This is a genomic window from Actinacidiphila sp. bgisy160 (assembly GCF_057707815.1).
In genome coordinates this window covers 56,353-113,160 of sequence record NZ_JBYIQW010000001.1, presented here as the reverse complement: position 1 = coordinate 113,160, position 56,808 = coordinate 56,353, and the positions used below count along the sequence as shown (strand labels likewise).

Genomic DNA, 56,808 nt, shown 5'->3' with positions numbered 1-56,808 from the left:
CGTCAGATCCCGAGCGGTCTCCGCGTCCCCGCACAGCAGGTACGCGGTCCGGTACAACCGCTTCTGCCTCGCCCTGGCGAAGGCCTCGAAGCTCTCCGGCGCTCCTGGATCCACCGCCACACCCGTGCCCCTGCCGTTCTCCGGCATCTGGTCTCCTCTCGGGGCCCCGCACGGGCCCTGTCCCTCACTCGTGTTCAGAGCGCCTTCGGCCGCTGGAGGTTGAAACCCGATTTCACCGCGCTGCGCCCGGGCTCGACGACGAAGGCCCAGACCGTTCACATGACGGCCTGGCAACCCTTCAAGCAGATCCGGAGCTGGTAGCGCAGTCGGTCTGGGTCTTGCTGCTTGTCTAGATGGTCAGAAGCGCGGCGAGCAACGCAGCCGCCACTGCGGAGAAGAGTCGCGGCTTCCTCCAGCCCGGTCCAGAAGCCTGGCGGGTCAGCTCCCCTATGACCACCAGCCCGCCACCTGGGCCCAGCGCGCTCCGCAGCAGGAATGTGGCGGTGTGCGCAGGGATCCTCCAGTGGTGGTGAACGGACGGGCAGGCCGGCGGTAGCTGAAGCGCGCGGGCGTTGGCGCGAGCTTTGGCCGGTGGCCTGCTTGGGCTGGGGTCGAGCATGGACAGGGGGCCGTACGCTTGCCGGCAACTCGTGCAGGCTTGTCCCCTGTCGCGGGAGTACGGGACGGTCGGCTGCACGACGCTCGCCACACCGCGGCGACGGTCCTCCTTCTGCTCGGCGTTCCTGATGTCGTCGTGGACGCGATCACGGGTAGGGAACCTGGGGGCTGGGCCCGGATGCGCACGCGATACATGCACGTGACCGGACCCGTGCTGAAGAACGTGGCTCGCCAGGTTGGCGACGCGCTGTGGAGCTCGCCGGACACCAACCGAGACGGAGAACGTCGAAGGGCCCCACCGTGACCGGTGGGGCCCTTCGGCAACGTGCCCGGTGAGGCACTGGCGGAGGATACGAGATTCGAACTCGTGAGGGGTTGCCCCCAACACGCTTTCCCAATGTTCGTACGAGGGTCCGGCGGGGGTCGTACCCGTCCTGACCTGCAGCGGAGCGTTCGTGGCGGCCCTGTCCGGACGGGCCTGGACGGGGGTGATTGCAACCAGAACTGCAACCACAGGAGTCCATCCCCTGCTTACGCCCTGCGCCAGGCGCCGAGCAGTTCTCCGGGTCCGTACGCCGCCTGGAGCCCGGAACAGGTGGTCCCGTTGCGCGAGACCGCCACGAGCGGTACCGGCTCGTCGGTGATTGCGGCCCGGTGCTTCTGGAGCGCGGCCAGGTCGTGACTGTCGAACGCGGAGTTCTCCAGCCACTTGACCGAACCGAGGAAGAGCAGTTCCTTGGCCACCGGCTGCCGGTCGGCGCCGACCAGGTCGATTTCGACGTCGTTGCTGCGGGTCCAGTAGCCGCCGATCGCCGGGGTGGCGGGCAGGAGCCCGTCCGGCAGGAGGCGGGCGAGGGATTCCCGGACGAGGGGCTCGATCGCACGCCCCCGCCAGCTTGTCCACTGTTCCTTGATCCGGCTCAGTGTGAGATCTCCCCGCATGCGCTCGATCTCCGCCATGTGTGGATCCAGGAACGCGAGCCAGAACCGGAGGTAGGGGTCGGCCACGCGGTAGCGGCGTTCCTTCGACGGTCTCAGCGAGAGGGGCAGCTCGGCTGCCACCACCCGTTTTTCGGTCAGGACGTCAGAGGCTCGGGTGAGCGTGGTGTGGGCGATGCCGCCCGCCGCGCGAGCGATGTTGGTGAAGGTTCTCTCGCCGCTTCCGATGGCCCGTAGGACCTCCCGGCTCATCGCCTGCGGTGGGAACTCCGCGGCCAGTGACCGCTCGGCGGAGACGAGCAGCGCGGAGATCGGGTTGTCGAGCGAGTCGCGGAGGAACTCCCAGATGTCGGCTCCGGGCCGCCACTCCGCGCAGATCAGCGGAAGTCCGCCTGTGATCAGGGCGGCGTCGAAGGCGGCCGCCGGCTCAAGGCCGAGCATCTCGCCGATGTCGGCCGGGTTCAGCGGCCCCACGACCATTTCCCGGCCCCGCTGGTGGAAGGGCCGGTCGTAGCTGTTCAGCGCCTCCATCATCGACAGGTCGGACCCGATCAGGAGGAGAAGTACGGGTTTACGGCTCAGCAGACGGTCCCACGCCCGCTGGAGCATGCCCTCGAAGGCATCGATGCGGTCCATGAGGTACGGAACCTCGTCGATGACGACCACGCTCGGGCCGTCGTCGGGAAGGATCTCCGCGAGCAGCCTGAACGCCGCATTCCACTGCTCTGGAGTCTCCTCCGAGAACAGTGCCCGCTCCGGCAGGGTGGATCTCGCGACGGTGTCGAGCAACTCCGTCAGCTCATCCTCCGCCGAGCCGCCCGCCGCGGTGAAGAACAGGTACGGCACCTCGGTGCGCCGGAGGAATTCTTCGACGAGGCTGGACTTGCCGACTCGCCTCCGCCCGCGCATGAGGATGCACTGTCCCGGCTTGGCCGCGCCGACGGCATCGTGGACCGACCGCAGGGCGCTGCCGAGCACGTTCAGCTCGCGGTCCCGACCGATGAAACGTCGCATTCAAGCCTCCCTCCCGTGAGCAATGGTATCGGCAAAGATACTATCGCTGTCGATACCATTTCTTCCTCATTCAGGTGCAGCGCTCATGACGCTGTGGATGCGGGAGAGTGTGAAAACGCGCTCGGCGTCCCGAAGGTGGCACCAGGCGGCCCGGCGGCGACGGCGGCCAGATCGGCTGCGATGTCCTCTGGAGTGCGGCCGGCGTCCAGCGCCCGGCGGACACTGGCGGCGCTGAACCGCCACACCGACGCCGTGCCGCTGGTCTCCCGGGGGTGACGGTCGCCCATCCGACGGAAGGCGGGACGGGCTGGAACGGGGCGTGCCAGCCGGGCCCGCGCAGCGCGAGCGCCACCTCGGCGGGCATACGGGCCGGGCCGTAGCGGTGACGGTCCTGGACCAGGAACCCCCGTTCGCGTGCCCATCGAGCGCCCGGTTCGGGATCGGAGCCCGGACTCCCGAACATGATGAAGCGCGCGGGCCCCGCTGGCCCGGCCCCCGCTCGGCCTTCGAGCAGCTTCCGGGCCGCCGCAGGGGCCTTGGCGACCACGGAGAGGATCCGCTCCGGGTCGCTGTGGTGTTCCAGTAGCGCCGTCAGTCGCTGCGACTTGCTGCCGGGCGGCTTGGCGCCCAGTGCCGCAAGAGGAGGTCGCGTCGGCGAGCAGTTCTTCCAGCGGGGCATCCAGACCCAGCGGCGCGTCCCAGGCCTGCCGCAGCGGTCCGGTCATGCGGAGCCGCGCCGTCCGGCCAGACCAGAGCCTGATCGGCCAGAGCCTCCAGCACGGCCGCCAGTTCACGGGTGGTGTCGTCGTCCGCAACTCCCAGCAGCTCCGCCAGGGCATCGCGCGACGCGGGCACGCGCAGTGCCGCCAGCGCTTCGGCGACCTGGAGGTGTGGGAGCGCGAGCCGCGGCAGGGCAAGCGCCACCGACCCCGGGCGCTGAAGACGGTCGGCCAGTTCCCCCACTGAGCGCAGCTCCGGAGCGGCCGCCGCGTCCTTCCGTGTCTCGAGCACGCGTGCCAGGCGACAGCCGTCGAGGCCGCCCAGCCAAGTCGCCAGCGTCGATCGGGACTTCATGCCGGGGCACCTCGCGAGATCAGGATTATGACAACGGGCAGACGCCGCGGGGTTCCAAGGATGTCGCACCCCTGTGATCCGCAGATGCCGTACGGGACAGGCTCCCCCGTTGGTGGGCGCCGGCATCCGCGAGGCGGGGGGCGGGGCCACCCAGTCACCCGGAACGTCCGAATCGGATGCATATAAGCGCAACCAGGAATGCAACCGGATCACGACGAGAAGCCGAGCCGCAGATTCGGCTCGGCTTCTCGTTTCGCCTGTTCAGGCGGCTGCGGAGGATACGAGATTCGAACTCGTGAAGGGTTGCCCCCAACACGCTTTCCAAATGTTCGTCCGGGTGTCCAGTGAGGGCCGGGGGCGCTCTGGCCTGCGGTGGAGCGGATCGTTCAGTGACGCCCGGACGCAACTGAACGTGGGTGAATGAGACCAGAACTGAGACCAGGAGGCGACGGGTGGGCGGCTCACGTCGTTCGGTGGGCGCTGCACCAAGACCGAATTCCTACTTGTTTGATAATCTCTGTCCCGTGAGCGAGATTCCTTACAGCGTCGGCGAAGGGCCGGCCACCAGGGTCAGCCTTTCCCTGCCCGAGGGGACGGCGGAGGCGATCCGCCGACGGGTGGGCAAGCGTAAGTTCTCCGCGTTCATCACCGAAGCGGTGGAGCGCGAGCTGCGCGGTCAGATCTTGGATGAGTACCTGGCCGACTACGAACGCCGACAGGGGCCGATCTCCGAGCACGAGCAGGAGCGGGCACGCCGGGTCCTCGACGAGGTGTTCGCCGAGGAGGGGCAGTGGCCCGCCGCAGGCTGAGTCACGAAGGCACCCTCGTTCTCGACTGCGAGGGCCTGTCGAAGTTCGTCAGTGATCACGAGCCCGTCGTCGCCCTCGTCGCCGAAGCCCGCAAGCGGGGCATGGAGGTGGTCATCAGCGCTCTCACCATCATCGAAGCGGTGCGTCGCCGGACCGACAAGGCGCGGCTCGCCTGGGTCCTGTCCGGCGTGCGGATCGTGCACATCGGCGAAGAGGAGGCCAAGGCCGCCTCAGCCATGCTGATCAACGCTGGGCTGCATGGTCACAAATACGCCATCGACGCCGCCGTGGCCGAGACGGCGCTGCGTCAGCGCCGCCCGGTCGTCATGCTCACCTCGGACATCGACGACATGACGAAGCTCTGCGGCGACAGAGTGCGCCTCGTCGCCGTGTAGTCGACGCCCAAGACCCGAACGCGGGGGACGGGAGGTCGGTCCGTACGTCCTTGTCCGAGTGTGGCGGGGCCGGTGGAGCAGTCGGTAGCACCCAGGGCCGTGAACGATGGCGTGGCCGGACGGCTCGTCTTTCATGGTGCTGTGAGGCTCAGCAGCCGCGCGTTGGCATCGTCCGGCGTGAAACGGTCAGGGGCGAATACCGTGGCGGACCGAAGCCCGAGCCATACCAGCATGGCGTGGTGTTCCTCATGCGCCGGGTCGGCAAGGATCACTTTGAGGTCGCTGTAGCCGGGGGCGCCGCCGCAGTCCTCGGGCGGGCACGCCCCGGCGCCGTCCACGCAGTGCGGATAGCGGAGCCCGGCTGAGGCTGTCTGGAACTGCTCCACGGTGATGAGGTGCTCCCAGGAGTCCCCGAAGTCGTACGTGTACACGAAGTGGGCGCCTGGGCTGAGTAGGGCGGCCAGTGTGGTGGTGCGCTCGTCGCGGAATCCGAGTTCGTCGTCCGGCCGCCGCACCATCGGCCTGCCGGATCCGCTGATCAAGCTGCTCCGTCGCCACCTGGAAGAACAGGAGCGCGAAAGGATCGCCGCCGGCGACGCTTGGCAGGGCACCGGGTACGTCTTCGCTCAGCCTGACGGCTCGCCACTGGTGCCGAACACGGACTACCACCACTGGAAGGAGCTGCTTCAACTCGCGGGGGTGCGGGACGGCCGGCTGCACGACGCTCGCCACACCGCGGCGACGGTCCTCCTTCTGCTCGGCGTCCCCGATGTCGTCGTGGACGCGATCACGGGTAGGGAACCGGGCGGCTCGGCCCGGATGCGCACGCGATACATGCACGTGACCGGACCCGTGCTGAAGAACGTGGCTCGCCAGGTCGGCGAGGCGCTGTGGAGCTCGCCGGACACCAACCGAGACGGAGAACGTCGAAGGGCCCCACCGCGACCGGTGGGGCCCTTCGACAACGTGCCCGGTGAGGCACTGGCGGAGGATACGAGATTCGAACTCGTGAGGGGTTGCCCCCAACACGCTTTCCAAGCGTGCGCCCTAGGCCTCTAGGCGAATCCTCCGCGGCAAACATTACTAGACCGGAGGGAGTGCTCGCGAACTCGTTCTCGGGTGATCCGATCAGGTAGGCTGAGCGCAGCCCCTCACGTGGCGCTATCTCGCTGAACCCCCCCAGGGCCGGAAGGCAGCAAGGGTAAGTGGGCTCTGGCGGGTGCGTGGGGGGTCTTCTGCTGCCCATGCACCTGCGGGAACGCGGCCCGGGGTGCCCGGGGGAGGCCGCCGGTGTGGTGCCCGTCACACGTGCGGGGCCCGGGTGTCGGTGGGGGCCGATATCGTCGTAGGCGTGTCCCTCGCTCTGTACCGCCGCTATCGCCCCGAGACCTTCGCCGAGGTCATCGGGCAGGAGCACGTCACCGACCCGCTGCAGCAGGCGCTGCGGAACAACCGGGTCAACCACGCGTACCTGTTCAGCGGGCCGCGCGGCTGTGGCAAGACGACCAGTGCCCGCATCCTGGCGCGCTGCCTGAACTGCGAGAAGGGCCCGACGCCGACGCCGTGCGGGGAGTGCCAGTCGTGCCGCGACCTGGCCCGCAACGGCCCGGGGTCGATCGATGTGATCGAGATCGACGCGGCGTCGCACGGCGGTGTGGACGACGCCCGTGACCTGCGGGAGAAGGCCTTCTTCGGGCCGGCGAGCAGCCGCTACAAGATCTACATCATCGACGAGGCGCACATGGTCACCCCGGCGGGCTTCAACGCCCTGCTGAAGGTGGTAGAGGAGCCCCCGGAGCACCTGAAGTTCATCTTCGCGACCACGGAGCCCGAGAAAGTCATCGGCACCATCCGGTCGCGCACCCACCACTACCCGTTCCGGCTGGTGCCGCCCGGCACGCTGCGCGACTACCTGGCCGAGGTCTGTGAGCGGGAGGCGATCCCGGTCGAGGCCGGGGTCTACCCGCTGGTGGTCCGGGCCGGTGCCGGCTCGGTGCGTGACTCGATGTCCGTGATGGACCAGTTGCTCGCCGGAGCCGGCGAGGCCGGTGTGACGTACGCCATGGCGACCTCGCTGCTCGGCTACACCGACGGCGCGCTGCTGGACGACGTCGTGGACGCCTTCGCCGCCGGGGACGGCGGTGCGGCGTTCGAGCTCGTGGACCGTGTGATCGAGGGCGGGCACGACCCGCGGCGCTTCGTGGCCGACCTGCTGGAGCGGCTGCGGGACCTGGTGATCCTCGCGGCGGTGCCGGACGCGGTGGAGAAGGGGCTGCTCGACGCCCCCGCCGACGTGGTGGAGCGGATGCGGGCCCAGGCCGGGGTGTTCGGGGCGGCGGAGCTCAGCCGTGCCGCGGACCTGGTCAACGCCGGGCTCACGGAGATGCGCGGGGCGACCTCGCCGCGTCTGCAACTGGAGTTGATCTGCGCCCGGGTGCTGCTGCCGACGGCCTACGACGACGAGCGGTCGCTGCAGGCCCGCCTGGACCGGCTGGAACGCCGTGCGTCCGCCGGTGGTTCCGCGGCCCCCGCAGGCGGCCCTGCGGGCCCGGTGGTGGAGTTCGGCGAGCCGCTCGCGCCCGGCGGCGGCCCCGCCGCGGCGCGCGCGGCGATGGGCGGCCCGGCCCGGCCCGCCGAAGCCGCCCCCGTACCCGCCCCCGCACCGGCGGCCGCCCCCGAGCCCACGCCTGCGCCCGCCCCCGCGGCGCCGCCCGCGCAGCGCCCCGGCGCCTGGCCGACCGCCACCGCCCCCGGCGGCGGGCAGCGCCCCGGCGCCTGGCCCACCGCGGCATCGGCTCCGGCCCAGGCGCCCGGCCCCGCGGCGCCGCCCGCCGCGCCGGCACAGGCCGCACCCGCCGCGGCAGCGCAGCCCATCGGTGACGCCTCGCGCGTCCACCAGATGTGGCCCACCGTCCTCGAGGCGGTCAAGCGGCTGCGGAAGGTGACCTGGATACTGCTGGACCAGAACGCCCGGCTCGTCGGCTTCGACGGGGCGACGCTGCAGATCGGCTTCGACAACCCCGGCGCCCGCGACAGCTTCGCCAACCGCGGCCACGAGGAGGTGCTCAAGCAGGCGATCACCGAGGCACTGGGCGTCCAGTGGCGCATCGAGGCGATCGTCAGCCCGGGCGGCGGCCCCGGAGGCGGCGGCCCCGGCCCGGCGGGACCGGGCGGTGGTTCCGGCGGCCCTCGTCCCGCCCCCGCGTCCCCGGCCGCGCCCGCCCAGCAGCCGCAGCCGTACCAGCAGCCCCAGCAACAACCGCACCAGCAGTCCCAGAACCAGGCGCCGCCCCCGCCGCCGCCTGCCGCCGCGGCGGCCCGCGCCGCCGTCAACGCGGCGCCGGCGGCGTCCGCGTACCCGCCCGTCGCCGACGAGCCCCCGCCCATCGAGTACGACATGCCCGAGGACGACGACCCGGATCTGGACGAGACGGCGCTCAGCGGTCACGACCTCATCGTGCGCGAGCTGGGTGCCACCCTGATCGAGGAGATCGCCAACGAGTAGCCGCGGCGCCCCCGTTCCTCGTGGGAGGAACGGCGCGGCCGGGGCGGAACGGGCGACGCGTCCCGCTCGTTCCCTCGTACGGGTAGCGCGAGCGGGCGCCCGAGCACGTAGGCTCGCCCTACCCGCACAACCGACGTCGTGAGGCAGGAGCGAGACCGTGATCCCCGGTGGTGGTCAGCCGAACATGCAGCAGCTGCTCAAGCAGGCACAGAAGATGCAGCAGGACCTCGCGGCGGCCCAGCAGGAGCTCGCCGAGACGGAGATCGAGGGCACGGCCGGCGGTGGCCTGGTGAAGGCGACCGTGACCGGAGCCGGCGAGTTGCGGGGTCTGGTCATCGACCCCAAGGCGGTCGATCCTGAGGACACGGAGACGCTGGCCGATCTGGTCGTCGCCGCCGTGCACAACGCGACCGCGAGCGCGCAGGAGCTGCAGCAGAGCAAGCTCGGCCCGCTCGCCCAGGGGCTCGGGGGCATCCCCGGCCTTCCTTTCTAGTTCCAGGCGACGAAGAGGGCACAGCGTGTACGAGGGCGTGGTTCAGGACCTGATCGACGAGCTGGGCAGGCTGCCCGGCGTGGGTCCCAAGAGCGCGCAGAGGATCGCCTTCCACATCCTTCAGGCCGATCCCGCCGACGTCCGACGGCTCGCGCACGCCCTCAGTGAGGTGAAGGCGAAGGTCCGGTTCTGCGCGGTCTGCGGCAACGTCGCCGAGGCCGACCAGTGCCGGGTCTGCCGTGATCCGCGCCGCGACCCGTCCGTCATCTGCGTGGTCGAGGAGCCCAAGGACGTGGTGGCGATCGAGCGCACCCGCGAGTTCCGTGGCCGCTACCACGTACTCGGCGGCGCGATCAGCCCGATCGAAGGGGTCGGTCCGGACGATCTGCGCATACGGGAGCTGCTGGCGCGGCTCGCGGACGGCACCGTCACCGAGCTGATCCTGGCCACCGACCCCAACCTCGAGGGGGAGGCGACGGCCACGTATCTCGCACGCATGGTCAAACCGATGGGACTGAAGGTCACCCGTCTCGCGAGCGGCTTGCCGGTCGGCGGCGACTTGGAGTACGCCGACGAGGTCACGCTCGGCCGGGCCTTTGAAGGAAGGCGGCTGCTTGATGTCTGACAACGCCCTGGACCCCGACGACTTCGCCTCCTCGATCGCGGACCAGATCGAGAGCTTCATCCTGTCGGTGCGGGAGGTCGCCAAGGGCGACGACCCCGACAGCGCGGTGCCCTACCTGCTGCTGGAGGTCTCCCAGCTGCTGCTGGCCGGCGGCCGCCTCGGGGCGCACGAGGACATCGTTCCCGAGGAGCGCTACGAGCCCGACATCGGCCCGGAGCCCGACGCCGACGAGCTGCGCCAGCGGCTCGCGGTGCTGCTGGAGCCGATCGACGTCTACTCCGAGGTCTTCGACCCGTACGTGCCGCGCAGCACGCCGGTGGCCTGCCGGATCTCCGACGACCTCGCGGACGTGGTGACGGACCTCGCGCACGGGCTGGCGCACTTCCGTGAGGGCCGGGTCAGCGAGGCGCTGTGGTGGTGGCAGTTCTCCTACCTGTCCAACTGGGGGCCGACCGCCTCGGCCTCGCTGCGGGCCCTGCAGTCGCTCGTCGCCCATGTACGGCTGGACAGTCCGCTGGACGCGCTGGACGGCCTGGACACCGACCACGGCGCGGACGACGAGGACCGGCTCGCCGCCGAGGCCGGCCGGGTCATGGCCGTCGAGATCGCCAAGCCGCTCGGGCTGCGCCCCAGCCGCTGAACCACCACGCACACGCGCCCGCCCCACCCGTGGAGCGGGCGCGTGTGCGTGGTGGCGCTCCGGGCCGTGATCGAGGCAACCGTAGTGACCCGGAGCACGCACCCTGGTGTGCACAGACCGGCGTGTCGCTGGGCAGACGGCTCGCAGAGTGGGCCCGGCATCTCAACATGTGGTATTGAAGGGTCCGTCCCGGCTTGCTCGTTAGACTGAGCCGAACGCAGTCCCGGATTTGAGGAGCGCACGTGGGCCTTGTCGTGCAGAAGTACGGCGGCTCCTCCGTTGCGGATGCCGAGGGCATCAAGCGCGTTGCCAAGCGGATCGTCGATGCCAAGAAGAGCGGCCACCAGGTGGTCGTCGTGGTCTCGGCGATGGGTGACACGACGGACGAGTTGATCGAGCTCGCCGAGCAGGTATCTCCGATGCCTACCGGCCGCGAGTTCGACATGCTGCTGACCGCCGGAGAACGGATCTCCATGGCCCTGCTGGCGATGGCGATCAAAAACCTCGGACACGAGGCGCAGTCGTTCACCGGCAGCCAGGCAGGTGTCATCACCGACTCCGTCCACAACAAAGCGCGCATCATCGACGTCACGCCGGGTCGCATCCGCACCGCGCTCGACCAGGGCAACATCGCGATCGTGGCCGGCTTCCAGGGCGTGTCCCAGGACAGCAAGGACATCACGACGCTGGGCCGGGGCGGCTCCGACACCACCGCGGTGGCGCTGGCGGCGGCCCTGGACGCCGAGGTGTGCGAGATCTACACCGACGTCGACGGCGTGTTCACCGCCGACCCGCGCGTGGTGAAGAAGGCGCGGAAGATCGACTGGATCTCGTCCGAGGACATGCTGGAGCTCGCCAGCTCCGGCTCCAAGGTGCTGCTCCACCGCTGTGTGGAGTACGCCCGCCGTTACAACATCCCGATCCACGTCCGGTCGTCGTTCTCCGGCCTCCAGGGCACTTGGGTCAGCAATGAGCCGCGAGAGGACCAGAAGGGCATGGAGCACGCGATCATCTCCGGTGTCGCGCACGACACATCCGAGGCCAAGGTGACGGTCGTCGGTGTGCCCGACAAGCCGGGCGAGGCCGCCGTGATCTTCAGGGCGATCGCGGACGCCGAGATCAACATCGACATGGTGGTGCAGAACGTGTCGGCCGCGGCCACCGGCCTGACCGACATCTCCTTCACCCTCCCCAAGGCCGACGGCCCGAAGGCGATCGAGGCCCTGAAGCGCGTCCAGGACACCATCGGCTTCGAGACGCTCCGCTACGACGACCAGATCGCCAAGATCTCGCTCGTCGGCGCCGGGATGAAGACCAACCCCGGGGTCACGGCGCAGTTCTTCGAGGCGCTGTCCAACGCGGGCGTGAACATCGAGCTGATCTCCACCTCCGAGATCCGCATCTCGGTCGTCACCCGTGCCGACGACGTCAACGAGGCCGTGCGCGCCGTGCACTCCGCGTTCGGCCTGGACAGCGAAACCGACGAAGCGGTCGTCTACGGAGGAACGGGTCGCTGAGCAGCCCGATTCCGGTCGGGCGACCCAAATCCCTGGTCTATACCGCTTGATCGGAAGCCTGTAGGCGCCAGACAATTTCAGCTCCCTGTGTGTCGCAACCGCGCGGCGCGCAGGGAGCGTCTTTGTGTCAGCGCACTGCCCTACTGTGCTGCAGGCCGGGCGCGGCGCAACAGCGCCAGCAAGATGGGGCATTGGGGAAGAGTTGGTACGCATGGGCATATGTGCTACACCGTCAAAAACGGTGCCTCCGGCGTACAACCCTGACGGGGGGACGCGTGTCCAACAGTCGTGGCAGAGGCACTCGGCATCGAAGCACCCCTCGTGGGGCGGAGCAGCGCTCCGGCGCGCCCGCACGTCCGGAGGCCGTCGCGCGCGGTCGGCGGCATCCCGGTGATCGCGCCCTGGCCTGTGGCACAGGCGCCCTCGGACCGCGACCGCGGCGACACTGACGGCACGATGTCAGTCGGGACCACCGTCGACCACCTGACCGAGACCTACCGGGCCCACTACCGCTCGCTGCTCGGCCTCGCCGCGCTCCTGCTGGACGACACCGCCTCCTGCGAGGACGTCGTCCAGGAGGCCTTCATCCGCGTCCACTCGGCCCGCAAGCGGGTCCGCGAACCCGAGAAGACCCTTGCCTACCTCCGGCAGACCGTCGTCAACCTCTCCCGCTCCGCGCTCCGCCGCCGCATCATGGGCATGCGACTGCTGTCCAAGCCCATGCCCGACATGGCGAGCGCCGAGGAGGGCGCGTACGAGGCGCTGGAGCGCGACGAGCTGAAGGCGGCGTTGCGCAAGCTGCAGCGCCGGCAGCGCGAGGTCCTCGTCCTGCGCTACTTCGCCGACATGACCGAAGCCCAAGTGGCCGAGACCCTCGGCGTTTCCATAGGCTCGGTGAAGGCGTACGGCTCGCGTGGTCTCGCGGCGCTCCGCGTCGCGATGGAGGCCCCGGCATGACCAACCCGAACCCACCCGGCTCTATGGAACCCGACAACGACATCAACGGCGGCAGCCCCGAAGAGCGGCTGAGCCCCGACGAACTGGCGCTGCGCCGGCTCATGCGCGACGCCGTGAGCGACATCCAGCCCGGCCACGAGGCGCTGGAGCACCTGCGCCGCGCGGTCCCCGCCCGGCGTGCCCACCGGCGGCAGTTGCTGGCCGGCACCGCGGCCGCGTGCCTGCTGGCGCTGGTCGCGGTCCCCGCCGCCCTCCACGCGGCGAACCTCTCCGGATCCGCCAAGACCGGCACCGCCAACGCCTCCAGCGCCCAGGACACCGGTGGCACCGACGGCGACGCGAACGGCCCCACCGCCGGCGGCGGAACGCCGAGCCCGTCCGACGGCGACGGCCGTCCCGACGAGGACCCCAAGCACACCGGCGGCTCCCTCACTCAGGTCACCCCCGGGACCTCGGGCACCGCGGGCCCCTCCGACACGCTCGCGGCCAACGCCCCGCTGTGCACCACGGCGGACCTCGGCGACGCCTCCGGCTACGCCGGCGCCGCCGACGGCTCGGGCCGGGTCAGCGGCTGGTTCCAGGTGGGGAACGTGTCCGAGGGCTCGTGCACCGTCGACGACGGTGGTTCGGTGACCTTCGCCACCCAGGGCACGGCCGACAGCGCCCGCATCAGCGTCGTGGACCACACCGCGAACGACGGCACCACACTGCCCGACTCGCTCGGCACGGCGCTGATCCTCAAGCCCGGGCAGAGCTACCGGGTGGAGTTCACCTGGGTCCCGGCCGCCGGCGGCGACACAGGCGGTTGTACGGCCCCGTCCACGCCACCGCCCACCGCGACCGCCACCAACAGCCCGTCCGGTGAGGCGTCCGCGCCCCCGGTGGGCGAGAACAGTCCCGGACAGGGTGGTCCGACGGCCGTCGTCCTGAGCCACACCCCCGAGGCCGGAGCGCCCGTCGTCAAGGCGACGATCGACGGCGCCTGCGCCGGTACGGTCTACAAGACCGGCGCCGTCGCCGCCCAGTAGCAGGGGGCGGTTCCCGGGGACACCCGGGTGCCCCGTACCGTTGACGGCGTGTACCGGTTTCTGCTGTCCCCCCGCTGGCTGGGCGGGCACCTCTTCATGGTGTGCGCCGTGGTCCTCTGCACGTTCATGGGCAGCTGGCAGCTGAGCCGGTTCGAGGCCCGCGTCGACAGTCACCGGGCCGCACAGGACCTGCCCGCGGTCGCCGCCCGCGACGCGGTGCCGCTGGAGCGCCTGCTCCCGCGGGCGACCTCCGCGGTCACCACCGAGACGGTCGGCCGCGCGGTGGCGGCCACCGGCCGCTACGACAGCGCGCACCAGTTCCTCGTACCCGGCCGTGAGCTCGACGGACACACCGGCTACTACGTGCTCACCCCGCTGCTCACCGGCGACGGCGCGGCCGCCCTGCCCGTCGTCCGCGGCTGGCTGCCCGGGGACGCGGACGGCGCGTCCGCCGCCGACGTGCCCGCGGCTCCCGCCGGCGAGGTCACCGTCACCGGGGCCCTGCAGGCGCCCGAGAGCGCCGACACCGACGGCGCGATCGGGCGCGGCGGACTCCCCGAGGGGCAGCTGGGGATCATCAGCGCGGCGTCCCTGGTCAACCTCGTCCCGTACCAGGTGTACGGCGCGTGGATCACCCAGACCGAGGCCGTCCACGCGCCCCTGCGGGCCGTCCCGCCGGCCGCGCCCAGCGGCACGGGCCTGGACCTCAAGGCCTTCCAGAACCTCGGCTACACCGGTGAGTGGTTCGTCTTCGCGGGCTTCGTGGTCTTCATGTGGTTCCGGCTCCTCCGGCGGGAGGCCGAGACCCGGCGCGACGCCGAGCTCGGTCTCACCGTGGAGGAGGGTCCGGCCGCGGCCTCAGCCGCCGAGGTGGCGCCGGACGAAGTCCAGCTCCAGCCGTAGCTGCTTGATCCGCTCGTCGACGACGAGCGAGCCGTGCCCGGCGTCGTAGCGGTAGACCTCGTGCACCTTGCCCAGGCCCGCCAGCCGCTCGACGTAGTTGTCGATCTGCCGGATCGGGCAGCGCGGGTCGTTGAGACCCGCCGAGATGTAGACCGGGGCCTTGACCCGCGCCACGTACGTGATCGGCGAGGACGCCTCGTAGCGGTCCGGGACCTCCTCGGGGGAACCGCCGAACAGGGTGCGGTCCAGCGCCTTCAGTGCCTCCATCTCGTCGCCGTACGCCGTCACGTAGTCCGCGACCGGCACCGCCGCCAGGCCCACCGTCCACAGTTCGGGACGGGTGCCGAGACCCAGCAGCGTCAGGAAGCCGCCCCAGGAGCCGCCGGACAGCACGATCCGGGCCGGGTCGGCGAAGCCCGACTCCACCGCCCACGCCCGGACCGCCTCGATGTCCTCCAGCTCGATCAGGCCGACGCGGTGCTTGAGCGCGTCCGTCCACTCCCGGCCGTAGCCGGTGGAACCGCGGTAGTTGACCCGCACCACCGCGTAGCCGTGGTCGAGCCAGGCCGCCGGCCCGGCCGCGAAGGCGTCCGAATCGTGCCAGGTGGGCCCGCCGTGGATCTCGAACACCGTCGGGTAAGGGCCCTCGCCCCCCGCGGGTCGCTGGACGAGCGCGTGCACCGGCCCGCCGGGCCCGTCCACCCACACGTCCTCCACCGGCAGCGAGCCGGGGGCACGCTCGCCCGGCGCCTCCAGCACCACCGCGCCGGTCGTCGACCGCACCTCGGAGGGCGCCGCCGCCGACGACCACAGGAACTCCACCGTGCCGTCGGGGCGGGCCGTGGCGCCGCTCACCGAGCCCGCAGGGGTGTCCAGCCGGGTCAGCTCCCCGTCCGCCAGCACGTAGCGGTAGATCTCGCTGCGGGCCCGGTAGGAGTGCACCACCAGCAGCGCGGTGCCGTCGGGGTACCACTCCGCCGCGACGTCACCGGGCAGGTCGATCGCCAGCGCCGTCTCCGTGCCCGCCGCGACGTCCCAGACCATCGGCTCCCAGCGGCCCCGCCGCTGGTGCGCCACCAGCAGCCGGGCGTCCCCCGGCACGGGGGCGAACCCCAGGCACTCCAGGCCCAGTTCCTTCGTGCCGCCCTCGCTGTCGTCCAGCTCGGCGACCGTCGTGCCGTCCGTGGTGACGACCCGCAGCGACGAGTGCATCGCGTCGCCGTGCTCGGTGTGCTCGACGACGACCAGCGTGCCGTCCTCCGACAGCGCGCCGACCCCGCCCGACTCCTCGTGCCGGTAGATCTCCACCGGCTCCGCCCCGGGACGCACGACGTGGATCGTCGTGCCCTCCTCGTCGGTGGAGCGGCCGACTACCGCCAGCCCGCCCCGGCCCAGCGCCAGCCCCGCGGGGTACGAGGGCTCCAGGCCGGGCGCGGCCGGCTCGTCCGGACCGCCCTCGAAGGGCTGCCGCATCCAGACCCCGAACTCGTCCCCGTCGGTGTCCGCGAACCACCACACCCACGCGCCGTCCGGCGTCAGCGTCCCGTCCGACGTGCCGTTCGGCCGGTCGGTGACCTGCCGCTGCGCTCCGGTCGTCCGGTCCCACGCGTAGAGCTCGTACGTACCCGTCGCATTCGACACGAACAGGCTGCGGTGGGGGGCGTCCTCCGCCCACTCCGGCAGTCCGACGCGTGGCGCCCGGAAGCGCTTCTCCCAATCCGGCATACCAGCCATGACGTCGCTCATGACACCATCAAACCCGATCGCGCCCCGCAGCGGACCGTGGCCGTCGTCACCCGCGCGATCGCGCCCCGGAACGACGATCGGCGCCCTCCCCCGCCCCGGGTCCACCCGCGACCGCGGGGGCGCTCCGTCGCCCTACGCGCCGCGCGGCAGCGGCGTCGCCCGGCGTTCGTCCGACTCGCCCCGCCCGCCAGGGGAGAAGCCCGCGTTCAGCTCCCCGAAACCGGTCGAGGAGACCTGCCCGCCGCGTCCGCCCCACCGGCCCGCGCGCAGCACCTGGTCGACGAGGGCCACCCCGGTCAGCAGGATCACCGGACGGACCTTCGCACGGCGACGGCACACTGGCGACGTCCCGGGCGGCCCCGGCTACCCTCACGCCATGACCGCCACAGAACAGCCCCTGGTCCCACCGGACTTCGTCGTCCCGGACCCGCCCGCCACCGACCACTTCCGCCTGGAACCCCTCGGCCCGCAGCACAACGCCGCCGACCACGCCGCCTGGACGTCCAGCATCGACCACATCCGCGCCACCCCCGGCTTCGAGGGCCGCTCCTGGCCGCCGCCGGACGGCATGAGCCTCGAGGCCAACCTCGAGGACCTGCGCAGGCACGCGGAGGACTTCGAGCGGCGCACCGGCTTCACCTACACCGTCCTGTCCGTCCCCGGCGGCGAGGTCATCGGCTGTGTGTACGTCTACGGCTCCCGCGACGCGTCCGGCGTCATCGACGTCCGCTCCTGGGTCAACGCCCGCCACGCGGCCCTGGACGCCGGTCTCCACCGCGTCGTCGGCGACTGGCTGGCCCGCTCCTGGCCCTTCGAGCACATCGCCTACGCGCCCCGCTGAATCCCCCGGCGAACCCCTCCCCGGGCGCCCCGGAGGTTCACGCGTTCGGCCCACTCGGGCCGCCGCTCCGCACGACGTGTGATGGGCTGGTGACGCAGCGGAGTCGCGGGGGGTGCGTCCGAGCGCTCCGCGACACGACCGGACCAGGACCGCCCCGGGCCGGCCCGGGCGCCGGGTCTGGCGGCGGTCCCCCCGTCACACGTGCGCAGGAGGAAGGCGTGGCGATGATCGCTGTCCGAGACACCGGCGGGATACCCCGGCGCAGGCTGCGCGAAGCGGTCGCGGTGCTGAGCACCTGCGGGCTGCTGCTGACCGCGGCCTGCGCCACCGTCGTCCCGCCGCGGCCTGCGCCCGAGGCCGGCCGGGCCGCCGACCCCGCGGCGGGCGTACCCCCGGAGCTGCGGCGCTACTACGAGCAGCACCTCGACTGGGCGGCCTGCCAGGACGTGCCCGGCTTCCAGTGCGCCACCGTGACGGTGCCCCTGGACTACGCCCGCCCGGAGGCCGGCGACATCACCCTGACCGCCGCCCGCGTGCGCGCCACCGGCGGTGCCGGCGCCCGCGTCGGCTCGCTCCAGATCAACCCCGGCGGCCCCGGCGAGTCCGCCGTCGACTACCTGGTCGCCGCCGTCGGCACCTTCTCGCCGGCCATGCGCACCGCGTACGACCTGGTCGCCGTCGACCCGCGCGGCGTGCAGTACAGCACCCCCGTCGACTGCGGCACCGACACCCCGGCCACACCCATGGGCTTCGGCCTGCGGATCTCCGGTGACGCGGCCGGGATCACCGACTCCTACGAGGCGTTCCAGGAACTCGCCACCGCCTGCGAGAAGCACGCCGGTGAGCTGCTGCCCCACGTCGGTACCCCCGACGCGGCACGCGACATGGACGTCGTGCGCGCCCTCCTCGGCGACGAGCGCCTGCACTACCTCGGCTACTCCTACGGCACCTACCTGGGCGCGACCTACGCCGACCTCTTTCCCTCCCGGGTCGGCCGCATGGTCCTGGACGGCGTGGTGGACCCCGCGATCGACGGCTACCGGGAGAACCTGGACAGCACCGCCGGCTACCAGCTGGCCTGGGAGTCCTTCGCCGCCGACTGCGTCGCCCGCCCCGACTGCCCGGTCGGCCACTCCGTCGCGGAGGCCGGCCGCGTCCTCGACAGCCTGCGGGAGAAGCTGGACGCCGGCCCGCTGCGCCAGGGCAAGGACATCACCGTCACCGGCGAGGACTTCATCACCGCGGTCATCACGGCACTGCGCGACGCCTCCTGGGAGGAACTGCGCACCATGCTGCGCCAGGTCCTGGCCGGCGACACCACCGAACTCCAGCAGGTCGCCGGCGCGGACGAGAACGGCTCCGGCAACGCCGCGGACGCCCTGCTCGCCGTCGACTGCCTCAGCGCCACCCTCGGCGCCCGCTTCTCCTACGCCGAGGCCCAGGCCGCACTGCCCGCCTTCCTGCGCGCCTCGCCCCAGTTCGGCGCCTCACTGGCCACGTTCCTGGTCCTGTGCACCCACTGGCCCGTCCCGCCCACCCAGAGCCCGCGCCCCATCGCCGCCCCCGGCGCGGCCCCCATCCTCGTCGTCGGCACCACCCGAGACCCCGCCACCCCGTACCCCTGGGCCCAGTCCCTGGCCCGCCAACTCGACTCGGGCCGGCTCCTGACCTACGACGGCGACGGCCACACGGCCTACCACCGCGGCAGCCCCTGCATCGACGACGCCGTCGACCTCTACCTGACCCACGGCGAACTCCCCGAACCCGGCACGGTCTGCGGTTGATGCCGCGCACCGCGCGCGGGTGGATCTCCATGCAGGCACCCGCTCACTGCGGCTCTTGCCCCTTGCTGTCCACCACCGTCCAGCACAGATCGTTGCTGGCCTACATGTGAGGCCCCCGCCTGGCTCCAGCGCGGCAGGAGGCAGGTGAAGGTAGGGGCCGGTGTCCCTGGGGCAGGCAGCGAACCCTGGTGATCAGAAGATGTTCCGGTCCCGATGCTGATCCTTGATCTCGCGAAACTCTTGACGGGCCTCCCCATTGCCTAACCCGTCGTCCATGCGTAGAAGCAGATCCAAGACCGCATCACGGGTTTCAAGCGAGCCCTTCCACTTCTGCTGGGGCTTCAGCCAAGTGTCGAGCGCGGTCAAAGAGGCCACCAGGACCGATAGGACTGGGATCCAAGCCACTAGCCAGGTTCCAACACCGCCCGAAAGGTTCTGCCCAGCGGCAACGACCGCCGATGCCGTGATCAACACCAGGCGCGACAGGTAGTAGGTAGAGCCGTACACGTCCAACCAGCAAGTGCAGGAGTTCCCGTCGTTCTGCGCCGTGGCCGTGGCCGTGGCCGTTGCTGCGCGGTCGGCCCCCTGCCCAGCTCGTCCTCCAGCACCGTGAACTGCTGGGCGGACAGCTTCGGTGCCTTTGCTGGGCCGGCCGACCGCAGATCCTCGATGCCGCTCTCCCGCCAGGCCCGACGCCACCGCTCCACCGACCGCTCGCTGATCCGTAACTCCTTCGCGATCGCTGCGGTCTTCTCACCACGGACGAACCGCGCCGCGGCCTCAAGCCGGACCTGTTCACGAAACGCCCGCCGCTCAGCGGTCAGGCCCCCACCCTGCGCATACCGCATAGCAACGGCATACCGCGGGAGTGGTTCGCTCAATTCGCAAAACTGGGGGGCTCTGTGGCTTCGCGTAGCTGCCATCTCCTTGCATGATGGAGCGTCAGGCCTGAGTAGATCACCAGAGCGAGGCCGACGGCAGTGAACGCTGACCAGAACAACAACGACCCGCTCCCGATGTCACGCTCTGCGATGACTCTCTCGGGATGGTTGGCCTTGTAGACGATGGCTAGGCGGTCTCCATCGTCCAGCAACTTGCGGTCGGTGGTTGCTGGTAGCTGGCGGGTGACCTGGTCATTCGCCACGGTGAAGGTCACCCAGAGGCGATCGTCGTTGGCGCCGTGGTAGTGCGTCCGGATGATCCCTACCGTGTGCACGCCGTTGCGTAGATCTACTGCGTTCTTCGCCGTCATGGTCAGAAACCACGCACCTGCGATGAGAAACAGCGCTCCACCTACGAGGATCAAACGAGGATCCCGGGGACCTGGGGACTTCCACCCGAAGAGTGGTCCCCCTTCGCCGATAGCTCTCTTGTTGGCGTTCGGGAAGGCCTTGGGGTCCCACCCAGGCACTCCATGACGTCGCCGCATCGTATTGCCGCCAGCCCCCACGAGACGCAGTCTAGGTGACACGCGAGGCGGCGCGAGAGCCCCAGTTTGGAAGACTGAAGGCCCGGACTACGCCTCACCTGGGCGGACGCTGAACTGCGGCAACACCTTCCAGTCACCGCTGTTCCCCGTGGCTCCCCGCTCGGCACCGCCTCACATGGCACGGCTGTGGCACACGGCCCAGGTCACTTTCGGCGGAGGTAACTTCCGAGCGCCATTGCCGCGACGGGCACTCCGCCTTGAAATGCGCACCTGGCCAAATTCCACGGAGGGTCCATGAGTCGGCCCACCAGCCACCACACGGCTGTTGCTATGGTCCAACCCGCAATCCAGCCGACTGCACTCCGTACGCCCACCTGCCTGTCATGCACAGGCGGATGGTACATGCTGCACCTTGCCGCGCGGTCGGTGCGGAGAGGCTTTGGGCGGGATCCGACATGGGGCGAGAGATCGGGGCCCGTACGCTGGCCACGAATCGGGCTGGCTCCGTGCCCGCCCCGCAATAACCCAACGTGGGCCCCGATCTTCGAGGCTCGCCCCATGGTGGCTGCGTAAAGCCGCGGAGCCGACCGCCCCAACCACAGCGGGATCGCCACCACCATCGCCCGCGATATCCGCACCAACGCTCGCCCAAGCCGAAGGGGTACTGGCAGCTGCCGCCCGCACCTCGATGCTCGCCTACATCGTGGTGGCGCTCCTCACCGGAGCGCGTACCGAGGAGATGCGGGCGCTCACCTGGGACCATGTCTTCCTGCGCGGTGACCCCAGGACCGACCCGCCGACCCCGCTCTACATGGCGGTGTGGCGCTCGGTCCGCTCCGGGGAGACACGAAGACCAGGAAGTCGCGCCGCACGCTCGCGCTCCCCTCCAGGTGCGTAGAGGTGCTCTGGCAGCACTGGGAGGAGCAAGGGTGGGACCGCCTGGCGGTCGGCGACTCATGGGAGGAGCACGGGCTCGTGTTCTGCTCGGCCGTGGGGAAGGAGGCGGACGCCTTGCACGTCCGGCGGGCCTTCCGTGCGGCTCTCAAGAACGCGGAGGGTGTGAACGCAGCGGAATGGATGCCGCGGGAGCTGCGGCGTAGCTTCGTCTCGCTGCTGTCGGACCGTGGGGTTCCGCTGGAGGAGATCTCGCGCCTGGTCGGTCACTCCGGTACGGCCGTCACCGAGGAGGTCTATCGCAAGCAGATCCGCCCGTTGATCCAGACGGGAGCGGTCGTGATGAACGGCATCTTCAAGCGCGATCCGAAGCCGTAGAGACTCAACAACAAGCAGGGCCGGTTTCCCCAGCAAGGAAACCGGCCCTGACCTGCACTTCACGAAGTCGGGGTGGCGGGATTTGAACCCACGGCCTCTTCGTCCCGAATGAGGATCGGTTAATGATCTTTCCTGCCTGGATTGCGTTTGCGCAGGTCAGGCCGGTGGTCCCGGTTGGTCTCGGGTGGCGTGGAGGGGGTATCGGGAGCAGGGCGGCTCCCAGATGGCTCCCAAGGGTGCTACTGCCAGGATGGTGCTGGAGAGTCAGCCCTGCGACCCGAAGGCAATCCACCGGCCCACCGGTGCCAGGAAGTCGAGTCGGCCACTCTATTTGCCGTCCGCTGCCTGGCGTCGGAGACTGCCGATGTGGTCCGGACGAAGTACGCGATGGCATCGCGGGTGCTCACCAGCGTGGGTGCGGGCGCTGGAGGGACGCGGGTCGGGTCAGACCTTCTTGACGATGATCGTGTCTGGGACCAGCTTCTCCAGGTCGTCGACATCCGATGTGAAGACGGTGACCTGTCCCTTCTGCTGTCGCGCGATGACGGCGAGCACGGCGTCGATCGCGTACTTGTGGCCGTGCAACTTGGCGTCGGCCAGGAGGCGACGCGCCTGGCGGGCCTCGTCCTTCCCGATGTCGACGACCTGGAGCCGGGACAGTACCCAGTCCCAGCGCTGCTCGGTCGTTCTGCCGTCGTACGCCTCGACCAGTGTCATCGGGGACGTCACCACTTCGGCCTCCCCGCGTGCCGCGAGGTCGAGCCAGGCGATCATCTTCCGGTCGCCGCGTACCGCAAGGGACAGGGCTTCACAGTCCAGTACGAAGACGCGGAGGGGTCGCTGTCCGTGCTCGGCGGCTCGCTTCTTCACGCAGCCTCTCCGGCGTTGTGCTTTCCGGCGGTTCGACGCCGCTCGTGTTCGGCGTCGAGTTCGTCCAGCTCGACGAGCGCTGCCGCATGCTCGTCCTCGGTGATGGGGCCGTGCTCTTCCTGCAGCCAGTCGACCAGTTCCAGGAGCCGGTCCCGGTCACGCTTGAAGCGCAGCGCTTCGGCGACATACGCCGACAGGCCCCGCTCTGCCGCGTCCGCGCGGATCTCGTCCAGGAGATCCTCGGGAATCGTCACGGTTACCTTCTTCGTCGCCATACGAGAGACCATACTCCCGGTATCGCACTCCTTACCAGCGGGTCACGTGATAGGCGCTCGGCGATCAGGCGGCCGGGGCGGGGCGTGGGCTGCCGTGGAAGACCTGGCTGGTGTGCCAGGAGCGGTGGACCGCCGCGACGGGACTGGCGCCCGGTTGAGGTCCGATGAGCGGGCCGGAGCTTCTCCCTTCGTCCGGCGATCACGTCTTCATTGCTGCCGGCCGACAGGGCGCCTGCCCGGCCGGGCCTGGCGCGAGGAGTTACAGATCAACAGCTTGCTCACCCTTTGCAGGGAGCGGGAGTAGCTTTCGTGGAAGCACCGCCCAAGTACAACCGCAGTGCACCGCGGACCCCCTCGGTCACAGATTCATCACACAACGTTTTCCTTCTCATGTCCATGGCAAAGGTTGCATCAAGCAAGAGTCATGACTGGGTCGTGAACTTGGGGTGGGGCTGTGAGCTTGAGACGGGGGCGTCGCGCTGGCGGCGTGCATGGAAGACAGGTGCGGAGTCTGCGTTCCGCTGTGACTGCGGTGGCAGTCCTGGTGGCTGTACATGCTTGGGGGCCGGTTTCCCAGGCAGCGGCGGACGAGGCACAGCCTGCGCTGTCGGAGGGGCAGAAGGCGCTCGCCGCGGCCCAGGAGTCGGGGCAGCGGGTCGAGGTCACCGGGGAGCGGTCGGAGCGTACGACGGTTTTCGCTAACCCGGACGGCTTCACCTTCACGCTGGAGGAGTCCGCGGTTCCCGTGCGAGTGCCCACGTCCGGCGGGGGCTGGCAGGCGCCGGACGCCACCTTGGAGGTCCGTGGGGACGGCACGGTGGCGCCGAAGGCTGCGGCTGTCGAGATGGAGTTCTCCGGCGGTGGGGACACCGAGCCGCTGGTGAAGATCTCCGACCGGGGACGGTCGCTCCAGATGGGGTGGCCGGGCAAGCTCCCCGAACCGGTGCTGGACGGGACCAGCGCGGTGTACGCGGACGTGCTTCCGGGCGTCGATCTGAGGATCACGGCCTCCGTGGAGGGGTTCCGCCACGTACTGGTGGTCAAGACTCCTGAGGCCGCCGCCCAGGAGGAGCTGAAGCAGATCGACTACTCGTTGAAAGCGACCGGCCTGAGCCTGCTCAAGGGGAAGGCGGGCAATCTCACCGCGATCGACGACGACGGTAACCGTGTCTTCCGGGCTCCGCCTGCTCAGATGTGGGACTCCGCCGGTGCGGCATCCGGTGCGCAGCCGATGTCTCTGGCGGCGGACGCCGCGGACACCGAGGGCTCGGATCCGGCGGAGGTGGGTGCCTCTCCCGCTGAGGGCGCTGAGCCCGGGGCGGGGGACACCGTCACCACGATGGACGTGAAGGTGTCCGACGACGCGCTCACGGTGATCCCGGACGCCGAGATGCTGGCCGGGACGGAGGCAGCGGCGTTTCCGCTGTACATCGACCCGACGGTGACCTGGGGCGAGTCGGAGCGCACGCTGCTGCGCAGTGACGGCTACGAGTCGTACGGCTGGGGCAACGGCGACGACGGCCTCGGCAAGGGGGCGGGCAAGTGCGGTACGTGGAGCGGCTATTACTGCGGTCCGGGCTATGTCCAGCGGCTGTACTTCGAGTTCTCCCCGGCGAGCCTGAAGGGTAAGCAGGTGCTGGACGCCACGTTCCGGGTGACCGAGCCGTGGGCGTTCCAGTGTGAGCCGCGCTGGGTGGATCTGGTACGCACGAACAACATCTCTTCCTCCACCACATGGTCCTCCCGGCCGAAGGCGCTGGACCTGATGGGCGACCGGCATGTGTCGGCGGGGCGCGGTTCGCTGTGTGATCCGGACTCCCCGGACGCGCCGATCGAGTTCAACGACAATCCGGAGGAGACGAACGAAAACCTGACGCCGACAGTGCGGAGTTTCGCGGCGGGCAAGTTCTCCCGGCTCACGCTGGAGGTCCGGGCGCACGATGAGTCCGACACCAGTGCCTGGAAGCGGTTCAAGAACGACGCCGTCCTGTCCGTCGACTTCGTCGGCCTGCCTGCCAAGCCGACCGGCATCGGGCTGATGACCGGCTCGGGCACGGTGTGCGAGACGGCCGAGTCGGACCCGGCGGTCGTCTCCGACCCGACCCCGGCCCTGACAGCGACGGCACAGACCGCGTCGGGCGGCGAGAAGGACGCTCAGCTGCGGGTCTACTTCGACCTCGACCACAAGAACAGCGACAGCACGTGGTCGGACACCACAGCGGGCAACGGCGACTTGAGTCCTTCCAGCGGGTACGTCGGGGACGGTGTGAAGCTGACCAAGTCCTGGTCGACGCTGACCGAGGGCAAGCTGTACCGGTACCGGGCCTGGGTCCGCTCGTACTACAACAGCGGCGGCAGCTACCTGTCGGGGCCGTCGAACGCCTCGACGACCGGCTGGTGCTATTTCAAGGTCGACCCGACCGCCCCGAAGGCCCCGAAGATCACCGTCGGCAGCCCCTACTCGGCCTGCACGGACACGGCCTGCGCGGCAGGAGGCGGACCGGGCCGGAAGGGCACCTTCACCTTCGCCCCGGCCACCGGCGACTCCAACGTCGCCTACCAGTACAAGCTGTCCACCGCGGACGCCTGGTCAACGGCCATCAACGGATCAACGGTGTCGAAGGACATCACGCCCGATAGCTCCGGCACGTACAGCCTGTATGTGCGGGCGAAGGACACGGTAGGTCGCTGGGGCGCGCAGAACGTGGTGGACTTCCTTGTTGCCGCGGGCGAAGGTCCGGTCGGACGCTGGCACTTCGACGAGGCCAGCGGTACGGCGCTGGACTCTGCGACCGGCGACGGCAGCGACGACGCGACGCTGGGGGGTGACGCTAGCCGCGATGACCGCGGGCGGCGCGGGCTGGTCACTCACGACGCCGAGGGGCAGCCCCTGGAGAGCGCGGTGACGGACAAGGGCTTGGTTCTCAACGGCACCACCGGCTACGCCGCCACCGGCGGACAGGCTCTGGAGACCCGTTCCTCGTACACCATCGCCGCCTGGGTACGTGTCGACCCGCAGGCCAATCACACCTTGACCGTGCTCAGCCAGAGCCCGACCACCAGTCCATGGACGCAGAAGTACAGCCCCTTCTACCTGTCCTACGGCGCCGGAGGCGACAACACATGGAGCATGCGGGTGCTGTCCACCGAGCCCGCCTACCACGAGATCAAGTCCACAAGGCCCTCGCCTCGCGGTGTGTGGACCCATGTGGCCGGCGTCCATGACGCCACCAGCAAGACGATCAGCCTCTACGTGAACGGTGTCCTGCAGGGGAGCACCGACGCCGGTCCGGCATGGGACGCGGACGGGCCGCTGCAGATCGGCCGGGTGCTGCACGCCGACGTCTACAAGGACTTCATGCACGGCTCGATCGACGAACCCGCCGTGTGGCAGCGCGCCCTGACACCGAAGGAGGTCCACGACGAGGCCCGCCTGCTCATTTCTGACAAGTACGCTGGTGCGGAACTCGTCGCGGACTTCTCCGCGGCCCGCGGCAGCGGCACCACGATCGCCGACACGACCTCCGGCTACGGCAAGGCGCTCACGCTGACAGGCGGTGCGTCGATCGATGGCGAGAGCATGATCCTGGACGGCGTCGATGACGCAGCGACCGTCGCAGGGCCGCTGGTGGACGACAGTGCCTCGTTCACCGCTACCACCCTGGTGGAACTGGACGCGGCAAAACTTGTCACCAAGAGCGTCGGCTATACGGGGCAGGTCATCGGTCAGCGCACCGGCGACGGCTCGGCCTGGGGTCTGTGGTATGAGCTGACCGGCAAGGACACCGTCCTGGACGAGGAGACGTTGGAGGAGACCACGGTGCCGGTCGGCGTCTGGCACTTCGGCCGGCTCAACGCTGACGGCTCCTTCTCCTCCGTCGTCTCTGACGAAGTCGCCGCCGTGGACAGCCCGGTCCGGCTGACCGGCGTTCACGACTCGGTCGACGGGACGATCAGCCTCTACCTGGGCTACGGGCAGAACGGCGACGCCAAGGTGTACACCGCCGAGATCGGCAGCGGCGACTTCGCCGTCGGCAAGGGCTTCACCGGCGGAGTGTGGAAGCACTACCTGCCCGCCAGGGTTGCTGAACTGCGCCTGTGGGCGGGGGCGATGGCGAGCCCGGAGCAGGTCGAGGTCCGGGTGGGCGACTGACCGTCGCGGAGAAGTGGTGCGGCGCCGGTGGAGCGCCGCACCGAGGCGCCACAGCACATCGCTTGTCGGTCTTCGCGGCTCTGTGGGCCTTTCATGACGTAGAACAACGGGGTGGGAGCGGACAATCATGGCTCTTGGCATAGGCACATCAAGGAGCGCGCGGGGCGACAGAAGACAGCGCGCCGGGACGATCGTGACGTTCCTGGCCCTGTCTTTGGTGGCCCCGACCGGGCTGGCCCCTGTGGCGCAGGCCGCCGACAAGGGACTCGGCCGACCGGACGTTCCCGACCAGCGGGTGAGCAAGGTCAGGGAAGTCGACGGGCCCGGCGCGAAGGAAGCCCGCGCGAAGGTTGCCAAGGACAAGAAGGCCGATGCCGAACGCGCCCGACAGGCTCGTGCGGAGCGGAAGGCTGCCTGGCCCGAGCAGGGCGACGCGCGCGTCGAACTGGACGTCGGCAAGCCAGTCCAGGCAGAGCCCGGCGGCCTTCCCGTCAGCATCGCTCCGGCCGGAGGTAAGAACGGCGCCGTATCCGGCAACACCGCGCGGATCACGGTTCTCGACCAGAAAGCCGCCAGGGACGCTGGCATCACCGGCGTGCTGCTGACCGCCGAGGCGGACGAGGCAGGACAGGCCGAACTCCGCATCGACTACAGCGGCTTCGCCTCGTCGATCGGCGGCGGCTGGTCCTCCCGACTGCGCCTGGTGCGCCTCCCCGGCTGCGCCCTGGACACGCCGGAGAAGTCCGCGTGCCGCACTCCTACCCCGGTCAAGTCCGACAACGACTTCGTCGGCCAGACCATCACCGCCTCTGTCCCACTGTCGGAGACCAGTGACGGCCCCTCGACGCAACTGGCGGACGCGGCCACGTCGGAGGCGGCGGTGTTCGCCGTGACCGCGACCGACCCGGGCGCGGGCGAGTCCCCCTCGGGCTCCGGCGACTACTCGGCCACCGAACTGTCGGAGTCCTCGTCCTGGGAGGCCGGCGACAACTCCGGCACTTTCTCCTGGAGCCACGACTTCAACATGCCGCCCGCCGCGGCCGGACCAACCCCCGAGCTGTCCCTCACCTACGACTCGGGCAGCGTCGACGGCCGTACCGCCGCTACCAACAATCAGGGCAGCGCGGTCGGAGAGGGCTTCAGCATCACCGAGTCCTACATCGAACGCTCCTACAACTCCTGCGACGACGACGGCCACGAGGATGTCTTCGACACCTGCTGGAAGTACGACAACGCCCAACTCGTCCTGAACGGCAAGGCCAGCCGCCTGGTGAAGGTGTCCGGCACCTGGGACAGCACCTGGCGGCTGGAGAACGACGACGCCTCCCTGGTGACCCGCTCCACGGGCGCCGACAACGGCGACGGCAACGGCGAGTACTGGACCGTGATCACCGGCGACGGCACCAAGTACGTCTTCGGCCTGAACAAGCTCGACGGCGCCACCGATCAGCGCACCGACTCCACCTGGACCGTGCCGGTCTACGGCGACGACTCCGGCGAGCCCGGCTACGGCAACGGCGACTCCTTCGCGGACCGCTCCGTGACCCAGGCGTGGCGGTGGAACCTCGACTACGTCGAGGACACCCACGCCAATGCCTCCACGTACTGGTACGCCAAGGAGACCAACCACTACAAGAAGAACAAGGCCACCACGGCCAACGCCGCCTACACCCGCGGCGGCTACCTGGCAGAGATCAAGTACGGACTGCGCAAGGGCGCGCTGTTCACCGACGACGCCGACGCCAAGGTGACCTTCACCCACGCCGAGCGCTGCACCGTCACCGACTGCTCCTCGCTGACCAAGGACACCGCCAAGAACTGGCCAGATGTGCCCTTCGACGCGATCTGCACCGACGGGGACACGGACTGTCTGGCCTCCGGCCCCTCGTTCTTCTCCCGCAAGCGGCTGACCGGCGTCGCCACCTCCTCCTGGAACGCCACCACCAGCGCCTACGACCCGGTGGACTCCTGGGCACTCACCCAGGAGTACCAGGACGGCGGGGACATCGGCGACACCTCCGACCACGTACTGACCCTGAAGTCGATCAAGCGGACCGGCAAGGCCGGGGACACCGCCATCGCGCTGAACCCGATCACGTTCACCTACCAGTGGCGCGAGAACCGCGTCGACGGCACCGACGACATCCTGCCGCTGACCCGCCCCCGGATCTCCACCGTTACCTCCGAGAGCGGCTCGATCACCACGGTCACCCTCTCCTCACCGGAGTGCGTGCGCAGCGAGGTGACGGGCGCCGCCGAGGACACCAACACCCGCTCCTGCTACCCGAGGTACTGGAACATCAACGGCTCCTCCGAGGCGTCGGTGGACTGGTTCCACAAGTACCGGGTCCTGGCCGTCGTCGTTTCCGACCCGGCCGGTCACAACGACGCCGTCGAGTATGCCTACGACTACAAGGGCGCCGCCTGGCACTACAACGACGACCCGCTCACCCCGAAGGCGGAGCGCACCTGGTCCGGCTGGCGCGGCTACCGCGAGGTCACCGTCCTTACCGGCGCCGCGAGCACCACCCGCTCCAAGACCGTCTCCCTCTACATGCAGGGCATGCACGGCGACAAGAAGAAGGACGGCACCACCCGCTCCGTCTCCCTCGCCCCGCTGACGGCCCCGTCGATCGGGGCGGCGAGCATCACCGACAGCGACCAGTACGCGGGCACACGCCGCGAGCACGTCACGTACAACGGCTCGACCCCGATCACGGTGGAGGTCAACGACCCGTGGTCGAAGGAAACGGCACGACAGAGCGCGCCCGACGCCGCCGACCACGTGGCCCGCTACGTCCGATCGGGGAAGTCCACCACCCATACCTACCTGACCGCCTCCGGGACCTGGCGCGCCCGCTCGGTCGCCACGACCTACGACGACTACGGCATGCCGGCCACGGCCGACGACTCCGGCGAGGTCGGCAAGGGCGGCGACCAGACCTGCACCCGCACCTGGTACGCCCGTAACGACGCGGCCGGTATCACCGACCTGGTCTCCCGTACCCGTACCGTCGGCCAGTCCTGCTCGGTGGCCGACACCAGCCTGAACCTCCCGGCGAACTCGGAGACCCGTGGCGATGTCCTCACCGACACCGCCACCGTCTACGACAACCCCTCCGCCACCGCCTGGTCGGCGTCCCAGACCCCGACCAAGGGCGCGGCCACCTGGACCGGCCGTGCCTCCGGCTACTCCGCCACCGCGGGCACGGACGGCCTGCGCCCGGCCTCAGACTGGCAGCGGACCACGACCACCACGTACGACACCCTGGGCCGCCCCGTCGACGTCACCGACGCCGAGGGCAACACCACCAACACCGCCTACACCCCCGCCGCCGCCGGCCCGCTGACGAAGACGATCGTCACCGACCCCCTCGGCCACAAGATCACCAGCTTCCTGGACCACCGGCACGGCCAGGAACTGCGCGTGTACGACGCCAACCTGAAGAAGACCGAGACCACCTACGACGCCCTGGGACGGCTCACGGCGGTCTGGCAGCCCAACCGCAACAAGGCCGCCGGCTACAGCGCGAACACCACGTACGCGTACCGCATCAGCGCCACCGAACCGTCCTGGGTCTCCACCTCGACTCTCAAGCGGGACGGCGAGACGTACAACACCACCTACGAGTTCCACGACTCGCTGATGCGCCCGATCCAGACGCAATCCCCCACCCCGGTCGGCGGCCGGATCCTCACCGACCTCCGCTACAACACCCGCGGACTGGAGTACGAGAAGTACGAGGACATCTTCGACAGCACCAGCACCCCGAACGGCACCTACACCCGCGAGGAGTACGGCGAGGCGCCCCGGCAGACGGAGACGGTCTACGACGGCGCGGAGCGGGCGATCACCAGCACCTTGTACGTGTACGGGGTGAAGAAGTGGTCGACCACCACGACCCACACCGGTGACTCCACCGCCACCAGCGCTGTGCAGGGCGGATCCGCGGCCCGCACCATCACCGATGCCCGGGACCGGACGGTGGAAACCCGGGAGTACGCGGGCCCGAGCCCGGCCGACCCCCAGTTCGACGGCGGCGCGGGCACAGCCTCGTACACCAGCACCCGCTTCCAATACACGCTGGACGACATGCAGACCGAGGTCACCGGCCCCGACGGCGCCAAGTGGACCTACGGCTACGACCTGTTCGGCCGCAAGACCAACGCGGACGACCCCGACAAGGGCCTGACGAAGCTGGCCTACGACAAGATGGACCGGCCGACACAGACCACCGACTCCCGTGGCCGGTCCGTCATCACCGGCTACGACGCCCTCGGCCGCACCACCGGCACCTGGAAGGGCTCGAAGACCGACGCCAACCAGCTCACCGCCTACACCTACGACGCACTCCTCAAGGGCGAGGCGGACACGAGCATCCGCTACGTCGGCGGCAAGACAGGCACGGCGTACACCGAGACCGTCACCGCCTACGACAGCATGTCCCGCCCCACCACCACCGAACTGACCCTGCCCGCCTCCGACCCGCTCGCCGGGGCGGGTGCCGCCACCGTCCAGTTCGAGACCAACTACAACATCGACGGCACCCTCCAGAGCGCCAAGGAGCCCGCACTCGGCGGCCTGCCCTCGGAGATCGTCGACTACGGCTACACCGGCACCGGTCAGCTCACCTCCCTGGGCGGCAGCACCGGCTACCTCCTCGACGTCGACTACTCCCCCCTCGGCGAGGCCAGACAGGCGGTCCTCGGCACCGCCAACACCGAGGCACACAAGAAGGCGTACATCACCAACACCTGGGAGGAGGGCACCGGACGGCTCCTCGGCAGCCACGTCACCGATCAGACGCACCCCTACAAGCTGCAGAACCTCATCTACACCTACGACCAGGCGGGCAACGTCACCTCCATCGCCGACACCAGCACCCTCGGCGGAATCGCCGCGCCGGAGACTCAGTGCTTCAACCATGACGGCCACCGCCGCCTGACGGAGGCATGGACACCCGCCTCCCAGAACTGCTCCGACACCCGCAACGCCAGCACCCTGGGCGGCCGGGCCCCGTATTGGACCAGCTACACCTACAACGACGCCGGCCAGCGCACCACGGAGACCGCCCGCACCAGCACCGCCACCACCAACACGACCTACTGCTACGAGAAGTCGGCCCAGCCGCACGCCCTGACCGGCACCAGCAAGACCGCGAACTGCACCACACCGGATCGCGCCTACGACGTCGACAGCGCGGGCAACACCACCATCCGCCCCGACGGCACGGCCACCCAGAGCCTGGTCTGGTCGGACGAGAACAGACTGTCAAGCCTGACGGAGAACGGGAAAACAACGGACTCCCTCTACGGCGCCGACGGCACTCTCCTGATCCGCGCCACGCAGGACGGTGAACGCGTCCTGTACGCGGGCGCGACTGAACTGCACCTGCGCGCCGACGGCACCACCTGGGCGCAACGCCACTACGGCTCCGACGACCTGACGGTGGCCGTCCGTTCCAACGAGAGCGGAACCAACCAGCTCAGCTATCTGGTCGCCGATGAGCACGCCACCGCCGCCCTCGCCATCGACGCTACGGACCAGGCGTACTCCCGCCGCTACCTGACGCCCTTCGGCGCAGAGCGGGGCAGCACCACCGGCACGGCCTGGCCCGACGACAAAGGCTTCCTCGGCAAGACCACCGACACCGGCACCGGCCTCACCCACGTGGGCGCCCGCCAGTACGACCCCGTGATCGGCCAGTTCATCAGCGTCGACCCGCTCCTGCAGACCAGCGTGGGACAGACCCTCAACGGCTACAGCTACGCCGTCCAGAACCCGTCGACTCTCGCCGACCCGTCGGGCCTCGGCGTCCCCGAGTGCAACGAGCCGCAGAAGTACGGCATCACGTGCCGGGGCGGCATTCCGGTCAGCACCAGCAAGAAGAAGGCCGGCAACTCCGAGGGCCCGGTCCGGGCCTGCCGCTGCGGCTCCCGCCCCGTCCTGGTCAAGGGCAACACCAAGCCCACCGGCCTGGGCGGCATCCCCGGCCGCCGCAACCTCGACCTGCCCTCCACTCCTGCCCCCAAGGGCTGGCTCAAGACTGTCCCGCCCAACCCCGGTCCCGAACCCAAGAAGGACGACGGCTTCTGGGGCAAGCTCAAGGGCGCGGCACGCGGCACCGGCGGCTGGCTGAAGGACACGTTCACGACCTGGGACGGCTGGAAGAACCGGGTCATCCCAGGGCTGGCCTTCGGCACCTGCGTGGTGGTCTCGGCGGGAGTCTGCACCGTAGCAGGCGTAGTCGCCGTCGGAACGACCTTCGTCGGCGACGGCCTGACAACCGGAAGCTGGAACTACGCCGCGGCAGGCAAGAGCCTTGCTTGGACGCTTGCGGGCGGCGGCGTGGCCCGCGGACTGGCGGGCAGCTGGCGAGGCTCGGCCTTCGTGAGCCGAACCCGGGTCAAGACGGTCTCCGAAATGGAGAACGTCACGATCTACGGCTACCGCAAGACCGTCGACTGGGGCGCCACCCAGGCCAACATGACCCTCAACCTCGGCAACTCGCTCACCTTCTGCGGCGTGGGCGCGTCAAGCCCGGGAGCGTCAGCGGGCTGGTGCTGAGCGCCCACCGCCGAACGCGACCATGAGAACCTGAGGCACTGCCGAAGGGCCAGGAAGGGAAAGAGAGCGATGACGAAGCTATCATCACAAGGTCGAACCGTACTTCGCCGCCGTTCCTGGCCCATCCTCTGCGGAACAGCCATCACGGCCCTCGGCATCGGAATGCTGGCGGCCGTCTGGAAAGTTACCTCGGTGAACGGCTTCCGCATGGGCTGGCAGGGAATCCCCGTCTACCTGGCCCTGGCAGCAATCCTGGGCCGAATTGCCACCTGCAAGGTCGCCCTACACGAGGCCACACTGGTCGTCATCAACCCTCTACGCACCCACACCATCCCACGGTCCGCCCTCGCCCGAGCCGAGGTGGACGACCACGGCACCCTGGAGTTGCACCTCCACGATGACAAGCGCATCCCGTCGTTCGCGTTCGGCGGCTCACTCGTCGACCGCATCAAGGGCACCAGCGAGGAAGCGGCCCACACCATTACCACCTGGCACAACACCCCCCACCCACCAACTCCCGACCTTCGCCCTAAAACCCACTGGACACGCTCCCCCTGCGCCGACACCGCCCTCGCTCTATGCGCGGCGACCACAGCAGCGGGCACCCTCTGGATGGCGCTCAGCGGGGGTTCGTGACCGGCTCCGTCACCTGGTCCCGAACCCAAGAGGGAATCGGCCTGAAGCACCTCAACTGATCTACAGGTCTTGACTATTCCTCAGCGCTACGGGAGGCAGCAGGAGCAGGCATCGTTACGCGAACAGTCCTCAAAGGGGGTGCGATCGTGTCGCGCGCTATGCCGTGTCGCCAACGTGAGTTCTGTCGTTTTCGCGACGATCGGAACCACCACGGGAGGCAACCTGGGAGACCCCGGCCGCTGGGAGGATGATTAGCTCATGGCGGAATCCGGTCGGAGTCCCGCGGTGAAAGCGCTTGAGGAGTCAAAGCGGTTGCCCCTTGTCGTCAGGTGGCGCTTGCGGAGAGAGCAGAGCAGAAGGCGAACAGGAGTTCTGGTGTTTGCCGAGATCAGGGAGCCACTTCGAAGCCTGACGTACAAGGCGGGTGTCGTGTCTCTCCGGGAGAACGGCGTTGAGCTCTGCTCCCGCAGTCGCGACGCGAAGATGCCCAAGTTCGTTGAGCTTCCGCCCGGCGCGCACCGGTTCGAGTTCAAGGTGCTGCGAGTGAGGGCAGGGAGGAGTTCCTTGTTTCAGAGGGTCGTGGACCTGGAAGAAGGCGAGATCCTCGTCGCATTGTGTGATCCCGTTCAGTCGAACGTCTTCTACAGGCGAAGTCCGGACGCGGATACCTGGGAAGTCGGAGTCGTTTCGCCGTAGGCTCGCGGGAAGAACGCGCGGACAGTTCAAAGGGGTAGCCGTTCAGGCTCTGCGGGATCGGGGCCTGAACGGCTGCCAAGTGGGGGACCTCAATCGAACTGCTCGCCCCCAGTTGCCCCTCCGGCCGTGATCAGCGCCGCCGTCCATGCTGCGGTTGAGGGACGGGGGTGGTGGCTGCTTCGTGGACGGGAGCGGTGGAACGCTGGGCAGATATGTTCCCCCGTGCTGTGCTGCGGGCCTGTGCCGCGCGGGCTCGGGCGCTAGGTACCGGCCGTGCACTGAGGCGCTCGATACGCCAGGCCAGGGTCCTGGCGGGAGATCGGGCGTCGTCCAGAGTGCGCTGGGCGGCGGCCTGCTGGAGGAGCCGCTCAGGGTTGTGACCTGCGGCCTCGGCTTCGGCGAGGACAGCGGTGAGGGCGCCGAAGGCGGGGTCTTCGGTGAGCTGCTCGGCGTGCTCGGGTACGGCCTGGTGGAGGTGGCGGATGTGCCGGGTCACGGTCTGTTGCGGCGGTCGGCGCTGGGCGAGGGCGGCCAATGGCGCAGCGGCTGCCTGCTCGTAGGCGGCCTGGAGATGGATCAAGGTCTGGTGGGCGGCGGCGACTTGCTGGTCGTGGTGGCGGAGCTGGTGCCAGCGGGTGGCAGCGATGACGACGAGGATCGCGGCGTCAAGGAACATCGCCAGGGTGGCGCCGTCCTTGGGGGCGGGTTCGCGGACCATGGCTCGCACGGCGCCGCGTAGGGCGCGGGCATGGTGGTGCTCGGCTTGGACGCGGGATCGGGTGGCGCGCTCGAATGCCTCTGCTGCCTGGAAGAGTTGGGGCCGGACGGTCTGGGGCGCGAGAAGGGGGAGGACGTCGAGGGCTTCGCCGAAGGCTGCCAGGTGGGCCTGGGCGGCTGCGTCGTCGCCGTGCCCGAGGCGGTGGGGGATGCGCTCCGCGGCGGCGGTGGCCTGGTGCCACGGGTCGGCCTTACGCGGGCCTTGCTGTGGGTCGGCGGAGTCGAGGCGCTTTCGGATCTTGGGGAAGGACAGGTCCGGGGAGAGTTCGGAGCCGGAGTACCAGACCGGCTCCTTCGCACCGTTGGTGTCGCCTTCGAGGGCGACGGTGTAGCCGCGCACGTCACCGGACGGGAAGTGCTTGACGTCGACGAGGATGCCGTCGGTGCGCTGGAGCAGGCTGATGAACTCCTCTGTGCTGGTGGCGGCGGCCATCGCGGTGCGGACCGTGGTGCGCAGTCGTTCGCGGGCGGTGCGGGCCTGGCCGGCGCGCTTGGCCTTCTCCTGTTCCGCACGGGTGGGTCGCTTGGCGGCCGTGCGGTCTCCACGGACGACCTGGCGCAGGCCGTACTCCTTCTCGATCGCGGCGAGTTCGCGGTCCGCGGTGAGGTAGTCGTTCCAGTGGCGTGCGGTGCGCAGATCGGCGCGGACTTTGGTGGCAGCGATGTGGATGTGGTCGGGCGCGTGCCGCACAGCGACCCAGCGGCAGCCGTCCGGATCGCCGTCAGGGGCGATGCCGGTGGCGGCGACGACGCGGCGGGCGATGTCGGCCCACTCCTCGTCGTTGAGGTGGTGGTCGGTCTCGGCGGCGCGGATCGAGCAGTGCCACACGTGTTTCTCGGGTGCGCGGCCGAGCCGATCGGCCTGCTTGACGTGCAAGTCGAGGTCGGCGACCAGGCGCCTCTTCGTGGCGTCGAAGTCGTCGGCGCGGCCGGGATCGGGAGCGAAGCCATCCCAGGAAGCGGCCAGGTGAGGGTCGGTGTGGCCCTTCTTCCTGGTGTCGTACAGGTAGCGGATCAAGTTGGCGGTGTCCTGGCCGCCGGTGAGCTTCGCGATCATCGGGCCGCCTTGTGGCTGACGGCCTGGTTCGCGGCTGCCGCGATGTGGCGCACAGCCTCCGCGACGGCGTGCAAGGTCTGGTCGGTGTGGGCCAGTAGTTCGCTGTCCCCAGGGTGTGGATCGCCGCCGGAGTTGAGCTTCTTGGCGATCTGGTTGATGTTGCGGCCGATGGCGGCGACCTGCTGGCGCAGGGCGTTGAGTTCGTCGATGTAGTCGTCGAGCTGGGCGCGCTGGCCGGGCACGGTGAGGTCGCCGTGGACGTGGGCGAGGGTGACGTAGTGGGCGCCGCTGACGTTCAGCGACCTGGCCTTGGCGAGGATGGCGGCCTTCTCCTCGACGCTGTAGCGGGCATCGACCCGCTTCTTGCGCTGGCCGTTCGGGTCAGGTTTGCGACGGCGGGCGACGCGCTGCAGGGCGGCTGCTTCGGCGGCGTGCGGCAGCGGAACAGCAGCGGTGGTGGAGACGTCGGCGACGGGCTGTTCTTCCTCGGGCGCCCCCTGGTGCCCGAGTGCCTCCGCCACCCCTGGGGCGGAGGCTTCCCCGTGGGGCCGGCCTGTGGACGGTCCAGCGGGATACCTTGCTGGCCGGGTGGCTGGGGTGGTGGTCATCTCCTGCTGGGTGGTGGGGGCTTCGTGGTGCGGGTGGTGCATGGGGCGGTCTCCGTGGGGTGTTGGTGACTGACTGCCTGGTCAGGGGTGAAGTGGGCGGGATGGTGATGCCGGGTTGACCCGTTGCGGGGCGGCCACCCGTCCCCGCGCTGACCTGCGCGGGGACGAGTGGTGCGAGTCGAGCGGGACGAGCGATGGGGCGGCCGAAGGGGCTCAGAGGGCGACAGCGGGGGCTTCGTCGAGGGCGTCCTTCCGCTGGAGGGCGGCCTCATCGAGTTCGGCCTGCAGGAGGTTCTTGATCGTTTCTGCGTCGGTCCTGCTGAGGGGGAGGCTCCTGCTGCGGATCGCCGTTTCGATGTGGCGGCGCGAGGCACGGCCTCCGCGTCCCAGCGGCGCGGTTCGGGCGATGGCGAGGAGTTCGTCGGACACGGTGTGGTGCTGCTGGCCTTCCGGCTCGGCGAAAGGCTGCGCGTGCTTCGGCACGTCGGCGGCGTCCTGTGCCACCTCGGCGTAACCCCGCGCCACGTCGGCCTGCCGGTCCGCCACGTCGAGACCCGTCGGCTCCGGCTGATCGGAGTTGTCGTCGGTAGGGGCAGCGGGGCGGGCGTCGTTGTGGCTGCGGTTGGCAGGGTTGTGGCGTGCGGTGGCGTCGGCTTCCTGGGGGTGAGGTGTGGGGTGGCGTCGGATGACGAGGTAGAGGTGGACGGCGCCGGCCAGGGCGAGTGGGGCGAGGGCGGACAGTGCGCCGACGGTGGCGTTGTCCAGGTGCAGTCCGTTGGGGCGGGTCTGCTGGTTGAGGCGGATGGCGTGTACGGCATTGGCCCCGATGCTCACGCCGGTGGCCAGGCCGACGAGTGCCCCTACGTACAGCCGTGAGCGCAGCGGGGCGGTGCGCAGCATGAGCTGGGCGCCGATACCGATGGCGATGAAGCCGTCGATCACCAGGGGGAAGGTGTAGGTGAGCAATCCGCGGATGTGGATGGCGACGGCCATCTGACGCAGGGCGTCGTAGGAGAGGGCGAAGGCCACCGCGGCGAGCAGGGCGATGCCGAAGCGGATAGCGGTGGTACCCGGTATGGCGGTGGGCGCGCTGGTGGCGGTGCGGGACGTCAAGCGGAGGCACTCCAGGTGGGGTTCGGGCGGCGGCCACGGCGCGGGACGCGTGGCCGCCGTGAGGCGCGGTGACTCGTACCACCCGTTGCGTGCCTGGTCAGGGTAGGTACGGGAGGCATGACGATGTCGGGTTGACTCGTTGCGGGCCGGTCACCCGTCCCGGCGCTGACCTGCGCGGGGACGGGTGTGACGGGTCGAGTTGGGTCAGGCTGCGGTGCTGGTGGCGGATCCTGCGGCTTCGCCGGGTTCGGCTTGTTTCGCTGTCTCAGCCGCCGGTGCGGGGCAGTAGCGGGCCCAGGCGTCGAGGAACTGGTTTCGGGCGTAGCCCTTGGCCTGGACACCGCCGGGGAAGCGGTGATTGCCCGGACGGATGCCGTAGTCCTCCAGCAGGATCCCGAGGCGGCGCGAGGTCAGCCCGGTAGGGCCGTATTCGGCCCACGGCGCTTCCTCGTCGCTGTTGAGCTCTTCGAGCAGGCGGCTCGTGCGCAGCGCTGCGGGGTCGCGCTCGGCGGTGAAGACCCGCCGGATGTCGATCAGGATGCGGGTGCGCAGTCCTGTGTCCGCGTCCTTGCCCGACTCATGGTCGGTCATCACCCGGCAGGCCGTACGGGCCAGCGTGGGCCAGTCGCCTCCGGCGAGGTCGGCGACGATCACCAGAGGCTCCCAGTGTCGGCTGCGCGGTCCTCGACCGGCATGTCCGGCTCGATGTCCATCGCCTCGGCGCGTAGAGGCTGAAGCCAGGCGGTGAGGCGGTCGCGGACGGCGTGCAGGGCGGGGGTGTCCCGCCCGGTGCGGAACGCCGCGACGGTCTCGCCCGGTGCCCGGCGGCGCATCCGGATGACCACCGACCGGTCCATGATCGTGTCGGGCAGGTCACCGATGCCCGCCAGAGCGGCCATGGCGAACGTCGGAAGGCGACCGGCGTGTGTTCCGGGCCCGTGACGCGCAAGGTGGGCCGGTTGCGCTGGTGGCCGGCGTTCAGCAGGCCACGCAGGTCCTCGTTGCGCTCGGCCGCCTTGGCGGTGCCGAACAGTGTGTCGGCCTCGTCGACGAGGAGCGTGGGCGGATCCTCGGCGGTGATCGAGCGGAAGATCGCCGCCGGGCTGGCGTTGACCGTGATCAGCGGTGCATGCACGGTCTCGGTCACCACATCGAGCAGCCGCGACTTGCCACACCGCTTTGCCGGCCCCACCACCGCCAGACGCGGCGCATGCTGCCACGCGGGCTGTATGTGGGTGGCCGCCACCCACAGGGTCACCGCGGTGAGGGCCTCCTCGCTCGGCATCACGACGAACCGCTTGATCCGGGCCCGCAGGTCAGCCAATATCTGCGCCCCCTCGGACACAGGCACGACGTCGGGTCCGTCGTTGCGGACCTCGTCGGCGGGCGGCGCGGTGTGAGTTGGCTGCTGGTCGGTTGCGGCAGCCGGTGGCCTCGGCGGGGTGCCGTCGGCCTGGAGGGATGGCGTATTCGGCTGAGGATCGGTCATACTTGGCATCAGCTCCTCTGCTCGCGGGCCATACGGGACGGCAATCCCGGCCACGCGGGTCGATCGCTAGGGATGGCGGTTGAGAGGTTTGCGCTTGGCCCCCGGTGACAGCCGGGGGCTTTTTGCTTGCGGCTCTATCGGACGTGGGTCGTGAGGGCTCCTCGGGCTACTGCGGTGGGGCTACCAGTGTGCCACATGAATTGCCGTTCGCAGAAGTGTTCTGCATCTCGCAGGAAGCGTGCTACTGTGGTGGGGTTGCTGCATATGGCAGTGGCTTGCTACGAACGGAAGGAGGTGCCCCGTGACCGACGAAGACGCCCAGCAGGGTGTGCTGCTCAGCGGTGAGGCGAACGTCGCGGTGCGCATCAAGCTGGAGCGCGAGGCGCGCGGCTGGAGCACCAACGCCCTGTCCGACCGCCTGAACGAGGCCGGCTTCGAAATGAACCCGTCCGCGGTCTGGCGCATCGAGAACGGCAAGCGCCGCATCAACCTCGACGAGGTCATCGGCTTCGCCGAGGTCTTCGGCCTCGACCTGCGCAACCTCGTCGGCCCCCCGCAACTCGCCGCCCAGGCCCACGCCATGGAACTCATCGACGCGGTCGTGGACGCATTCCGCGAGACCCAGCGGGCCAACGCCGCCTTCGCCCAGGCGCGTGACGCCCTGGACGCGTACCTCGCCGAGCACCCCGACATCCGCGAGGAAGCGGACGTGATGGTCTCCAACGCCATGGCCGAGGCGTCCACCAAGCACCTGCTGGAGACGTACGGGCCGCCGCCCGGCGAGCACCGTGACACCGGCTCGTCCGACGAGGCATAGCCTCCGACTCCTGCTCCCGTCCTGGGCCCGCAAACCCCCAGCACGGGCATCTCACCCCCTCATCCCAGGCGATCTGCCGGCGGGCCGGTGTTGCCGCACCCATGCCCGCCAGAAGAGGACTCACCCCTTGCGCCAACCCGCAATACCCCCTGTCTCCGCACCGACTCCGCGCGCCGACTCAGCCCTCCCGCGCCTCTATCGCCCCGAGGAAGTCGCGGCCGTCCTGGGCTGCTCCGCCTGGTGGGTCAAGGACCGCGCCCGGCGGCGGCTCATCCCCTTCACGCGGGCCGGTCGCGCCTACCGCTTCACCGGCGAGCACCTCGCCGAGATCATCCGCATGCATGAGGCACGCCCTGCCTCCCCGCAGCAGCCCTCGGCGGCTGCTCCCGCTCCCAAAGCACCCACTCCCCAGCCTTCCCAGAGGTCTGCCGCGACCCCGGCTCGCCTGCGCGCCCGGCCACCACGCCGAACACGCCAGGGCCAGTTCGGGACCGCCGCGTAACACGAGGACGAGGAAGGGGAGGGGTACGTGGGTTTCGCGGAGAAGCGCGGAAACTACTGGCGCGGTCGGTACAAGACCGCGCCCGGCAAGCACAACACGGTCGTCGACGAGACCGGCAAGGCGATCCGGTTCGCCACCAAGGGCGAGGCGCAACGGGCAGCGGCCGAGGCAGAGAACAAGTACCGGCGCGGCGACTGGCGCGACCCGGCACTCGGCCAGGAGACCTTCGGCGAGTACGCGAACCGCTGGTACGAGGCCCAGGACCTGGCCGCCTCGACCATGCAGAACTACAAGCGCCACATCGAGGAGCACCTGCTCCCTGACTTCGAGGACAAGGCGCTCGCCGGCATCCTGCGCACGGACGTCGACCTGTGGGAGAAGAAGGAGAAGGCCGTCTACGCGGCCTCCAGCGTCAAGACCTGGCGCTCGACGCTCCACCTGATCTTCGAGGACGCGATCGACGAGGGTCTGATCGTCTCCAACCCTGCGGCCAGGCGGCGCGGGCGCGGCAAGCGCGCCGGCCGCTCCCGCGACCGCGGGCCGGAGAAGGTTGTCACCGACCCCCTCGGCATCCTGCTGACCGCCGAGCGGGCCGCTCTGCTCTCCGGCCGCGACGACGAGTTCGTCGCCGTCGTCCTCAAGGGCTACACCGGCATGCGTTGGGGCGAAATCGTCGGCCTGGAAGCGGAGTTCGCCCGGCCCGGTGCCGTGCGCGTCGAGTGGCAGCTGTACGAACTTGGCGGGAGCAGATCCAGCGCACTGGAGGCTGCGCCGACCCGATCCACCTGCAAGGGCTCACCGTCACCCGCGACGCCAAGTCAGGCGACGTCCTCTACTCGTACTCGACCGACGGTGAGCCCGGGGGCCGGTTACGGGTGGCCTGTGGCAACCGCCGGGCCTCGCGCTGCCCGTCGTGCGCCTGGACCTATGCCGGGGACACCTTCCACCTGATCCGCGCGGGGCTGACCGGGGATGAGCGCAAGGACGTCCCGGTGGCGGTCCGCACCCATCCGAAGGTGTTCGCCACGCTGACCGCGCCGTCGTTCGGGCCGGTCCACAACCGCCCCGACACCGGCCGCTGCCGCTGCGGCACCGCCCACAGCGAGCACGACTCCGCCATCGGCACGCCGCTCGATCCCGAGCGGTACGACTACGCGGGCGCGGTGCTGTGGAACAACCACGCGGGCGACCTGTGGCGGCGCTTCACGATCTACCTGCGCCGGGAGATCGCCGCCCGCGCCGAACTCTCCCAGACCGCCATGAAGGAGGTCTGTCGGGTCTCGTTCGGGAAGGTCGCCGAGTACCAACAGCGCGGGGCCGTGCACTTCCACGCGATCGTGCGACTCGACGGCCCCGGTGGTCCGGAGGATGTTCCGCCGTCGTGGGCGAGTGTGGCGCTGTTGGATGCCGCGATCCATGCCGCCGCGGCTCGGGTCTCGGTTCCGGTCCCGGCCGCCGGCACCCTCCGGGCGCGGGAGCTGCGCTGGGGTTCGCAGGTCGATGTCCGCCCGATCGGCACGGATGACGGCCAGGAACTGACCGAACAGGCCGTCGCCGCATACGTGGCCAAGTACGCCACCAAGGCCGCCGAGACTACCGGCACTGTAGACCGCCGGGTCGGCAACCGCGAGGCCCTCGACCTGTTCGACGTCCCCGCCCACACCCGCCGTCTGATCGAAGCCTGCTTCGACCTCGACCCGCACTATCCGGACCGCAAGCTGCGCGCTTGGGCTCACATGCTGGGCTTTCGCGGGCACTTCTCCACCAAGTCCCGCCGCTACTCCACCACCCTGGGCGCGCTGCGCCAGGTCCGCGCCGACTACCGCGCCCGCCAGGAACGCCGTGAGCGCGGGCTTCCCGATCCCGATGACACCTTGGAGGGTTCCACGCTCGTGCTCGCCCACTGGACCTACGCCGGACACGGCCACACACCGGGAGAGTCCTGGCTCGCTGCCAGCATCGCCCGCGACATCCGCACCAACCGCGACACCGCCCGCGAAGCCCTCGCCGACCTACCCGAAGACCAGGCGGGGGAGTGGTGACCATGACGACGGCAACTCCCGCTCGGCCCGCGCTCTATCGGGTTCCGGACGCCGTGAAGGTGCTGAACCTGAGCCGTACGGTGATCTATGAGCTGATCCGCACTGGTCGCCTGCGCACGGTCAAAGAGGGCCGTACACGGCTCATCCCTGCGTCGGCAATCGCTGATTACGTCGCGCTGCTGGAGCGGGAAGCTGGGGGCAAGCGATGAGCACGCGGCGGAGTCGCGGGGACGGCGGGCTCTACTGGAGCGAGACGCGGCAACGGTGGATCGCCGCCGCGAGTCTCGGCTCCGACCCCAGCGGCAAGCGGATCATGAAGCGGGCCAGTGGAAAGACGAAGACCGAGGCCAAGAACAAGCTCAAGGAACTCATCCGCAACTACGAGGACGGCTTGGCGCTGGCACCGTCCGGCTACACCGTGGCGAACGCGGTCAACGACTGGCTGGCCTACGGGCTGGCGGGCCGCGACCAGGGCACCGTGGACGCCTGCACCAGCCTCAGCCGCATTCACATCATCCCGGCGCTCGGGGCCCGAAAGTTGCGGGACTTGAGCGCCGAAGACGTGGACAAGTGGCTCGGCAAGCTGGCGCAGACTCTCAGCACTCGAACTCTGGAAGGCATCCACTCCTGCCTGAACCGCGCCGTGAAGCGGGCTTTGGCCCGGGACAAGGTGAAGCGCAACGTCGTGGAGCTGTGCTCGGTGCCGAAGGGACAGCCTGGCCGGCCGTCCAAGGCGCTCACCCTCGCCCAAGCCGAGGCGGTGCTGACTGCTGCCGAACGTACCTCGATGCACGCCTACATCGTGGTGGCGCTCCTCACCGGAGCGCGTACCGAGGAGATGCGGGCGCTCACCTGGGACCACGTTTACCTGCGTGGCGACCCCAAGACCGACCCGCCGACCCCGCCCTACATGGCGGTGTGGCGCTCGGTCCGCTCCGGGGGAGACACGAAGACCAGGAAGTCACGCCGCACGCTCGCGCTCCCCGCCCGGTGCGTGGACGTGCTGTGGCAGCACTGGGAAGACCAGGGCTGGGACCGCCTGGCGGCCGGCGACTCGTGGGAGGAGCACGGGCTCGTGTTCTGCTCGGCCGTGGGGAAGGAGGCAGACGCCTCGCACGTCCGGCGGGCCTTCCGGGCGGCTCTCAAGAACGCGGAGGGCGTGAACGCGGCGCGCCCCGGGAGCTGCGGCACAGCTTCGTCTCGCTGCTGTCGGACCGCGGTGTCCCGCTGGAGGAGATCTCGCGCCTGGTCGGCCACTCCGGTACGGCCGTCACCGAAGAGGTCTACCGGAAGCAGATCCGCCCGGTGATCCAGACGGGAGCGGTCGTGATGGACGGCATCTTCAAGCGCGATCCGAAGCCGTAGACACTCACTTAGACACTCAACAGCAAGCAGGGCCGGTCTCCCCATTGGGGAAACCGGCCCTGACCTGCATTTTCCGAAGTCGGGGTGGCGGGATTTGAACCCACGGCCTCTTCGTCCCGAACGAAGCGCGCTACCAAGCTGCGCCACACCCCGGTGTCGCTTCGTGGCCTTGGGCCCGGCGCGACGAGGATTACTCTAGCGGACCTCCCGCTGGAGACGAAATCCGGTTTTCCCCGGCGGCTCAGGCGCCGGTGTCAGGGTGAGCAGGGTCGCCTCGGGCGGGCAGGCGAAGCGGACCGGGGTGTAGCGGTTGGTGCCGCAGCCCGCGGACACGTGCAGATAGGAGCGGTGGCCGGCGGCCTCGTGGGTGGACAGGCCCTTGACCCGGTCGGTGTCGATGTCGCAGTTGGTGACCAGGGCGCCGTAGAAGGGGATGCACAGCTGTCCGCCGTGGGTGTGACCGGCGAGGATCAGCGGGTAGCGGTCGGCGGTGAAGGAGTCGAGCACGCGCAGGTACGGGGCGTGGACGACGGCGAGGGAGAGGTCGGCGTCCGTGTCGGGGCCGCCGGCGATGGCGGCGTAGCGGTCGCGGCGGATGTGCGGGTCGTCGAGGCCGGCGAAGGCGATCTCGATGCCGTCGTCGAGCTTGAGGCGGCCGCGGGTGTTGTTGACCCCGACCCACCCGGCCACGTCGAAGGCGTCGCGGACCTCTTCCCAGGGGTTGCGGGTGACGCCGATGGCCGGGTCGTTCTTGCCGTTGAGACCGTGCACGCCCCGGACGCGCTCGACGAGATAGCGGGCGGGGTTGCGCAGCTTGGGGGCGTAGTAGTCGTTGGAACCGAAGACGTACGCGCCGGGGAGGTCGAGCAGCGGGCCGAGGGCGTCCAGCAGTTCGGGGACGCCGTGGGGGTCGGAGAGGTTGTCCCCGGTGTTCACCACGAAGTCCGGGCGCAGCCCTGCCAGCGACTGCAGCCATCGGCGCTTCTTGTTCTGGCCGCTGACCATGTGGATGTCGGAGATCTGCAGGACGCGGATCGGCCGCATCCCGGCCGGCAGCACCGGCACCGCCACCCTGCGCAGGCGGAAGGACCGCACCTCGATTCCGGCCGCGTAGGCCACGCAGGCCGCACCGGCAGCTGTGATGCCCAGGGGTACTCCGTATCGCGCGCGCATGCCCTCCATGGTGGCAGACGGCTCGTCAGGGATAAATTTCCGGCCCTCCCGGCGGCGACCTGGCAGACTCGGGGCCATGACCACCACGCTCAAGCAGCGTCTGCACGACGACCTCACGGCTGCCATCAAGGGGCGCGACGAGCTGATCTCGTCCACCCTCCGTCTCACCCTCACCGCGATCACCAAGGAGGAGGTCGCGGGCAAGCAGGCGCGCGAGCTCTCCGATGACGAGGTGCTGCAGGTGATCGCCCGCGAGGCGAAGAAGCGCCGGGAGGCCGCCGACGCCTTCGAGCAGGGCGGCCGCAAGGAGGCCGCGGAGCGTGAGCTGGCCGAGGGCGAGGTGCTGGCCGCGTACCTGCCGAAGCAACTGGACGACGCGGAGCTGGCCGGCATCGTCGCCGCGGCGATCGAGGAGTCGGGGGCCGCGGGGCCCAAGGCGATGGGCGCGGTCATGAAGATCGTGACCCCGAAGGTCGCGGGCCTGGCCGAGGGCGGCCGGGTCGCCGCGGAGGTGCGCAGGCAGCTCGCGGACGGCTGACCGCGCCCGGCGGAACGCCGAAGGGGCGCCTGGACCGATCGGTCCAGGCGCCCCTTCGGCGTCATGTCACATTCCGTGGGGGATCAGCCCGGCCCGGTGCCACCCGTCTCAGGGGTGCCGGTCCCGGGGCCCGTGGTGCTGTTGGTCCCACCGCTGCGGCCGTTGCCGCCGCCGGTGGTGAAACCGTTGACACCGTCGGCGCCCAGGGTGTCGCCACCGAAGATGTCGCCGAGGAGACCGCCGTCCCCACCGTTGCCGTTGCCGCCGTTGTTGCCGCGGCCGTGGCGGTCGTCATTCTCGTCCCGCGGCTTCTCGGGATCCTTGATGGCGACCGTCGGCAGACTGGGCGAGACGGTGCCGGCCAGGGCGCCGGACATCGCGTCCTTCCAGATCGGGCCCGGGGTGTCGGCGCCGTAGACCTCGGCGTGGTACCGGCCGCCGATGGTGATGTTGGTCATCTTGCGCTTGTGGGCCGGGTCGCCGACCCAGACGGCACCCGCCATGTCCGAGGTGTAGCCGACGAACCAGGCGGCGAAGCGGTAGTCCGTCGTACCGGTCTTTCCCGCGCTGTCGCGGTCGTTCAGCCCGGCCTGCTGACCGGTGCCGTCCTCGACCACGCCCTTGAGCAGGGTGTTGATCGTGGAGGCGGTCTGCTCGGACATGGCCCGCTCGCACTCGGTCTTCGGCACCGGCAGCTTCTTGCCGTTCGCGTCGGTGACCGACTCGATGGCGATCGGCGTGCAGTACTCACCCTTGTTGGCGAAGGCCGCGTAGGCGGCGGCCATCTTCAGCGGCGACATCTCGTTGACGCCGAGGGTGAAGGAGGCACCGAGGCCGAGCTTCGTCCCGCCGGCGCGCTCGGTGATGCCGAGGGCGTTGACCATCCGCGTCACGTCGCACAGGCCGGCGTCGGCCTCGAGGGAGACGAAGTAGGTATTGATCGACTTCGCCAGCGCCTCCCTCATCCCGTAGGGGCCGACCTCGGACTTGCTCTCGTTCGGCACCTTGGCGTCGCTGGTGTAGCGGTTGCCCTTGCAGTCGGTGACGTCCGGGTACGGCATCTCGTACGGCGAGGGGTAGACCTGCGCCGTCGACATGCCCTTCTCCAGGGCGGCCGCGGCGGTGAAGGGCTTGAACGTCGACCCCGGCTGGTAGCCGGCGCCGCCGCCCATGCTCCGGTCGACGGAGTAGTTGATCTGGGTCTGGTTCTTCTTGAAGCCGTACGGGCGGGACTGGCCCATCCCGACGATCTTGCCCGTGCCGGGCTGGACCAGCGTCACGGCGGTGGCGACGTCGTCGCTCTTGTACACGTGCCGGCTGATCGAGTCCTGGACCGCCTGCTGCGCCTTCGGGTCCAAGGTGGTGCGGATGGTGAGGCCGCCCTGGTCCCAGCGCTTGGAGCGCTCGGCCTTGGTCTTGCCGAAGGCTTTGTCGCTGAGGAAGACCTGGTGCACGTAGTCGCAGAAGAACCCGGCGCCGTTGCCGGCGGTGATGCAGCCGTTCTTGGGCTGGCTGATCTTGAGGCCGAGCGGCTTCTTCTTCGCGGCGTCGGCCTCGGCCTGCGTGATGTCCTTCAGGTCGGCCATGCGCTGCAGCACCACGTCGCGGCGCTTCTTGGCCTCCTCCGGGTCGTTCACGGGGTCGTAGCGGCTCGGTGACTGGACGAGACCGGCCAGCAGCGCGGACTCGGTGAGCGACAGGTCCTTGGCGGACTTGCTGAAGTAGCGGCGGGAGGCGGACTCGACGCCGTACGCCTGTTCGCCGAAGAAGGTGATGTTGAGGTAGTTCTCGAGGATCTTCTTCTTCCCCAGCTCCTGTTCGAGCTGGATGGCGTACTTCATCTCCTTGATCTTGCGGCCGATGGTCTGCTGGGTGGCCTGCGCGACCTTGGTCGCGTCGTTGCCGGCCTCCTCGATGAAGACGTTCTTCACGTACTGCTGCGTCAGGGTGGACGCGCCCTCGGAGACACCGCCCTCCTGGGCGTTCTTGTTGAGCGCGCGCAGGATGCCCTTGACGTCGATGGCGCCGTGCTCGTAGAAGCGGGCGTCCTCGATGGCGACGATGGCCTGCTGCATCGACTTGCTGATCTTGTCGAGCCCCACGACCTTGCGGTCGCGCGAGTAGACGTTCGCGATCAGGTCGCCCTTGGCGTCCAGGATCTGGGTGCTCTGGGAGAGCGGCGGGCGCTTGAGCTCGCCCGGCAGGGAGTCGAAGCCGGCCGCGGTGCCCTTGGCGCTCAGTCCGAGAGCTCCGGCCGCGGGGAGGGCGATGCCGGCCAGCACGACGCCGGCCATGACACTGACCCCGAGGAACTTGGCGGCCTGCTGAGCGGTGCTGGTGCCCCCGCTGCCGGTGGGGCGCGATCGCTTGTGACCCATGGGGTGCAGCTTACGTTGCCATTCTTAAGACGTGGGCATGCTTGTTCGCCTACTCTGTAACAGACAGGCGCGAACACTGCGCACACGTCTGTCTTCCGTCCTCACTCTTGTGGGTGATGAGAACTGCCCGAATTCCTGTCATATGCCAGCCATATGACCTGGATCTCAGGCCCTCGAAGTGGCGATCTGGCCGTTTTGCGCCAATTCGCCTGTTCTGTCGTCGGCTCACTCCGTCGGGTGATCTGCCGCGTACGCATAGTCCGTTCGGGCCATTCAAGATTGGGCCTGAAAGGGCTGTTGCGCCGTGCCCACCTTCCGTAACGTCCTCAACTGGCAACGGTGAATATGCCGCTTGCCGCCGTGGGGGAGCCTCGATTCGGGAGAGGACGGCGCCAGCATGAGCAGCTGGGTTACGGACTGGAGTACGCAGGCCGCGTGCCGCACGACGGATCCGGATGAACTTTTCGTCCAGGGAGCGGCCCAGAACAGGGCCAAGGCGGTGTGCACCGGCTGCCCGGTACGCACCGAGTGCCTGGCCGACGCCCTGGACAACCGCGTCGAATTCGGCGTCTGGGGCGGGATGACCGAGCGGGAGCGCAGGGCGCTGTTGCGCCGGCGTCCCACGGTCACCTCGTGGCGCAGGCTGCTGGAGACGGCGCGCACGGAGTACGAGCGCAGCACGGGTGTGCTCCCGCTCGACGACGAGGGCTACGACGACTACGCCGCCGTCGGCTGACCCTGCGCGAGCCGTTCGCCGATCGCGCGCAGGCCCTCGAGGTCGTGCACGTCGCCGGGCAGGGCCGCGACGTCGACCATCGGCACGTCCGGGTGCACGGAGACGAAGCGGTCGCGGGTGCGCCGCTCGCGCGCGACCAGCTGCATCCGCTCGGCGTGCAGGCGCAGCAGGCCGGCGGCGAGACGGTCGGCGTCCAGCGGGTCCGGTTCCGTGGGCCGGCCCGCGGGCGGGTCCTGCGCGGGCGCGGAATCGGCGGGGTGGCCGTCGGGCGATTCGGGAGAGTTCGTGTCCGCACTGTCCGTACCCGGGGTCCCTTCGCCGCCGTCGGCCGTACCGAGTCCAGCTTTCCCGCGGGGCTGATCCACAATGCCGGCGCTTTGAAGATTTTCTGCGGGTTCGTCAAACTCCCCGGTCAGCTGGGGAGTTGGAGGATCATCGGTCAGGGCGCCGCGGCCCGCGGGACCATCGGCGTCCAGGTCGTCCAGCGCCTCGGCCGCCGCCAGCGCCCGTTCCGCCGTGAGCTGCGCCGCCCCGCTGCCGTGCACGCGGTTCAGCACCAGCCCGGCCAGCGGCATGTTCTCCGCCGCCAGCCGCTCCACGAAGTACGACGCCTCCCGCAGTGCGTCCCGCTCCGGTGCGGCCACCACCAGGAACGCCGTCCCGTTCGCCTGGAGCAGTTTGTACGTGGCGTCCGCCCGGGAGCGGAAGCCGCCGAACATCGAGTCCATCGCCGCCACGAAGGTCTGCACGTCGCGCAGCAGGTGCGCGCCCATGACCTTGCTGAGCGTGCCGGTCATCATCGACATCCCGACATTGAGGAACTTTACGCCCGCCCGGCCGCCGACCTTCGCGGGGGCCATCAGCAGCCGGATGAAGCGTCCGTCCAGGAAGGACCCCAGCCGCTTCGGGGCGTCCAGGAAGTCCAGCGCCGACCGGCTCGGCGGGGTGTCGACGATGATCAGGTCCCATTGGTCGAGGGCGCGCAGCTGGCCGAGTTTCTCCATGGCCATGTACTCCTGCGTGCCGGCGAAGCCCGCGGAGAGCGATTGGTAGAAGGGGTTGTCCAGGATCGCCCGGGCCCGCTCCCGGTCCGTGTGCTGCAGCACGACCTCGTCGAAGGTCCGCTTCATGTCGAGCATCATCGCGTGCAGCTCGCCGCCCGCGGACTCGTCGATCCCGGCCACCTTGCGCGGGGTGTTGTCGAGTTCCGTGAGCCCCATGGACTGCGCCAGCCGGCGCGCCGGGTCGATGGTCAGCACCACGGCCTTGCGGCCCCGCTCGGCGGCGCGGACACCCAGCGCCGCGGCCGTGGTGGTCTTGCCGACCCCGCCCGAGCCGCAGCAGACGACGATCCGGGTCTGCGGATCGTCGATCAGCGGGTCGATGTCCAATACCGGACTCTCCAGGCTCATGCGACCCCCAACCCCTGCTTCCGCAGATTTTCAGCCAATCTGTACAACCCGCCGAGATCGACCCCGTCGCCCATCAGTTCCAGCTCGTACGCGGGCAGCCCCAGCGCGGCCAGTTCCGCGCGCTGGGCGCGCTCCAGGGCCACCCGCTCCGCGTGCTCGTGCGCCTGCGCCAGCAGCGGGTCGACGAGCCGCTCCGCGAGGCCACCGCGCCGCGCGCCGCCCAGCCCGGCCTGGGAGAGCGCCTTGGCGATCGCTGTGCGCCGCCCGTCGCGCGCCGAGGCCACGGCCACGCCGTCCATCACCACCGGGCGCACCATGTTGATGACCACGGCCCCGGTCGGCAGCCCGGCCGCGCGCAGCTCCGCCACGCCGTCCACGGTCTCCTGGACCGGCATCTCCTCCAGCAGGGTGACCAGGTGCACCGCGGTCTCCGGGGACTTCATCACCCGCATCACGGCCTGCGCCTGATTGTGTATCGGGCCGAACCGGGCCAGCCCGGCGACCTCGTCGTTGACGTTGAGGAAGCGGGTGATCCGCCCGGTCGGCGGCGCGTCCAGCACCACCGCGTCGTACGACCGCCAGCCGGCCCGGTCCTTGCGGCGCACGGCCTCGCAGACCTTGCCGGTCAGCAGGACGTCGCGCAGGCCCGGCGCCACGGTGGTGGCGAAGTCGATCGCGCCCAGCTTCTTCAGGGCCCGGCCGGCCCGGCCGAGCTTGTAGAACATGTCGAGGTAGTCCAGCAGCGCCTGTTCGGCGTCGATGGCCAGGGCGTACACCTCGCCCCCGCCCGGCGCCACCGCGATCTTGCGCTCCTCGTAGGGGAGGGCCTCGGTCTCGAAGACCTGGGCGATGCCCTGGCGTCCCTCGACCTCCGTCAGCAGGGTGCGCCGTCCCTCGGCGGCCAGCGCGAGTGCCAGCGCCGCGGCGACCGTCGTCTTGCCCGTGCCGCCCTTGCCCGTCACGATGTGGAGCCTCACACCTGCGAGCCTAACCAGTAGAGGGCGGGGCTACGCAGGGGCGGGGCTGTGCCAGGCATTACAGTCCCCTCATGACGAAGTGGGAATACGCGACCGTGCCGCTGCTGGTGCACGCGACGAAGCAGATCCTGGACACCTGGGGCGAGGACGGCTGGGAGCTCGTCCAGGTCGTGCCGGGCCCGAACAACCCCGAGCAACTGGTGGCGTACTTCAAGCGGGAGAAGACCGCGTGAGCGGCGTCGAGCAGCGGCTCGCGGAACTGGGGCTGGAGCTCCCCGCGGTGGCCGCGCCGATCGCCGCGTACGTCCCGGCCGTCCGGTCCGGCGCGTACGTGTACACGTCGGGCCAGCTGCCCGTCGTCGAGGGCAAGCTGACCTGCACGGGCAAGGTCGGTGCCGAGGTCACCGCGGACGAGGCCAAGCAGCTCGCCCGCACCTGCGCGCTCAACGCCCTGGCCGCGGTCCGCTCCGTCGTGGGTGACCTCGACCGCGTCAAGCGCGTCGTGAAGGTCGTCGGCTTCGTCGCCTCCGCCCCCGACTTCACCGGGCAGCCTTCCGTCGTCAACGGCGCGAGCGAGCTGCTCGGCGAGGTCCTCGGCGACAAGGGCGTGCACGCCCGCAGCGCCGTCGGGGTGGCCGTCCTGCCGCTCGACGCGCCGGTCGAGGTCGAGATCCAGGTCGAGGTCGAGGACTGACGTCCCGTACCCCTCCGGCCAGGCCGCGCCCGGTCACCGGAGGGGTGCCCGGGCCCGTGCGGCCCGGGCCCTATCGAACATCCCCGCGCAAGCGCATAGCATCCGCCACATGACCACCACGAACCAGTGGTTCCCGCCGAGCTGGCCCGAGCGCATCCGCGCCCTCACCGCGGGCACCCTGGAGCCCGTCGTGCCGCGTCGTGCGGCGACCGTCCTGCTGCTGCGGGACGCCGATGGCGGCCCCGCCGTGCACATGCTGCGGCGCCGGGCCTCGATGGCCTTCGCGGCGGGCGCGTACGCCTATCCCGGTGGCGGGGTGGACCCGCGCGACGAGCGGCCGGTGGCCTGGGCGGGACCCTCGCCGCGGACCTGGGCCGCCCGGCTGGGCGACGGCCTGGACCCCGCCTCCGCGCAGGCGATCGTGTGCGCGGCCGTGCGCGAGACCTTCGAGGAGTCCGGCGTGCTGCTGGCCGGGGCCGACGAGGGCTCCGTCGTCGCGGACACCACCGGCGAGGACTGGGAGGCCGACCGGCGCGCGCTGGTCTCCCGGGAGCTGTCCTTCGCCGACTTCCTCGCCCGCCGCTCCCTGGTGCTTCGCTCCGACCTGCTCGGCCCGTGGGCCCGCTGGATCACCCCGGAGTTCGAGGAGCGCCGGTACGACACGTGGTTCTTCGTGACCGCGCTCCCGCCCGGCCAGCGCACCCGCGACGTGTCGGGCGAGGCGGACCGTACGGTGTGGCTGCGGCCCGCGGAGGCCGTGGCCGGCTACGACCGCGGCGAGATGATCATGCTGCCGCCGACGATCGCGACGCTGCGCGAGCTGCTGCCGTACGAATCGGCGGGAGCGGCCCTGGAGGGCGCCGCGGACGGACGCGACCTCGCCCCGGTGCTGGCGCGGGCCACGCTGGTGGGCGACGAGATCGTGCTGACCTGGCCCGGCCACGAAGAGTTCACCAAGCGCATGGGAGCCGCCGAATGACCTCGGCCCCGCAGCCCGGCAACCCGCGCGCGGAGGTCGGCGGGCGGGCGACCCCCCGCGCGTTGTGCGTGCTCGCGCCGAACCCCTCGCCGATGACGCTGGACGGCACGAACACCTGGATCGTCTCCGAGCCGGACTCCGAGCTCGCCGTCGTCATCGACCCCGGACCGCTCGACGACGGTCACCTGAACACCGTGGTGTCCACCGCGCACTCCCTCGGCAAGAGGATCGCCCTCACCCTGCTCACCCACGGGCACCCCGACCACGCCGAGGGCGCGGGCCGCTTCGCCGAACTGACCGGCACGCCGGTGCGCGCCCTGGACCCGGCGCTGCGCCTGGGCGACGAGGGCCTCGCCGCGGGCGATGTCGTCACCACCGGCGGCCTGGAGCTGCGCGTCGTGCCCACCCCGGGGCACACCGCGGACTCGCTCTCCTTCCACCTGCCCGCCGACCGGGCCGTGCTCACCGGCGACACCGTCCTCGGCCGCGGCACCACGGTCGTCGCCCACCCCGACGGGCGGCTGGGCGACTACCTGGACTCCCTGCGCCGGCTGCAGGCGCTCACGATGCACGACGGCGTCGCCACCGTGCTGCCGGGCCACGGCCCGGTCCTCGCCGACGCGCGCGGCGCCGTCGAGTTCTACCTCGCCCACCGCGCCCACCGCCTCGCCCAGGTGGAGACGGCCGTGGAGCAGGGCCTGACGACCCCCTCCGAGGTCGTCGCCCATGTGTACGCGGACGTCGACCGCGCCCTGTGGCCGGCCGCCGAGCTGTCGGTGCGGGCGCAGCTGGACTACCTGCTGGAGCACGGGCTGATCTGATGGCCGGTACGCCCCGCGGCGCGCCCCGCGGACGCGGAAGGGGCGCCCAGGGTGGGCGCCCCTTCGTACGCGTACGGGCGTCAGCGCGAGCGCTTGGCCAGCCGCTCGACGTCCAGCAGGATGACCGCCCGCGCCTCCAGGCGCAGCCAGCCGCGGCCCGCGAAGTCGGCGAGGGCCTTGTTGACGGTCTCCCGGGAGGCGCCCACCAGCTGGGCGAGCTCCTCCTGCGTCAGGTCGTGGACGACGTGGATGCCCTCCTCGGACTGCACGCCGAAGCGGCGCGACAGGTCCAGCAGAGCCTTGGCCACGCGGCCGGGGACGTCGGAGAAGACCAGGTCGGACATGACGTCGTTGGTGCGGCGCAGGCGCCGGGCGACGGCGCGCAGCAGCGCGGCGGCGACCTCGGGGCGGGCGTTGAGCCAGGGCTGCAGGTCGCCGTGGCCGAGGCCGAGCAGCTTCACCTCGGTCAGCGCGGTGGCGGTGGCCGTGCGCGGGCCGGGGTCGAAGAGCGACAGCTCACCGATCAGCTCGCCGGGGCCGACCACGGCGAGCATGTTCTCGCGGCCGTCGGGGGAGGTGCGGTGCAGCTTCACCTTGCCCTCGGTGACGACGTACAGCCGGTCCCCGGGTTCCCCCTCGTGGAACAGCGAGTCGCCACGCGCGAGCGTGACCTCCGTCATGGAGGCGCGCAGTTCAGCGGCCTGCTCATCGTCGAGCGCCGCGAAAAGCGGTGCGCGCCGCAGAACGTCGTCCACGAGCTCTCTCCTTGTCGACATCGCTGGGTCGGTCCCCATCATGCCCGACAGCAAAACAGTGCGATCAATCACAAGTCTGTCTTATGTGCTCGTGTGATTGTGCTCCGGGGGTCCGTTTGGGGGCCGGATCACGGCTCTCCAGGGCGATTGTCGGTGGCGAGGCTTAGGCTGGCCGGGTGTCCGATACGCCAAGTGCGCAGAAGAAACGGCAGGGTGGTGGGGCCGGGAGGGCGACCGCCGCCGCGGATTCCGCTGTGAGCGAACAGGCCGCCCGCAACACCCCCGCCGGCCGCGCGCGGGCGTCCGGCAAGCCCGAGTCCCGGCTCGCGATGGTCCGCAGGGCCCGCCGGATCAACCGCGAGCTCACCGAGCTGTACCCGTACGCCCACCCCGAGCTCGACTTCGAGAACCCCTTCCAGTTGCTCGTCGCCACGGTGCTCTCGGCCCAGACGACCGACCTGAGGGTCAACCAGACCACCCCGGCGCTGTTCGCCAAGTACCCGACGCCGGAGGACCTGGCGGCCGCCGACCCGGAGGAGCTGGAGCAGATCCTGCGCCCCACCGGTTTCTTCCGCGCCAAGGCGCGGGCGCTGCTCGGCCTGTCGGCGGCGATCCGCGACAGCTTCGGCGGCGAGGTGCCCGGCCGGCTGGAGGACCTGGTCACGCTTCCCGGCGTGGGCCGCAAGACGGCCAACGTGGTGCTCGGCAACGCCTTCGGCGTCCCCGGCCTCACCGTGGACACCCACTTCCAGCGGCTGGTCCGCCGCTTCGGCTGGACCAGCGCGACGGAGCCGGAGAAGATCGAGCAGGACATCATGGCGATCTTCCCGAAGAGCGAGTGGACGATGCTCTCGCACCGTCTGATCTTCCACGGCCGCCGGATGTGCCACGCCCGCCGCCCCGCCTGCGGCGTCTGCCCGATCGCACCGCTGTGCCCGTCGTACGGCGAGGGCGAGACGGATCCGGAGAAGGCGAAGAAGCTGCTGAAGTACGAGATGGGCGGTGGCCCCGGGCAGCGGCTCAAGCCGCCGCCGGGGTTCCCGGGCAAGGCGGCGCCGCCGCTGGAGGCGGAGTGACGCAGGCACGACCCGACATCGAGGACGTATCGGTCGACCGCGAGGGGTTGCCGTCCTGGCTCGGCCCGGTGGCCCGCGCGGTCGACGCCGTGCGGCCCGAGCAGCTCAGCCGTTTCCTGCCGCCGCCGAACGGCGGCCGGCCCTCCGCCGTCCTCATCCTTCTCGGCGCGGGGGCCGGAGGGCCCGAACTGCTCCTGATGGAACGGGCGGCCTCCCTGCGCTCGCACGCGGGGCAGCCCTCCTTCCCGGGCGGCGCGCTCGATCCGGAGGACGGCGACCCGCAGGGCGAGGGCCCGCTGCGGGCCGCGCTGCGCGAAGCCTGGGAGGAGACCGGCCTCGACCCGTCGGGGGTGCAGGTCTTCGGGGTGCTCCCACGGCTCTACATCCCGGTGAGCGATTTCGTCGTGACGCCGGTGCTCGGCTGGTGGCGTACGCCGTCCCCGGTGGGAGCGGTCGATCCGGCCGAGACCGCACGGGTGTTCACCGTCCCCGTGGCGGATCTCACCGATCCGGCCAACCGGGCCATGGTGACGCATCCCAGCGGCCTCCAGGGGCCCGCCTTCCTCGTGCAGGGCGCCCTGGTGTGGGGGTTCACCGCGGGCCTGATCGACCGGATCCTCCACCACGCGGGCTGGGAACGACCCTGGGATCGTGCAAAGACGGTCCCGCTGGGCTGATCCGCCATGAGACGGTGTCCAGGTGAATGTGCTGG

General features: G+C 70.2%; 47 protein-coding genes, 2 tRNA genes, 1 other RNA gene and 8 pseudogenes (2 of these 58 cut by a window edge). 36 read left to right on the top strand and 22 right to left on the bottom strand.

Going from position 1 to position 56,808, the window contains the following annotated elements; genetic code table 11:
• Window positions 1-147: the 5' portion of a SigE family RNA polymerase sigma factor gene (locus tag AC3EUJ_RS00545; protein ID WP_431958840.1), read on the bottom strand. The gene continues 387 nt to the left of window position 1, outside the view; only the first 147 of its 534 coding nucleotides appear in the window; its start codon is at window positions 145-147; its stop codon lies off the left edge, out of view.
• Between the two features lie 523 nt (window positions 148-670).
• Here AC3EUJ_RS00545 and AC3EUJ_RS00540 point away from each other — a divergent pair.
• A pseudogene (locus AC3EUJ_RS00540) lies at window positions 671-922 on the top strand (site-specific integrase); the annotation flags it as partial.
• 227 nt (window positions 923-1,149) lie between these two features.
• Here the strand turns inward: AC3EUJ_RS00540 and AC3EUJ_RS00535 are convergent.
• Entirely contained in the window at window positions 1,150-2,571 is a 1,422-nt protein-coding gene (locus tag AC3EUJ_RS00535; RefSeq protein ID WP_431958839.1) for an ATP-binding protein, read from the bottom strand.
• A 723-nt stretch (window positions 2,572-3,294) separates the two neighbouring features.
• Here AC3EUJ_RS00535 and AC3EUJ_RS00530 point away from each other — a divergent pair.
• The 3 genes from AC3EUJ_RS00530 to AC3EUJ_RS00520 all read left to right on the top strand — a co-directional run bounded on the left by AC3EUJ_RS00530 (window position 3,295) and on the right by AC3EUJ_RS00520 (window position 4,849).
• Complete coding sequence (locus tag AC3EUJ_RS00530; RefSeq protein ID WP_431958838.1) at window positions 3,295-3,537, top strand: hypothetical protein; 243 nt, start codon at window positions 3,295-3,297, stop codon at window positions 3,535-3,537.
• A 632-nt stretch (window positions 3,538-4,169) separates the two neighbouring features.
• Window positions 4,170-4,454 (top strand): hypothetical protein, encoded by a 285-nt coding sequence (locus AC3EUJ_RS00525; protein WP_431958837.1) that lies wholly within the window; start codon window positions 4,170-4,172, stop codon window positions 4,452-4,454.
• Window positions 4,436-4,849, top strand: coding sequence for a DNA-binding protein (locus tag AC3EUJ_RS00520; protein ID WP_431958836.1), 414 nt, complete (start codon window positions 4,436-4,438; stop codon window positions 4,847-4,849). The genes AC3EUJ_RS00525 and AC3EUJ_RS00520 overlap by 19 nt, the downstream gene beginning before the upstream one ends.
• Before the next feature lie 131 nt (window positions 4,850-4,980).
• Here the strand turns inward: AC3EUJ_RS00520 and AC3EUJ_RS00515 are convergent, their stop codons facing one another.
• Entirely contained in the window at window positions 4,981-5,367 is a 387-nt protein-coding gene (locus tag AC3EUJ_RS00515; RefSeq protein ID WP_488180937.1) for a plasmid pRiA4b ORF-3 family protein, read from the bottom strand.
• Between AC3EUJ_RS00515 and AC3EUJ_RS00510 the strand changes: the two are divergent.
• Window positions 5,345-5,758, top strand: a pseudogene (locus AC3EUJ_RS00510) (tyrosine-type recombinase/integrase); the annotation flags it as partial. The gene AC3EUJ_RS00515 and the pseudogene AC3EUJ_RS00510 sit on opposite strands and share 23 nt — an antisense overlap.
• Window positions 5,759-5,831: 73 nt before the next feature.
• Here the strand turns inward: AC3EUJ_RS00510 and AC3EUJ_RS00505 are convergent.
• Window positions 5,832-5,919, bottom strand: a tRNA-Ser gene (locus tag AC3EUJ_RS00505).
• 72 nt (window positions 5,920-5,991) lie between these two features.
• Between AC3EUJ_RS00505 and ffs the strand changes: the two genes are divergently transcribed.
• The 9 genes from ffs (at window position 5,992) to AC3EUJ_RS00460 (ending at window position 14,517) form a co-directional block, all read left to right on the top strand.
• Window positions 5,992-6,088: signal recognition particle sRNA small type (gene ffs / locus AC3EUJ_RS00500), an RNA gene on the top strand.
• Window positions 6,089-6,200: 112 nt separating this feature from the next.
• A complete protein-coding gene (locus AC3EUJ_RS00495; protein WP_431958834.1) occupies window positions 6,201-8,354 on the top strand; it encodes a DNA polymerase III subunit gamma and tau in 2,154 nt (717 codons plus the stop codon).
• Window positions 8,355-8,511: 157 nt separating this feature from the next.
• Window positions 8,512-8,847 (top strand): YbaB/EbfC family nucleoid-associated protein, encoded by a 336-nt coding sequence (locus AC3EUJ_RS00490; RefSeq protein ID WP_431958833.1) that lies wholly within the window; start codon window positions 8,512-8,514, stop codon window positions 8,845-8,847.
• Window positions 8,848-8,872: 25 nt separating this feature from the next.
• The gene (gene recR, locus AC3EUJ_RS00485; RefSeq protein WP_431958832.1) at window positions 8,873-9,472 is read left to right on the top strand and encodes a recombination mediator RecR; all 600 of its coding nucleotides are present in this window, start codon (window positions 8,873-8,875) and stop codon (window positions 9,470-9,472) included.
• Window positions 9,465-10,112, top strand: a complete 648-nt coding sequence (locus AC3EUJ_RS00480) for a DUF5063 domain-containing protein (RefSeq protein WP_431958831.1) — start codon at window positions 9,465-9,467, stop codon at window positions 10,110-10,112. Before recR ends, AC3EUJ_RS00480 begins: the two co-directional genes overlap by 8 nt.
• Before the next feature lie 242 nt (window positions 10,113-10,354).
• The gene (locus tag AC3EUJ_RS00475) at window positions 10,355-11,629 is read left to right on the top strand and encodes an aspartate kinase (RefSeq protein WP_431958830.1); all 1,275 of its coding nucleotides are present in this window, start codon (window positions 10,355-10,357) and stop codon (window positions 11,627-11,629) included.
• A 390-nt stretch (window positions 11,630-12,019) separates the two neighbouring features.
• Window positions 12,020-12,586, top strand: a complete 567-nt coding sequence (locus tag AC3EUJ_RS00470; RefSeq protein ID WP_431959217.1) for a SigE family RNA polymerase sigma factor — start codon at window positions 12,020-12,022, stop codon at window positions 12,584-12,586.
• The gene (locus AC3EUJ_RS00465) at window positions 12,583-13,614 is read left to right on the top strand and encodes a hypothetical protein (RefSeq protein WP_431958829.1); all 1,032 of its coding nucleotides are present in this window, start codon (window positions 12,583-12,585) and stop codon (window positions 13,612-13,614) included. Before AC3EUJ_RS00470 ends, AC3EUJ_RS00465 begins: the two co-directional genes overlap by 4 nt.
• 48 nt (window positions 13,615-13,662) lie before the next feature.
• Window positions 13,663-14,517: an SURF1 family protein gene (locus AC3EUJ_RS00460; protein WP_431958828.1), complete on the top strand. Its 855-nt coding sequence runs from the start codon at window positions 13,663-13,665 to the stop codon at window positions 14,515-14,517.
• Here AC3EUJ_RS00460 and AC3EUJ_RS00455 read toward each other — a convergent pair.
• Both AC3EUJ_RS00455 and AC3EUJ_RS00450 read right to left on the bottom strand, forming a co-directional pair.
• Complete coding sequence (locus tag AC3EUJ_RS00455; protein WP_431958827.1) at window positions 14,473-16,263, bottom strand: S9 family peptidase; 1,791 nt, start codon at window positions 16,261-16,263, stop codon at window positions 14,473-14,475. The two genes, AC3EUJ_RS00460 and AC3EUJ_RS00455, sit on opposite strands and share 45 nt — an antisense overlap.
• Window positions 16,264-16,395: 132 nt before the next feature.
• The gene (locus AC3EUJ_RS00450; RefSeq protein WP_431958826.1) at window positions 16,396-16,572 is read right to left on the bottom strand and encodes a hypothetical protein; all 177 of its coding nucleotides are present in this window, start codon (window positions 16,570-16,572) and stop codon (window positions 16,396-16,398) included.
• A gap of 67 nt (window positions 16,573-16,639) precedes the next feature.
• Here AC3EUJ_RS00450 and AC3EUJ_RS00445 point away from each other — a divergent pair, with 67 nt between their 5' ends.
• Both AC3EUJ_RS00445 and AC3EUJ_RS00440 read left to right on the top strand, forming a co-directional pair.
• Window positions 16,640-17,104: a GNAT family N-acetyltransferase gene (locus tag AC3EUJ_RS00445; protein WP_431958825.1), complete on the top strand. Its 465-nt coding sequence runs from the start codon at window positions 16,640-16,642 to the stop codon at window positions 17,102-17,104.
• 224 nt (window positions 17,105-17,328) lie between these two features.
• A complete protein-coding gene (locus AC3EUJ_RS00440; protein ID WP_431958824.1) occupies window positions 17,329-18,888 on the top strand; it encodes an alpha/beta hydrolase in 1,560 nt (519 codons plus the stop codon).
• Window positions 18,889-19,080: 192 nt separating this feature from the next.
• Here the strand turns inward: AC3EUJ_RS00440 and AC3EUJ_RS00435 are convergent, their stop codons facing one another.
• The 3 genes and pseudogenes from AC3EUJ_RS00435 to AC3EUJ_RS00425 form a co-directional block, all read right to left on the bottom strand.
• Window positions 19,081-19,395, bottom strand: a complete 315-nt coding sequence (locus AC3EUJ_RS00435) for a hypothetical protein (protein WP_431959216.1) — start codon at window positions 19,393-19,395, stop codon at window positions 19,081-19,083.
• A gap of 65 nt (window positions 19,396-19,460) precedes the next feature.
• Window positions 19,461-19,736 (bottom strand): annotated as a pseudogene (locus AC3EUJ_RS00430) (helix-turn-helix domain-containing protein); the annotation flags it as partial.
• A gap of 29 nt (window positions 19,737-19,765) precedes the next feature.
• Entirely contained in the window at window positions 19,766-20,140 is a 375-nt protein-coding gene (locus AC3EUJ_RS00425) for a hypothetical protein (RefSeq protein ID WP_431958823.1), read from the bottom strand.
• Between the two features lie 817 nt (window positions 20,141-20,957).
• Between AC3EUJ_RS00425 and AC3EUJ_RS00420 the strand changes: the two are divergent.
• Window positions 20,958-21,589, top strand: a pseudogene (locus AC3EUJ_RS00420) (tyrosine-type recombinase/integrase); the annotation flags it as partial.
• A gap of 444 nt (window positions 21,590-22,033) precedes the next feature.
• Here the strand turns inward: AC3EUJ_RS00420 and AC3EUJ_RS00415 are convergent.
• The 3 genes and pseudogenes from AC3EUJ_RS00415 to AC3EUJ_RS00405 all read right to left on the bottom strand — a co-directional run.
• Window positions 22,034-22,459 carry a PIN domain-containing protein gene (locus AC3EUJ_RS00415; RefSeq protein WP_431958822.1) on the bottom strand — a complete coding sequence of 142 codons (426 nt, stop codon included), beginning with the start codon at window positions 22,457-22,459 and terminating at the stop codon, window positions 22,034-22,036.
• Complete coding sequence (locus AC3EUJ_RS00410) at window positions 22,456-22,734, bottom strand: ribbon-helix-helix domain-containing protein (protein WP_039657654.1); 279 nt, start codon at window positions 22,732-22,734, stop codon at window positions 22,456-22,458. The genes AC3EUJ_RS00415 and AC3EUJ_RS00410 overlap by 4 nt, the downstream gene beginning before the upstream one ends.
• A gap of 64 nt (window positions 22,735-22,798) precedes the next feature.
• Window positions 22,799-22,906: pseudogene (locus AC3EUJ_RS00405) on the bottom strand (phosphorothioated DNA-binding restriction endonuclease); the annotation flags it as partial.
• Between the two features lie 372 nt (window positions 22,907-23,278).
• Here AC3EUJ_RS00405 and AC3EUJ_RS00400 point away from each other — a divergent pair.
• The 4 genes from AC3EUJ_RS00400 (at window position 23,279) to AC3EUJ_RS00385 (ending at window position 34,787) form a co-directional block, all read left to right on the top strand.
• Window positions 23,279-26,887 (top strand): laminin G domain-containing protein, encoded by a 3,609-nt coding sequence (locus AC3EUJ_RS00400; protein WP_431958821.1) that lies wholly within the window; start codon window positions 23,279-23,281, stop codon window positions 26,885-26,887.
• Between the two features lie 127 nt (window positions 26,888-27,014).
• Window positions 27,015-33,455 (top strand): RHS repeat domain-containing protein, encoded by a 6,441-nt coding sequence (locus AC3EUJ_RS00395; protein ID WP_431958820.1) that lies wholly within the window; start codon window positions 27,015-27,017, stop codon window positions 33,453-33,455.
• 192 nt (window positions 33,456-33,647) lie between these two features.
• Window positions 33,648-34,091 carry a hypothetical protein gene (locus AC3EUJ_RS00390; RefSeq protein WP_431958819.1) on the top strand — a complete coding sequence of 148 codons (444 nt, stop codon included), beginning with the start codon at window positions 33,648-33,650 and terminating at the stop codon, window positions 34,089-34,091.
• A 258-nt stretch (window positions 34,092-34,349) separates the two neighbouring features.
• The gene (locus AC3EUJ_RS00385) at window positions 34,350-34,787 is read left to right on the top strand and encodes a hypothetical protein (protein ID WP_431958818.1); all 438 of its coding nucleotides are present in this window, start codon (window positions 34,350-34,352) and stop codon (window positions 34,785-34,787) included.
• A 130-nt stretch (window positions 34,788-34,917) separates the two neighbouring features.
• Here AC3EUJ_RS00385 and AC3EUJ_RS00380 read toward each other — a convergent pair whose 3' ends face one another.
• The 4 genes and pseudogenes from AC3EUJ_RS00380 to AC3EUJ_RS00365 form a co-directional block, all read right to left on the bottom strand.
• Window positions 34,918-36,621 (bottom strand): relaxase/mobilization nuclease domain-containing protein, encoded by a 1,704-nt coding sequence (locus AC3EUJ_RS00380; protein ID WP_431958817.1) that lies wholly within the window; start codon window positions 36,619-36,621, stop codon window positions 34,918-34,920.
• Window positions 36,618-37,142, bottom strand: coding sequence for a plasmid mobilization relaxosome protein MobC (gene mobC / locus AC3EUJ_RS00375; protein WP_431958816.1), 525 nt, complete (start codon window positions 37,140-37,142; stop codon window positions 36,618-36,620). The genes AC3EUJ_RS00380 and mobC overlap by 4 nt, the downstream gene beginning before the upstream one ends.
• Window positions 37,143-37,442: 300 nt before the next feature.
• The gene (locus tag AC3EUJ_RS00370) at window positions 37,443-38,342 is read right to left on the bottom strand and encodes a DUF2637 domain-containing protein (protein WP_431958815.1); all 900 of its coding nucleotides are present in this window, start codon (window positions 38,340-38,342) and stop codon (window positions 37,443-37,445) included.
• A gap of 204 nt (window positions 38,343-38,546) precedes the next feature.
• Window positions 38,547-39,831: pseudogene (locus AC3EUJ_RS00365) on the bottom strand (DUF3631 domain-containing protein).
• Window positions 39,832-40,132: 301 nt separating this feature from the next.
• Between AC3EUJ_RS00365 and AC3EUJ_RS00360 the strand changes: the two are divergent.
• The 6 genes and pseudogenes from AC3EUJ_RS00360 to AC3EUJ_RS00335 all read left to right on the top strand — a co-directional run bounded on the left by AC3EUJ_RS00360 (window position 40,133) and on the right by AC3EUJ_RS00335 (window position 44,557).
• Window positions 40,133-40,648: a helix-turn-helix domain-containing protein gene (locus AC3EUJ_RS00360; protein ID WP_431958814.1), complete on the top strand. Its 516-nt coding sequence runs from the start codon at window positions 40,133-40,135 to the stop codon at window positions 40,646-40,648.
• Window positions 40,649-40,775: 127 nt separating this feature from the next.
• On the top strand, window positions 40,776-41,150 hold the full coding sequence (locus AC3EUJ_RS00355; RefSeq protein WP_431958813.1) for a helix-turn-helix domain-containing protein: 375 nt from the start codon (window positions 40,776-40,778) through the stop codon (window positions 41,148-41,150).
• Window positions 41,151-41,177: 27 nt separating this feature from the next.
• A pseudogene (locus AC3EUJ_RS00350) lies at window positions 41,178-41,888 on the top strand (tyrosine-type recombinase/integrase); the annotation flags it as partial.
• The gene (gene repSA / locus AC3EUJ_RS00345) at window positions 41,870-43,192 is read left to right on the top strand and encodes a replication initiator protein RepSA (RefSeq protein ID WP_431958812.1); all 1,323 of its coding nucleotides are present in this window, start codon (window positions 41,870-41,872) and stop codon (window positions 43,190-43,192) included. The pseudogene AC3EUJ_RS00350 and the gene repSA, both read left to right, overlap by 19 nt.
• A 2-nt stretch (window positions 43,193-43,194) precedes the next feature.
• The gene (locus AC3EUJ_RS00340; RefSeq protein WP_431958811.1) at window positions 43,195-43,401 is read left to right on the top strand and encodes a helix-turn-helix domain-containing protein; all 207 of its coding nucleotides are present in this window, start codon (window positions 43,195-43,197) and stop codon (window positions 43,399-43,401) included.
• A pseudogene (locus AC3EUJ_RS00335) lies at window positions 43,398-44,557 on the top strand (tyrosine-type recombinase/integrase). The gene AC3EUJ_RS00340 and the pseudogene AC3EUJ_RS00335 overlap by 4 nt, the downstream one beginning before the upstream one ends.
• A gap of 79 nt (window positions 44,558-44,636) precedes the next feature.
• On the opposite strand, the gene AC3EUJ_RS00330 reads toward AC3EUJ_RS00335, so the two are convergent.
• Window positions 44,637-44,710, bottom strand: a tRNA-Pro gene (locus AC3EUJ_RS00330).
• Between the two features lie 42 nt (window positions 44,711-44,752).
• Entirely contained in the window at window positions 44,753-45,730 is a 978-nt protein-coding gene (locus AC3EUJ_RS00325) for a metallophosphoesterase (protein ID WP_431958810.1), read from the bottom strand.
• A 76-nt stretch (window positions 45,731-45,806) separates the two neighbouring features.
• Here AC3EUJ_RS00325 and AC3EUJ_RS00320 point away from each other — a divergent pair, with 76 nt between their 5' ends.
• Window positions 45,807-46,268, top strand: coding sequence for a GatB/YqeY domain-containing protein (locus AC3EUJ_RS00320; RefSeq protein ID WP_431958809.1), 462 nt, complete (start codon window positions 45,807-45,809; stop codon window positions 46,266-46,268).
• Window positions 46,269-46,351: 83 nt separating this feature from the next.
• Here the strand turns inward: AC3EUJ_RS00320 and AC3EUJ_RS00315 are convergent, their stop codons facing one another.
• On the bottom strand, window positions 46,352-48,646 hold the full coding sequence (locus tag AC3EUJ_RS00315) for a transglycosylase domain-containing protein (RefSeq protein WP_431958808.1): 2,295 nt from the start codon (window positions 48,644-48,646) through the stop codon (window positions 46,352-46,354).
• Between the two features lie 397 nt (window positions 48,647-49,043).
• On the opposite strand from AC3EUJ_RS00315, the gene AC3EUJ_RS00310 reads away from it, so the two are divergent.
• Window positions 49,044-49,382: a WhiB family transcriptional regulator gene (locus tag AC3EUJ_RS00310; protein ID WP_361007162.1), complete on the top strand. Its 339-nt coding sequence runs from the start codon at window positions 49,044-49,046 to the stop codon at window positions 49,380-49,382.
• On the opposite strand, the gene bagB is transcribed toward AC3EUJ_RS00310, so the two are convergent.
• Together bagB and bagA are read right to left on the bottom strand one after the other, a co-directional pair.
• On the bottom strand, window positions 49,364-50,794 hold the full coding sequence (bagB, locus tag AC3EUJ_RS00305) for an ATPase BagB (RefSeq protein WP_431958807.1): 1,431 nt from the start codon (window positions 50,792-50,794) through the stop codon (window positions 49,364-49,366). The two genes, AC3EUJ_RS00310 and bagB, sit on opposite strands and share 19 nt — an antisense overlap.
• Window positions 50,791-51,771: an ATPase BagA gene (bagA, locus tag AC3EUJ_RS00300; protein ID WP_431958806.1), complete on the bottom strand. Its 981-nt coding sequence runs from the start codon at window positions 51,769-51,771 to the stop codon at window positions 50,791-50,793. The genes bagB and bagA overlap by 4 nt, the downstream gene beginning before the upstream one ends.
• Window positions 51,772-51,842: 71 nt before the next feature.
• Here bagA and sp36 point away from each other — a divergent pair, with 71 nt between their 5' ends.
• From sp36 to AC3EUJ_RS00280, 4 genes are all read left to right on the top strand, one after another.
• A complete protein-coding gene (sp36, locus tag AC3EUJ_RS00295) occupies window positions 51,843-52,004 on the top strand; it encodes a Sp36 family protein (RefSeq protein ID WP_431958805.1) in 162 nt (53 codons plus the stop codon).
• On the top strand, window positions 52,001-52,465 hold the full coding sequence (locus AC3EUJ_RS00290) for a RidA family protein (RefSeq protein WP_431958804.1): 465 nt from the start codon (window positions 52,001-52,003) through the stop codon (window positions 52,463-52,465). Before sp36 ends, AC3EUJ_RS00290 begins: the two co-directional genes overlap by 4 nt.
• 109 nt (window positions 52,466-52,574) lie before the next feature.
• Window positions 52,575-53,444 (top strand): NUDIX hydrolase, encoded by an 870-nt coding sequence (locus AC3EUJ_RS00285; RefSeq protein WP_431958803.1) that lies wholly within the window; start codon window positions 52,575-52,577, stop codon window positions 53,442-53,444.
• Complete coding sequence (locus tag AC3EUJ_RS00280; protein ID WP_431958802.1) at window positions 53,441-54,265, top strand: MBL fold metallo-hydrolase; 825 nt, start codon at window positions 53,441-53,443, stop codon at window positions 54,263-54,265. Before AC3EUJ_RS00285 ends, AC3EUJ_RS00280 begins: the two co-directional genes overlap by 4 nt.
• 80 nt (window positions 54,266-54,345) lie before the next feature.
• Here AC3EUJ_RS00280 and AC3EUJ_RS00275 read toward each other — a convergent pair whose 3' ends face one another.
• Window positions 54,346-55,020, bottom strand: coding sequence for a Crp/Fnr family transcriptional regulator (locus AC3EUJ_RS00275; RefSeq protein ID WP_431958801.1), 675 nt, complete (start codon window positions 55,018-55,020; stop codon window positions 54,346-54,348).
• A 254-nt stretch (window positions 55,021-55,274) separates the two neighbouring features.
• Between AC3EUJ_RS00275 and nth the strand changes: the two genes are divergently transcribed.
• The 3 genes in view from nth to AC3EUJ_RS00260 are tightly spaced (at most 22 nt apart) and all read left to right on the top strand, a layout consistent with a single transcriptional unit that may run on beyond the window.
• The gene (nth, locus tag AC3EUJ_RS00270) at window positions 55,275-56,096 is read left to right on the top strand and encodes an endonuclease III (RefSeq protein WP_431958800.1); all 822 of its coding nucleotides are present in this window, start codon (window positions 55,275-55,277) and stop codon (window positions 56,094-56,096) included.
• The gene (locus AC3EUJ_RS00265) at window positions 56,093-56,773 is read left to right on the top strand and encodes an NUDIX hydrolase (RefSeq protein ID WP_431958799.1); all 681 of its coding nucleotides are present in this window, start codon (window positions 56,093-56,095) and stop codon (window positions 56,771-56,773) included. The genes nth and AC3EUJ_RS00265 overlap by 4 nt, the downstream gene beginning before the upstream one ends.
• 22 nt (window positions 56,774-56,795) lie before the next feature.
• Window positions 56,796-56,808 carry the beginning of a MarP family serine protease gene (locus tag AC3EUJ_RS00260; RefSeq protein ID WP_431958798.1) on the top strand. 1,190 nt of this gene lie beyond the right edge of the window, so the window shows 13 of its 1,203 coding nt (coding positions 1-13); the start codon lies at window positions 56,796-56,798; the stop codon falls past the right edge of the window.

Coding starts and splice junctions, on each gene's coding strand:
- AC3EUJ_RS00340 (WP_431958811.1), top strand. CDS start 43,195: ATGACGACGGCAACTCCCGCTCGGCCCGCGCTCTATCGGGTTCCGGAC.
- AC3EUJ_RS00315 (WP_431958808.1), bottom strand. CDS start 48,646: ATGGGTCACAAGCGATCGCGCCCCACCGGCAGCGGGGGCACCAGCACC.
- AC3EUJ_RS00515 (WP_488180937.1), bottom strand. CDS start 5,367: ATGGTGCGGCGGCCGGACGACGAACTCGGATTCCGCGACGAGCGCACC.
- AC3EUJ_RS00455 (WP_431958827.1), bottom strand. CDS start 16,263: ATGAGCGACGTCATGGCTGGTATGCCGGATTGGGAGAAGCGCTTCCGG.
- AC3EUJ_RS00280 (WP_431958802.1), top strand. CDS start 53,441: ATGACCTCGGCCCCGCAGCCCGGCAACCCGCGCGCGGAGGTCGGCGGG.
- AC3EUJ_RS00480 (WP_431958831.1), top strand. CDS start 9,465: ATGTCTGACAACGCCCTGGACCCCGACGACTTCGCCTCCTCGATCGCG.
- AC3EUJ_RS00285 (WP_431958803.1), top strand. CDS start 52,575: ATGACCACCACGAACCAGTGGTTCCCGCCGAGCTGGCCCGAGCGCATC.
- AC3EUJ_RS00385 (WP_431958818.1), top strand. CDS start 34,350: ATGGCGGAATCCGGTCGGAGTCCCGCGGTGAAAGCGCTTGAGGAGTCA.
- AC3EUJ_RS00445 (WP_431958825.1), top strand. CDS start 16,640: ATGACCGCCACAGAACAGCCCCTGGTCCCACCGGACTTCGTCGTCCCG.
- AC3EUJ_RS00440 (WP_431958824.1), top strand. CDS start 17,329: ATGATCGCTGTCCGAGACACCGGCGGGATACCCCGGCGCAGGCTGCGC.
- AC3EUJ_RS00325 (WP_431958810.1), bottom strand. CDS start 45,730: ATGCGCGCGCGATACGGAGTACCCCTGGGCATCACAGCTGCCGGTGCG.
- AC3EUJ_RS00310 (WP_361007162.1), top strand. CDS start 49,044: ATGAGCAGCTGGGTTACGGACTGGAGTACGCAGGCCGCGTGCCGCACG.
- AC3EUJ_RS00535 (WP_431958839.1), bottom strand. CDS start 2,571: ATGCGACGTTTCATCGGTCGGGACCGCGAGCTGAACGTGCTCGGCAGC.
- AC3EUJ_RS00320 (WP_431958809.1), top strand. CDS start 45,807: ATGACCACCACGCTCAAGCAGCGTCTGCACGACGACCTCACGGCTGCC.
- AC3EUJ_RS00395 (WP_431958820.1), top strand. CDS start 27,015: ATGGCTCTTGGCATAGGCACATCAAGGAGCGCGCGGGGCGACAGAAGA.
- sp36 (WP_431958805.1), top strand. CDS start 51,843: ATGACGAAGTGGGAATACGCGACCGTGCCGCTGCTGGTGCACGCGACG.
- AC3EUJ_RS00410 (WP_039657654.1), bottom strand. CDS start 22,734: ATGGCGACGAAGAAGGTAACCGTGACGATTCCCGAGGATCTCCTGGAC.
- AC3EUJ_RS00380 (WP_431958817.1), bottom strand. CDS start 36,621: ATGATCGCGAAGCTCACCGGCGGCCAGGACACCGCCAACTTGATCCGC.
- AC3EUJ_RS00530 (WP_431958838.1), top strand. CDS start 3,295: ATGCGGAGCCGCGCCGTCCGGCCAGACCAGAGCCTGATCGGCCAGAGC.
- bagB (WP_431958807.1), bottom strand. CDS start 50,794: ATGAGCCTGGAGAGTCCGGTATTGGACATCGACCCGCTGATCGACGAT.
- AC3EUJ_RS00425 (WP_431958823.1), bottom strand. CDS start 20,140: ATGACGGCGAAGAACGCAGTAGATCTACGCAACGGCGTGCACACGGTA.
- AC3EUJ_RS00465 (WP_431958829.1), top strand. CDS start 12,583: ATGACCAACCCGAACCCACCCGGCTCTATGGAACCCGACAACGACATC.